Annotated in this window: 48 protein-coding genes, 1 tRNA gene and 1 other RNA gene (1 of these 50 running past the window's edge); 24 read left to right on the top strand and 26 right to left on the bottom strand. The window is 66.0% G+C overall.

All coding sequences use genetic code 11. From position 1 onward, the window contains the following. Positions 1 to 62: 62 nt before the first annotated feature. The 3 genes from ACO056_RS08350 (at position 63) to ACO056_RS08340 (ending at position 1,849) form a co-directional block, all read left to right on the top strand. The gene (locus tag ACO056_RS08350; RefSeq protein WP_421854550.1) at positions 63 to 632 is read left to right on the top strand and encodes a DUF4402 domain-containing protein; all 570 of its coding nucleotides are present in this window, start codon (positions 63 to 65) and stop codon (positions 630 to 632) included. Continuing rightward, positions 632 to 1,192: a DUF4402 domain-containing protein gene (locus tag ACO056_RS08345; protein ID WP_421854547.1), complete on the top strand. Its 561-nt coding sequence runs from the start codon at positions 632 to 634 to the stop codon at positions 1,190 to 1,192. The genes ACO056_RS08350 and ACO056_RS08345 overlap by 1 nt, the downstream gene beginning before the upstream one ends. A gap of 159 nt (positions 1,193 to 1,351) precedes the next feature. Then, on the top strand, positions 1,352 to 1,849 hold the full coding sequence (locus ACO056_RS08340) for a DUF4402 domain-containing protein (RefSeq protein ID WP_421854544.1): 498 nt from the start codon (positions 1,352 to 1,354) through the stop codon (positions 1,847 to 1,849). 70 nt (positions 1,850 to 1,919) lie between these two features. Here the strand turns inward: ACO056_RS08340 and ACO056_RS08335 are convergent, their stop codons facing one another. Further along, positions 1,920 to 2,225: a hypothetical protein gene (locus tag ACO056_RS08335; RefSeq protein WP_421854541.1), complete on the bottom strand. Its 306-nt coding sequence runs from the start codon at positions 2,223 to 2,225 to the stop codon at positions 1,920 to 1,922. On the opposite strand from ACO056_RS08335, the gene ACO056_RS08330 reads away from it, so the two are divergent. The 9 genes from ACO056_RS08330 (at position 2,212) to ACO056_RS08290 (ending at position 12,764) form a co-directional block, all read left to right on the top strand. Continuing rightward, complete coding sequence (locus ACO056_RS08330; protein WP_421854538.1) at positions 2,212 to 2,721, top strand: DUF4402 domain-containing protein; 510 nt, start codon at positions 2,212 to 2,214, stop codon at positions 2,719 to 2,721. The two genes, ACO056_RS08335 and ACO056_RS08330, sit on opposite strands and share 14 nt — an antisense overlap. A 76-nt stretch (positions 2,722 to 2,797) precedes the next feature. Beyond that, positions 2,798 to 3,316, top strand: a complete 519-nt coding sequence (locus ACO056_RS08325) for a DUF4402 domain-containing protein (RefSeq protein WP_421854535.1) — start codon at positions 2,798 to 2,800, stop codon at positions 3,314 to 3,316. A gap of 456 nt (positions 3,317 to 3,772) precedes the next feature. Further along, on the top strand, positions 3,773 to 4,282 hold the full coding sequence (locus ACO056_RS08320; protein ID WP_421854532.1) for a DUF4402 domain-containing protein: 510 nt from the start codon (positions 3,773 to 3,775) through the stop codon (positions 4,280 to 4,282). A 113-nt stretch (positions 4,283 to 4,395) separates the two neighbouring features. Then, positions 4,396 to 4,890 (top strand): DUF4402 domain-containing protein, encoded by a 495-nt coding sequence (locus tag ACO056_RS08315; RefSeq protein ID WP_421854529.1) that lies wholly within the window; start codon positions 4,396 to 4,398, stop codon positions 4,888 to 4,890. 72 nt (positions 4,891 to 4,962) lie between these two features. Beyond that, entirely contained in the window at positions 4,963 to 5,922 is a 960-nt protein-coding gene (locus ACO056_RS08310; protein WP_421854526.1) for a hypothetical protein, read from the top strand. Then, positions 5,919 to 9,728: a hypothetical protein gene (locus ACO056_RS08305; protein ID WP_421854523.1), complete on the top strand. Its 3,810-nt coding sequence runs from the start codon at positions 5,919 to 5,921 to the stop codon at positions 9,726 to 9,728. Before ACO056_RS08310 ends, ACO056_RS08305 begins: the two co-directional genes overlap by 4 nt. A 38-nt stretch (positions 9,729 to 9,766) precedes the next feature. Next, on the top strand, positions 9,767 to 11,119 hold the full coding sequence (locus ACO056_RS08300) for an APC family permease (protein WP_421854520.1): 1,353 nt from the start codon (positions 9,767 to 9,769) through the stop codon (positions 11,117 to 11,119). A 62-nt stretch (positions 11,120 to 11,181) separates the two neighbouring features. Then, positions 11,182 to 12,126 (top strand): carbon-nitrogen hydrolase family protein, encoded by a 945-nt coding sequence (locus ACO056_RS08295; RefSeq protein ID WP_421854517.1) that lies wholly within the window; start codon positions 11,182 to 11,184, stop codon positions 12,124 to 12,126. Continuing rightward, positions 12,126 to 12,764 (top strand): flavin reductase family protein, encoded by a 639-nt coding sequence (locus ACO056_RS08290; RefSeq protein ID WP_421854513.1) that lies wholly within the window; start codon positions 12,126 to 12,128, stop codon positions 12,762 to 12,764. The genes ACO056_RS08295 and ACO056_RS08290 overlap by 1 nt, the downstream gene beginning before the upstream one ends. 3 nt (positions 12,765 to 12,767) lie before the next feature. Here ACO056_RS08290 and ACO056_RS08285 read toward each other — a convergent pair whose 3' ends face one another. Both ACO056_RS08285 and ACO056_RS08280 read right to left on the bottom strand, forming a co-directional pair. Then, entirely contained in the window at positions 12,768 to 14,612 is a 1,845-nt protein-coding gene (locus ACO056_RS08285) for a methyl-accepting chemotaxis protein (RefSeq protein WP_421854509.1), read from the bottom strand. Positions 14,613 to 14,709: 97 nt separating this feature from the next. Continuing rightward, entirely contained in the window at positions 14,710 to 17,217 is a 2,508-nt protein-coding gene (locus tag ACO056_RS08280; protein ID WP_421854506.1) for a TonB-dependent siderophore receptor, read from the bottom strand. Between the two features lie 242 nt (positions 17,218 to 17,459). Between ACO056_RS08280 and ACO056_RS08275 the strand changes: the two genes are divergently transcribed. Continuing rightward, entirely contained in the window at positions 17,460 to 18,563 is a 1,104-nt protein-coding gene (locus ACO056_RS08275; protein ID WP_421854503.1) for a DUF2332 domain-containing protein, read from the top strand. Here the strand turns inward: ACO056_RS08275 and ACO056_RS08270 are convergent. The 5 genes from ACO056_RS08270 to ACO056_RS08250 are packed head-to-tail and all read right to left on the bottom strand — an operon-like array spanning position 18,550 to position 25,999. Next, the gene (locus ACO056_RS08270; protein ID WP_421854500.1) at positions 18,550 to 21,612 is read right to left on the bottom strand and encodes an efflux RND transporter permease subunit; all 3,063 of its coding nucleotides are present in this window, start codon (positions 21,610 to 21,612) and stop codon (positions 18,550 to 18,552) included. The genes ACO056_RS08275 and ACO056_RS08270 overlap by 14 nt on opposite strands. Then, positions 21,609 to 22,631 (bottom strand): efflux RND transporter periplasmic adaptor subunit, encoded by a 1,023-nt coding sequence (locus ACO056_RS08265; RefSeq protein ID WP_421854497.1) that lies wholly within the window; start codon positions 22,629 to 22,631, stop codon positions 21,609 to 21,611. Before ACO056_RS08265 ends, ACO056_RS08270 begins: the two co-directional genes overlap by 4 nt. Beyond that, positions 22,628 to 23,980 carry a TolC family protein gene (locus tag ACO056_RS08260; RefSeq protein ID WP_421854494.1) on the bottom strand — a complete coding sequence of 451 codons (1,353 nt, stop codon included), beginning with the start codon at positions 23,978 to 23,980 and terminating at the stop codon, positions 22,628 to 22,630. Before ACO056_RS08260 ends, ACO056_RS08265 begins: the two co-directional genes overlap by 4 nt. Further along, on the bottom strand, positions 23,977 to 25,329 hold the full coding sequence (locus ACO056_RS08255; RefSeq protein ID WP_421854491.1) for an ATP-binding protein: 1,353 nt from the start codon (positions 25,327 to 25,329) through the stop codon (positions 23,977 to 23,979). Before ACO056_RS08255 ends, ACO056_RS08260 begins: the two co-directional genes overlap by 4 nt. Further along, on the bottom strand, positions 25,322 to 25,999 hold the full coding sequence (locus tag ACO056_RS08250; RefSeq protein WP_421854488.1) for a response regulator transcription factor: 678 nt from the start codon (positions 25,997 to 25,999) through the stop codon (positions 25,322 to 25,324). Before ACO056_RS08250 ends, ACO056_RS08255 begins: the two co-directional genes overlap by 8 nt. A 257-nt stretch (positions 26,000 to 26,256) precedes the next feature. Between ACO056_RS08250 and ACO056_RS08245 the strand changes: the two genes are divergently transcribed. The 5 genes from ACO056_RS08245 to ACO056_RS08225 all read left to right on the top strand — a co-directional run bounded on the left by ACO056_RS08245 (position 26,257) and on the right by ACO056_RS08225 (position 33,138). Beyond that, positions 26,257 to 27,270, top strand: coding sequence for a YncE family protein (locus ACO056_RS08245; protein ID WP_421854485.1), 1,014 nt, complete (start codon positions 26,257 to 26,259; stop codon positions 27,268 to 27,270). A gap of 185 nt (positions 27,271 to 27,455) precedes the next feature. Beyond that, complete coding sequence (locus tag ACO056_RS08240) at positions 27,456 to 30,032, top strand: TonB-dependent receptor (RefSeq protein WP_421854481.1); 2,577 nt, start codon at positions 27,456 to 27,458, stop codon at positions 30,030 to 30,032. A gap of 29 nt (positions 30,033 to 30,061) precedes the next feature. Continuing rightward, positions 30,062 to 30,997, top strand: a complete 936-nt coding sequence (locus ACO056_RS08235) for a purple acid phosphatase family protein (RefSeq protein ID WP_421854478.1) — start codon at positions 30,062 to 30,064, stop codon at positions 30,995 to 30,997. Positions 30,998 to 31,132: 135 nt separating this feature from the next. Then, positions 31,133 to 31,810 carry a response regulator transcription factor gene (locus tag ACO056_RS08230; RefSeq protein WP_421854475.1) on the top strand — a complete coding sequence of 226 codons (678 nt, stop codon included), beginning with the start codon at positions 31,133 to 31,135 and terminating at the stop codon, positions 31,808 to 31,810. Further along, positions 31,807 to 33,138 carry a sensor histidine kinase gene (locus ACO056_RS08225; protein ID WP_421854472.1) on the top strand — a complete coding sequence of 444 codons (1,332 nt, stop codon included), beginning with the start codon at positions 31,807 to 31,809 and terminating at the stop codon, positions 33,136 to 33,138. The genes ACO056_RS08230 and ACO056_RS08225 overlap by 4 nt, the downstream gene beginning before the upstream one ends. A 272-nt stretch (positions 33,139 to 33,410) precedes the next feature. On the opposite strand, the gene ACO056_RS08220 is transcribed toward ACO056_RS08225, so the two are convergent. The 7 genes from ACO056_RS08220 to ACO056_RS08190 all read right to left on the bottom strand — a co-directional run bounded on the left by ACO056_RS08220 (position 33,411) and on the right by ACO056_RS08190 (position 41,950). Further along, entirely contained in the window at positions 33,411 to 34,874 is a 1,464-nt protein-coding gene (locus ACO056_RS08220) for an efflux transporter outer membrane subunit (protein ID WP_421854469.1), read from the bottom strand. After that, positions 34,871 to 38,047, bottom strand: coding sequence for an efflux RND transporter permease subunit (locus ACO056_RS08215; RefSeq protein WP_421854466.1), 3,177 nt, complete (start codon positions 38,045 to 38,047; stop codon positions 34,871 to 34,873). The genes ACO056_RS08220 and ACO056_RS08215 overlap by 4 nt, the downstream gene beginning before the upstream one ends. Next, positions 38,044 to 39,243 (bottom strand): efflux RND transporter periplasmic adaptor subunit, encoded by a 1,200-nt coding sequence (locus ACO056_RS08210; RefSeq protein WP_421854463.1) that lies wholly within the window; start codon positions 39,241 to 39,243, stop codon positions 38,044 to 38,046. The genes ACO056_RS08215 and ACO056_RS08210 overlap by 4 nt, the downstream gene beginning before the upstream one ends. 270 nt (positions 39,244 to 39,513) lie before the next feature. Then, positions 39,514 to 40,659, bottom strand: a complete 1,146-nt coding sequence (locus ACO056_RS08205) for a cytochrome P450 (RefSeq protein ID WP_421854460.1) — start codon at positions 40,657 to 40,659, stop codon at positions 39,514 to 39,516. A gap of 50 nt (positions 40,660 to 40,709) precedes the next feature. Next, positions 40,710 to 41,564: an AraC family transcriptional regulator gene (locus ACO056_RS08200; RefSeq protein WP_421854457.1), complete on the bottom strand. Its 855-nt coding sequence runs from the start codon at positions 41,562 to 41,564 to the stop codon at positions 40,710 to 40,712. Then, positions 41,467 to 41,835: a response regulator transcription factor gene (locus tag ACO056_RS08195; RefSeq protein ID WP_421854454.1), complete on the bottom strand. Its 369-nt coding sequence runs from the start codon at positions 41,833 to 41,835 to the stop codon at positions 41,467 to 41,469. The genes ACO056_RS08200 and ACO056_RS08195 overlap by 98 nt, the downstream gene beginning before the upstream one ends. Before the next feature lie 29 nt (positions 41,836 to 41,864). After that, positions 41,865 to 41,950 (bottom strand) — tRNA-Tyr (locus ACO056_RS08190). 184 nt (positions 41,951 to 42,134) lie between these two features. On the opposite strand from ACO056_RS08190, the gene rlmB reads away from it, so the two are divergent. Both rlmB and ACO056_RS08180 read left to right on the top strand, forming a co-directional pair. After that, the gene (gene rlmB, locus ACO056_RS08185; protein ID WP_421854451.1) at positions 42,135 to 42,959 is read left to right on the top strand and encodes a 23S rRNA (guanosine(2251)-2'-O)-methyltransferase RlmB; all 825 of its coding nucleotides are present in this window, start codon (positions 42,135 to 42,137) and stop codon (positions 42,957 to 42,959) included. Between the two features lie 39 nt (positions 42,960 to 42,998). Next, positions 42,999 to 43,898 carry a hypothetical protein gene (locus ACO056_RS08180; RefSeq protein ID WP_421854448.1) on the top strand — a complete coding sequence of 300 codons (900 nt, stop codon included), beginning with the start codon at positions 42,999 to 43,001 and terminating at the stop codon, positions 43,896 to 43,898. Between the two features lie 123 nt (positions 43,899 to 44,021). Here the strand turns inward: ACO056_RS08180 and ACO056_RS08175 are convergent, their stop codons facing one another. From ACO056_RS08175 to ACO056_RS08150, 6 genes are all read right to left on the bottom strand, one after another. Continuing rightward, on the bottom strand, positions 44,022 to 44,318 hold the full coding sequence (locus ACO056_RS08175) for an HU family DNA-binding protein (RefSeq protein WP_421855388.1): 297 nt from the start codon (positions 44,316 to 44,318) through the stop codon (positions 44,022 to 44,024). A 235-nt stretch (positions 44,319 to 44,553) separates the two neighbouring features. After that, positions 44,554 to 46,959: an endopeptidase La gene (gene lon, locus ACO056_RS08170; RefSeq protein WP_421854446.1), complete on the bottom strand. Its 2,406-nt coding sequence runs from the start codon at positions 46,957 to 46,959 to the stop codon at positions 44,554 to 44,556. 149 nt (positions 46,960 to 47,108) lie between these two features. Continuing rightward, entirely contained in the window at positions 47,109 to 47,636 is a 528-nt protein-coding gene (locus ACO056_RS08165) for a hypothetical protein (protein WP_421854443.1), read from the bottom strand. A 95-nt stretch (positions 47,637 to 47,731) separates the two neighbouring features. Beyond that, positions 47,732 to 48,796, bottom strand: coding sequence for an MlaA family lipoprotein (locus tag ACO056_RS08160; protein WP_421854440.1), 1,065 nt, complete (start codon positions 48,794 to 48,796; stop codon positions 47,732 to 47,734). A gap of 145 nt (positions 48,797 to 48,941) precedes the next feature. Continuing rightward, positions 48,942 to 49,277, bottom strand: coding sequence for a YbaB/EbfC family nucleoid-associated protein (locus ACO056_RS08155; protein WP_421854437.1), 336 nt, complete (start codon positions 49,275 to 49,277; stop codon positions 48,942 to 48,944). After that, complete coding sequence (locus ACO056_RS08150; protein WP_421854434.1) at positions 49,274 to 51,112, bottom strand: DNA polymerase III subunit gamma/tau; 1,839 nt, start codon at positions 51,110 to 51,112, stop codon at positions 49,274 to 49,276. The genes ACO056_RS08155 and ACO056_RS08150 overlap by 4 nt, the downstream gene beginning before the upstream one ends. Before the next feature lie 96 nt (positions 51,113 to 51,208). On the opposite strand from ACO056_RS08150, the gene ACO056_RS08145 reads away from it, so the two are divergent. Then, on the top strand, positions 51,209 to 51,700 hold the full coding sequence (locus ACO056_RS08145; RefSeq protein ID WP_421854431.1) for a DUF4188 domain-containing protein: 492 nt from the start codon (positions 51,209 to 51,211) through the stop codon (positions 51,698 to 51,700). Positions 51,701 to 51,819: 119 nt separating this feature from the next. Here the strand turns inward: ACO056_RS08145 and ffs are convergent. The 3 genes from ffs to hrpB form a co-directional block, all read right to left on the bottom strand. Further along, positions 51,820 to 51,914, bottom strand: an RNA gene (gene ffs / locus ACO056_RS08140) — signal recognition particle sRNA small type. 56 nt (positions 51,915 to 51,970) lie between these two features. Continuing rightward, positions 51,971 to 52,249, bottom strand: a complete 279-nt coding sequence (locus tag ACO056_RS08135; RefSeq protein WP_421854428.1) for an ETC complex I subunit — start codon at positions 52,247 to 52,249, stop codon at positions 51,971 to 51,973. Between the two features lie 171 nt (positions 52,250 to 52,420). Then, positions 52,421 to 54,889, bottom strand: a complete 2,469-nt coding sequence (gene hrpB, locus ACO056_RS08130) for an ATP-dependent helicase HrpB (protein WP_421854426.1) — start codon at positions 54,887 to 54,889, stop codon at positions 52,421 to 52,423. Positions 54,890 to 54,945: 56 nt separating this feature from the next. On the opposite strand from hrpB, the gene ACO056_RS08125 reads away from it, so the two are divergent. Together ACO056_RS08125 and ACO056_RS08120 are read left to right on the top strand one after the other, a co-directional pair. Beyond that, complete coding sequence (locus ACO056_RS08125) at positions 54,946 to 55,086, top strand: hypothetical protein (protein WP_421854423.1); 141 nt, start codon at positions 54,946 to 54,948, stop codon at positions 55,084 to 55,086. Between the two features lie 108 nt (positions 55,087 to 55,194). Then, positions 55,195 to 56,211, top strand: coding sequence for an aldo/keto reductase (locus ACO056_RS08120; RefSeq protein WP_421854421.1), 1,017 nt, complete (start codon positions 55,195 to 55,197; stop codon positions 56,209 to 56,211). Positions 56,212 to 56,355: 144 nt separating this feature from the next. Here the strand turns inward: ACO056_RS08120 and ACO056_RS08115 are convergent, their stop codons facing one another. Then, positions 56,356 to 56,691, bottom strand: coding sequence for a winged helix-turn-helix transcriptional regulator (locus ACO056_RS08115; RefSeq protein ID WP_421854419.1), 336 nt, complete (start codon positions 56,689 to 56,691; stop codon positions 56,356 to 56,358). Between the two features lie 75 nt (positions 56,692 to 56,766). On the opposite strand from ACO056_RS08115, the gene ACO056_RS08110 reads away from it, so the two are divergent. Next, positions 56,767 to 57,318, top strand: a complete 552-nt coding sequence (locus ACO056_RS08110; RefSeq protein WP_421854417.1) for a carboxymuconolactone decarboxylase family protein — start codon at positions 56,767 to 56,769, stop codon at positions 57,316 to 57,318. A 6-nt stretch (positions 57,319 to 57,324) separates the two neighbouring features. On the opposite strand, the gene ACO056_RS08105 is transcribed toward ACO056_RS08110, so the two are convergent. Beyond that, on the bottom strand, positions 57,325 to 57,388 hold the end of the coding sequence (locus ACO056_RS08105) for a polyprenyl synthetase family protein (RefSeq protein ID WP_421854415.1). 950 nt of this gene lie beyond the right edge of the window; only the last 64 of its 1,014 coding nucleotides appear in the window; its start codon lies off the right edge, out of view — the gene reads right to left on this strand; its stop codon occupies positions 57,325 to 57,327.

Below are 57,388 nucleotides of genomic sequence, written 5' to 3'. Positions count from 1 at the left end.
CGCCACCGTGCGAGCGGCGTATCAATCCTTTGGTAACTTTGCCGCTTGTGCAGGAATTGCCAGTGCACCGCGTTCGCCCCGCTCGTCTCCATCGCGTGATCCGCTGGATAGCGGCGGCCGCTGCGGGTGCGGGTCTTGCCAGCGCTGCCGCCCCTGCCCTCGCTGCAACACCTTCAGTTACAGTGAGCGCGGATCAGGCACTGCGCTTCGGTACTTTTTTCACCGATACAACCGGTACCCGCACCGTCTCAGCAACCGGATCGGTTACAGGATCGGCCATTGTCCCGCTCACTGGCACAGCGCCCGGCCCGGCGCAGTTCACCTTCACCTATGATCGCGGCAACAATGCCAACCTGGCCTATTCGCTGCTGATCGCGGTGCTGGTGCCCGGTTCGGCAAGCCAGGTGAGCGGCGGCGTGACGGGCACCATCGCGCAGTTCGATACCGACCTGCCCGGGCTGGGCGCGCTGGTCCCGGGCCAGATCGCACAGTTCACCCTGGCCGGATGCCAGCGCCGGATCTGCAGCCGCACTTTCCGCGTTGGCGGCACGCTGCAGGTCGCGCGGACTTCCGGCGGGGCGGACCTTGCGATCCCCCTGCCCATCGTCGTGACCGTGCTGGCGGAACTGTGATGCGTGCCCGTCTTGCCTTGGCCGGCATGGCTGCTGCCCTTGCATCGCCTGCATATGCCGCAACCGGCCAGAGCTCTACCGCCATCGGCCAGGCACAGGCGGTGATCATCGCGCCGATCATCGCCGTATCGCTGGGCGATCTCGATTTCGGCTCGCTCACGTCCTCGCTGACGGCAAGTGGATCGGTCACTGTCGGCGCGGAAGGCGGCGCGACGTATGCAGGCGGCGCCGCACCGGCCTGTGCGGGCGGCGGCTCCTGCGCCGGGATCGCGCCTGCGCGGTTTCTCGTCAGCGGCGAGGCAGGCCGCAGCTATATTGTCAGCGCGCCTGCAGCGATTACCGCGACCGGGACGCTTACCGCAGGCGGCAGCGCACCAGCGCTCGCCATCGACGCGCTGAGCGTGCATCTGGCGAGCCACGCCGGTAGCGGAACCAGCATCGGCCAGCTCGATGAAAGGGGCGAGGACCGCATCGGCGTCGGCGGCCGGCTCAACGTGCCAGCGGGCACCGCTGCTGCGCACTACCGCGCGACATTGACGATCATGGTAACCTACAGCTGATCGCTTGCCGTAGACTGCGCGAACGCCTCTTTCCGCGGGCCTTACCTTTCATTAACCATATTCACTTAGGAAATGTACGTAAGAGGACGCCGGGGAAGCCCGGCCCCTCCGGCCTCGCCGTATCTCCGGTGCGGGGCAAAGGGACCAGGAGCTTAACCGGTGAACAAACTTTTTCCCGCAACGCTGATCGCGTTTGCCACAGCAAGCCCGGCTTTTGCGGGATCGGGCAACACATCGAGCGCGACGGGCACAGCGACCGCGACGATCGTCGCGCCGATCGTGCTGACCCATCCCGCGAGCGCCAGCCTCAACTTCGGCCGCTTTACCCGCGGCACTGGCGGCACGGTAACGGTGACAGCCGCCGGCACCGCCTCGGTCGGCAGCGACGTGACGTTCGTTCCGGGCTCGACGACCGCGGCAGACAGCTTCACAGTGGCGGGCGATGCCAACCGCTCGTACTCGATCGCGACGACCGGCGGCAGCGTGAGCTCGGGCGGGACGAACCTTGCCTTTACCACCACGCCCTCGGCCGTGACCGGCACGCTGAGCGGAACCGGAACTGGCAGCTTCACCGTCGGCGGCACCTTGACCGTGAGCAACGCGGCACCGACCGGCGCCTATAGCGGCACGTATTCGGCGACAGTCGCCTACAACTGATTTCACTGCCCTGCCGCATCCAGGAGATGCCGGAAAGGCGCGGTAACAATTAACAAAAAATCCCATTTCTTTACCAGGCGGCACGCAGGCGCGTGACCGCCTGGATCGCTTTTGCGCTGCAGAGTCTTGAGCAAAAAATATCTTCGTTTTCCGATAGATAGATGCGGCGAAAAACAACAACATTTCGAGTCGGCGCGTGAAAATCTTTTCGAATGGTTTCCACCGGCAAACGCTTTGTTAACCAAGTTTGCTTAGGACATTTACCTATCGAAGCACCGGAACAGCGGGGCTCCGATGAAACGGCGTTTACCAGCTCCAAGACCGGGACGTTGCGGGGCAAACAGCATTCAGGAGCATACGACGTGAAGAAGATCATTCTCGCATCCACCCTTGGAACTCTTGGCGTTCTGGCGATGGCAACCCCGGCTTTCGCCGGCTCGGGCAACACCTCGACGGCCACCGGCACCGCGACAGCTACGATCGTTTCGCCGATCGTGCTGACCCACCCGGCGGCTGCCAGCCTCAGCTTTGGCCGCTTCACCACCGGCACCGGCGGCACCGTGTCGGTCACCGCTGCTGGCGTTGGCTCGGTCGGCAGCGACGTGACGTTCGTGCCTGGTTCGACCAACTCGGCTGACCAGTTCACCGTCGCAGGCGATGCCAGCCGCTCGTTCTCGATCTCGACCACCGGCGGCAACGTGACTTCGGGCGCCACCAACCTCGCCTTCACCACCACGCCTTCGGCTGCGACCGCTTCGCTCAGCACCACCGGCACGGCCAGCTTCACTGTCGGCGGCACGCTGACTGTGACCGGCACGGCGCCTGCAGGGTCCTACACGGGCACCTACTCCGCCACCGTGACCTACAACTGAGCCCGGGATTGCGCCGGCTGTCGCCTTCCGGGCGGCAGCCGGACTCTCGCTGCAGTTACCACGGCAAGGCCTGACCATGACTTCTCGTTTCCGCTCTTTGCTGACCGCACTGGTCGTGCTCGCGGTGCCGCTCCCGGCATTGGCGGCGCCGGGTGGTACGGCAACGATGACCGGATCGGCCAGCGCCACGATCATCACCCCGATCAGCATCGTCGCCACAGCACCCCTGAGCTTTGGCGTGATGGCCCGCCCTACTGCGGCGGGCACGGTAACCGTGAGCACTGCAGGCGCGGTTTCGACCACCGGCGGCATGGTGGGCAATACCGCCATTGCCCAAGGCAGTTCAGGCCCGCAGGCCGGCAAGTTCCGCGTGACCGGAGATCCCGGCCGCCAGTTCTTCGTCACCCTGCCGGCCGCCGCGACCGTGACTCGCAGCGGCGGGTCGATGACGATTACGCTTTTCACTGTCGGCGCGCTGACCGGATCGCCCGTCGGCACGCTCGACATCGCGGTGGGCGGCACGCTTGCCGTTGGCGCCGCGCAGCCCATCGGCACCTACAACGGCACCTATCAGGTCACCGCTTCGTACAACTGACCAGCGCGCCTTCTGCCGCGCTTTCCGACCGCCCGCGCCGCTCCGGCCGCGGGCTTTTTTGCGCGCGATCGGCCGCCTGAAGGGCCGGTTACGCGGTTCCGGTCGGCAAAAAGCACCGGCGGCAAAAATATTTTCTCAATTTTTTCCGCCACCTGGGCGACCAAACAGGTGCCATATCCATAGCGCGAACATGCATCGCAGAATGCGAATATTCTGCATTGTGCACGAAGCTTACGTGGTTAATCGCAAACAAAGACCTATTACTGAATGGTTTATATTCCCGATTTGGGACACCTCTTAAGTAAAAATTCACATAACTACCCATTAACTCGCCCCGAATACGCAGATTTACGTACGGAAGAACGGCGATCCCGCCTGAATTCGCAGTACCGCAGTTCTGTTGTCGCGTCGCAGCCCAGGGGGGAGGCGCCTCGACCACCTTTCGGGAGCATACACGTGAAGAAGATCATTCTCGCTTCGGCCATCGCCCTTGTCTCGATTGGCGTTTCGGCCTCGCCTGCACTCGCAGCTTCGGGCAACACCTCCAGCGCCAGCGGCAGCGCGACCGCCACGGTCGTTCAGCCCATCGTGCTCACGCACTCCTCGGGCGCCGCACTCGGCTTCGGCCGCTTCACCACCGGCACCGGCGGTTCGGTCACCGTTTCGTCGGCGGGCGTGGGCTCGGTCGGCGGCGATGTCGCTTTCGTGCCCGGCTCGACCAACTCGGCCGACGCTTTCACCGTCACGGGTGATGCCAGCCGTTCGTTCTCGATCAGCACCGGTGCGGGCTCGGTCACTGACGGCACCACCTCGATCGGCTTCACCACCTCGGCCTCGGCCGCGTCCGGTACGCTGAGCGTGGGCGGCACGGCCAGCTTCACGGTCGGCGGCCAGCTGACGCTCGCCGGCACCGAAGCGGCCGGCGCCTATGCCGGTACCTACTCGGCGACTGTCACTTACAACTGATCGCACGGATCGGCCGGGAGCTGCCCGCAGCGGGCGGCTCCCGGCATGTGCACTCCCTTTCCCGGAAACCCTTGATGTCTTCGCCCGCGCGATTCCTGGCTGGAATGGCGGCCATGGCTTGCGCCCTGGCAGGTCTTTCCGGCACTGCATTCGCAGCCCCGAGCAGCTCCACCGTGAGCGGCGCGGCGCAGGCGGTCATCCTCACGCCGCTGACCATCGCGCCGGTGAACGCCCTCCAGTTCGGGCAATTGACCCGGCCGACAGCGGCAGGAACCGTGGTCATGTCGCCTGCGGGCACCATCACCACGACGGGCGGCGTGCTCACCAGCACGGCCATCGCGCAGACCGCATCGCGCGGCCCCGGCACGTTTACCGTCGTCGGCGAAGCGGGCCGGGCCTTCAGCGTTTCCCTGCCGACGGTTGCAACGCTGCGCCAGGGCGCGCGCAACATGCGCCTCAGCACTTTCCGCAGCAACTGGACTGCAGGCGCCGCACTCAGCGCCTCGCGCACCTTTGCCCTCTCGGTCGGCGCCACGCTCCATGTGGGGGCCAATCAGACCACCGGCACTTACACCGGCAGCTACACTGTAACTGTGACTTATCAGTAGTCCGCGATTGCCAGCGAATCAGGGATTCCCCATAAGGGCGTTAACCTATTTCGCTGACACGGGACGTACCACTTGCACATCATCGGACCTCACGGCCTTGCGGCGACGCTGAAGACTGCCGCGCTTGGCTTCAGTCTTGTTTTCGGCTTGCCTTCCAATGCTTTGGCGCAGGCCGCGGGGCAGGCTGAAGCGCCAACCGACGCACCCCCGACGCCTGCTGTGCTGCCGGCCGGTGCGGTTGGCGGGATGGGCGATATCAACCTTTTTCCCAAGCGCGTCGTTATCGACGACCGCACGCGCATCGCCAGTGTCGGGCTCTACAACCGCGCCGCTGCGGCTGGTGAGTACGAAATCACCGTTTCCGACATGGCGATGCAGCGCGACGGGCGGCTCGTCGATCTTGCTTCGGTGCAGGATGCAGCGGCGCGCGATGCGGTGCATACGGCGAGCGGCTTCCTGCGCTGGTCGCCCCGCCATGTCGCGCTGCCAGCAAGCGAAGCGCAGATGGTGCGGATCATGGCGCGCGTGCCGCCGGACCTGCCACCGGGCGAATACCGCTCGCATTTTACTGTCGTCTCGGTCCCGCCCGAAACCGGGGGGACCAGCATCGACGAGGCTGCAGGCGCTGAGACCGGCGGCGGGATCGGCGTGCGCATCGTGCCGCGCTTCGGCATTTCGATCCCGGTAATCGTGCGCGTGGGCGAAACGACGCTGACCGCGGGACTCAAGGATATGAAGCTGAACGCACCGCCCGGCGGGCAAGCGGCGTTCGCGCTCACCATCACGCGTGAGGGCACGCGTTCGGCGTTCGGCGATATCGTGATCACCGCCCCCGGCGCCAAGAAGCCGGTGGCCGAGATCAAGGGCATCGGTGTCTACACCGAGATCCCCGAGCGCGCGGTGCAGGTCCTGATCGATCCGGCTACCGAGCCCCGCTTCCTCGCCAGGGGAACGCGCTGGACGGTGAGCTACGTGGATGACGACATGTCACCCGGCAAAGTGCTCGCGCGGCAGGAATTCATCGTGCCGTGAAACGTCGCGGGGGGGGCCAGCATCGCGGATCCTCCAGTTCGCTGCGGGTCGTGCTGGGCGCTACGCTCGCGCTCGCAGGTGATACCGCGCGCCGTGAGCTAACGCCGCCGGAAGGCCCCGCGCCCGATCCCCCGCGCGAGGTGAAGAAGGCGCGGCGGCCCGGAAAGCTGCCTGAGCCGCGTTTTGCCGCAGCCGTATCGCCTGCGTTCGAAGCAGCCCCTGCGCGCAAGAAGGCTGCCAAGCGGGAGAAGAAGCACACAGCGCAAGCGCGGGCGGACATTCCTCTGGCGCAGCCTGCCATCGCCCCGGCCTTGGCCAAAGCGGAGCCGCTGCCCGCGCCCGAAGGCGTGCTATCTGCGGAGTTTCAGCGGGCGATCGCGCCAGAGCCGGTCGTCACGCCGCCGCCTCCGGTCGCTGAGGCCCCGAATAGACCACCGCTTGCTCCTGCCGAGGCCGCGCCTGCCCCGGAACCGCCCGCGAAGGCCGCGCTGGCCGAAGCCGATCCGCTCCCGGCGCCGGCATTCGGTCCGCCGCCGCCACCTCCTTCGGCGGCAATCCCCGCGCCGGTCGTGGAAACGGTGCCGGTTGCGGCCGAGCCGGTGGCAGCACCTGCTCAGGCTTCCCCTGCCCTGACGCCGGACCCGGTCCAGCCGCCGGCACCCGCGGTTACGGAGACAAAGTCAGCGACGTTGGCGCTCCCGGCCTTGCCAGCGCTTGCTCCGCCTCAACCGGAAGCCCCGCGCCCCGCTGCGCCCAAACCGGCCGCGCGCACGCCCCCGGCGGCGGCAATGGCCGCGCCGCCTCCCCAGCCTCAGGCCGCGCCACTTCCTCCACCCGCAGCCACTGCGCCGGACAAGCCGGACCTCGCTCCGCCGCCGGTTAAGCTGGCCGAAGCGCTGCCCCATCCGGCCTTTGGCGGCGTGATGGTCTCATCTGGCTCGCCTGCCGAGACCGCTGCGAAGCCCGCGTCAACGCGCCTCGCTTATGCACCGCCTCCGCTGCCGATCACGCCGGCGGCTGTCAGCACCGCCGCTGCCCCGACCCCTGCCCCTGCCCCCGCACACACTGCCTCGCGCAGCTTTGCCGAAAGCCGCCGTGCGTTGCCCGAGCCGGCGTTTGGCATGCCGGCAGCAGCGCCGAAGGCTGCGCTCGCCGCTTCCCCGCTGCGCGCCAATGTGACCGATCAGGCCGGACTCGGTGCCGCGACAACCGTGCCGGTGATCAGCGATGATGACGAGCTCATCCTCCAGATCGACACCGCGCAAGGTGGGCAGAGCGATACCATCGTGGCCTATGGCCTGCGCCAGGGTGTCTACCTGCCGCTCGGCGCGCTCACCCGGTTCCTCGATCTGCCGATCGCAGTCAGTGACGACGGCCATTACGCAAGCGGCTGGTTCCTCGATGAAAAGCGCACGATCACGCTGAACTTGCGCGATGGCACGCTGCTTGTTGCGGGCCGCCCGGTTGCTCTCGGCAAGGGAGATGCCGTTGCCTACGAAGGCGAGCTCTATTTGCGGGCGGAGCGCTTCTCCGATCTCTTCCCGCTCGATCTCAAGGTCGATCTGCGCGCCCAGACGATTGCGGTAAAAACGCGTGAGCCCTTCCCCTTCGAGGAGCGCATGACGCGCGAGGCGGACCGCGAGCGGCTGGCTTCACGCTCCAACCGCGAGGGACCCGCCCGCTTCCCGCGCGAGGAGACGCCGTGGCGCGGCCTTTCGCTGCCGGTGGGTGAGACCGAAATCCGCGCGCTAACCGACGAAGATCTCGGCGCCCGGGTGGAAGCGGACTTGCGCCTTGCGGGCGACTTCGCCTTCATGACCGCGCGGGCCTATGCCAGCGCCTCGAGCCGTGACGGGCTGACGGCAGCGCGCCTCGAGCTCGGCCGCCGCGATCCCGATGGCGATCTGCTCGGGCCGCTGAAAGCCACCGAATTTCAGCTCGGCGATGTTGCCACCAGCGCGCTGCCGATCGGCCTGCGCGGGGTTAGCGGGCGCGGCGCGTTCGTCACCAACGCACCGCTTGAGCAGGCTTCGATCTTCGATTCTGTCGATCTGCGCGGCGATCTGCTCGATGGCTATGAGGTCGAACTGTATCGCAACAATGCGCTGATCGGATCGACCCGTACCCCGGTGAACGGGCAATACGCCTTCCTGCAAGTGCCGGTCGATTTCGGGCTCAATGTGTTCCGCCTCGTGTTCTACGGGCCGCAGGGGCAACGGCGCGAGGTCGTGCGCAAGATCAGCGTCGGCGATGGCCGCCTCGCGCCGGGCCAGTTCATCTACAGCGTGGGCGCCGCGCAGAAGGACACCAACCTGTTCGGCGTGCGCGGGCCGCGTTTCAGCCCCGCGCCCGATTTCGGCGCGTGGCGGGCGACGGCGCAGCTTGGCTATGGCCTCAACCGCGCGATCACTGCCACCTTGGGCGCGGCGACGTGGGAGAGCGCGGGCAAGCAACACTGGCTTGCCGCTACCGGCCTCAGGAGCGGCATCGGTGCCACGGCCTTGCGGCTCGATCTCGGCCTGCAGGACGGCGGTGGGCACACGGTCGAGGTGGGCCTCGGCGGCAAGGTTCTCGGCCTTGCCTACAGCCTGACCCACGCCGAATATGGCGGCGGCGCGATCGACGAAGTGCGCGCCTTCACGGCCGATCCGCTGCGCCGCGCGAGCGAGCTCAATCTCAACACCACGCTGCATTTCGGCTCGGGCATAAATGCGCGCATCATGCCGATCACCAGCCAGGTGCGCCGCATCGAATTTGCCGATGGCCGACTCCAGACCGATGCCGCACTGCGCACGACGCTGCCACTGGGCGGGGTGCTGCTCTCCAATACGCTCGATTACAACCGGGTCAGTGCGCCGACCGCGGCGAGCAGCAGCCGGCTGCTGGGCACATTCGATCTTGCCACGCTGTCAGGCTCGCGCACGCGCTACCGCGCCAGCCTCGGCTATGGCCTTGCGCCCACGCTCAACCTGCAATCGGTGACGCTCGAAGCCGATCGCCGCTTTGGCGAAAACACGCTTGTGCGCGGCGGGGTGACGCATACGCTGACCGATCACCAGACCACGCTGGGCCTTTCCGCGATCCGTCGCATCGGCCCGGTCAACGTGGCGTTCGATGGGTCCTACGGCTTTCCCACGCGCAACTTCTCGCTCGCCTTGCGCATTGGCTTCAGCTTCGGGCGCAACCCGCTTTCGGGGCGCGCGTTCATTGCCCGCCCCGGCCTGACCAGCGGGGGTGCGATGGCGGTTACCGCCTTTGCCGATGCCAACGCCAACGGGGTGCGCGATCCGGGCGAAGGCCCGGTCGCGGGGGTCACGTTCCTTTCGGGGACTGACGAGAACCGCACCGATGCGAATGGGCGGGCCTTCATCCGCGGCCTTGGTGACGGCGCGCGCGCCTCGGTCAGGGTGGACAGCGATTCCATGCCCGATATCGCGCTCGCCCCGGCGCGCCCGGGGATCGAGGTGGTGCCGCGCCCGGGCCGCATTCACACCAGCGATTTCGCCATCGTCACCCTGAGCGATATCGAAGGCACCGCTTATTTCCGCGCCGAATCCGGCACGCGCGCCGTCTCGCGCCTCCAGTTGCGGCTGCTGCGAGCCGATGGCAGCCTGGCCGCGCACGCGCGCAGCGAATCCGATGGCTTCTTCCTGTTCGAGCGGCTGCCTGCGGGCGAATACCACCTCGAACTCGATCCGAAGCAGGCCGCATCGCTCAAGATCAGGCTCGAGGGACCAGTCAAGCTCACGCTCGGCGGCAAATCGAGCGTTCTGCGCCAGTCCATCTACGTGACATCCGCAAACTAGCCTTCCCCCGGCGGTAAAAATCTCTAGCGTTGCGATTAATGCATTCCGCGCCCGAATTCCCGCAGCACCACCAGCCCAAGCGGCTGCTGAGCACGACTGCCGCCGCTGCAGTGGTCATGGGCATGGTGATCGGAGCCGGGATTTTCCGCACGCCGCAGCTCGTCGCGCAAAGCCTCGGCGGCGAAGGTGCGTTTATGCTGGCCTGGGCGCTGGGCGGCATTTTCGCGCTGATCGGCGCGCTTTGCTATGCCGAGCTTTCGGCCGCCTTTCCCGATACCGGCGGCGATTACCGCTTCCTGCGCGAGGCCTTCGGCGCCGATGCCGCCTGGCTTTTCGCGTGGTCGCGCTTTGCGGTGATCTTTTCCGCCTCGGGCGCGCTGCTGGCCTTCGTAGGGATCGACTACCTCGCCGAACTCGTGCCGATGGGCACCTTTACCCGTGCGGCTGTTGCGGGCGGCATGGTCATCCTGCTTACCGCGCTTAACTTGCGCGGGGTTCAGACGGGCACGCGCGCGCAGATCGCGATGGTGGCGATGGACGTTCTGGCGCTGCTCGCGCTTGGCGGCGCAGCGCTTTGGCTGGCCTATCACGGCGTGGCACCGCAGCAGGTGGCGGCAGGGCCCGTCGCCCCGGTCACGCTCGCTGCCTTCGGGCAATCGATGGTGTTCATCATGCTCGCTTATGGCGGCTTCAACGATGCCTCCACGCTCTCTGCCGAAGTGCGCACCCCGGCAGACATGACCCGCGCCCTGTTCGGCGGCATGGTGCTGATCACCGCGCTCTACATGATCGCCAACTGGGCCTATGTGCGCGGGCTCGGCATGGCGGGCCTGGCAAACAGCGAGGCCCCCGCCGCCGCCCTGATGGCCCGCGCGTTCGGTTCGGCGGGCGAGACGGTGATCGTGATCTGCGTCGCCATCGCGGCCTTTTCTGTGCTCAATGCGCTGATCATCGTCGGCGGGCGCACGCTCTATACCGCGGCGGAGGACGAGCCCTCGCTCGCCGCGCTTGCGCAGTGGGACCAGAGCCGCGGCGTACCGCGCGCGGCGATCCTCGTGCAGACGGCGGTCGAACTGGCGCTGATCGCCTGGGGCGCGGCTTCGGGCCGGGGCTTTGCCACGATGGTCGATTACCTTTCGCCGATCTACTGGCTGTTTCTGACGATGAGCGGCCTTGCCGTGGTGATCCTGCGCCAACGCCAGCCGGACGTGGAGCGCCCCTACAAGGTACCGCTCTATCCGCTCCTGCCGCTGGTGTTCGCCGCAGCCTGCGCGGGCGTGCTCTACAGCAGCGTGGTCTATGTCGGCTGGTCGGGCTGCCTGATCAGCTTCGGAATGCTCGCGATGGGCCTCGTGGTGCGGACGGGGCTGCGCCTGATGATCAAGGCCTGATCGTAAGGGCCTGACACGCTTTGCCATTGCGGAGGGGGCCGGCTGTCATGCTAACTGGCCCCATGGTCACAAACTCCTTTCGCGCTGCGGTGATTCAGGCGGCGTCCGATCCGGCCGGCAGCGAAGCTTCTGCCAGCAAAGCCACCCGCCTGATTGCCGAAGCAGGCGCGGCCGGAGCCCGGCTCGCCGTGTTTCCCGAAGCTTTCATCGGGGGCTATCCCAAGGGCGCCCGCTTCGGCGCCCCGATCGGCCTGCGCCTGCCCGAGGGGCGCGAAGCTTATGCGCGCTACTACGCGGCTTCTGTCGCGCTCGATGGGCCGGAGATCGCGCTTGTGCGCGAGGCGGCAGGCGCGGCCGGTATGGTCGTGGTGATCGGGGTAATCGAGCGCATGGGCTCGACGCTCTATTGCACCGCGCTCATCATCGACGGGGCGGCGGGCACCATGGCGCATCACCGCAAGCTGATGCCAACGGCGGCGGAGCGGCTGATCTGGGGCTTCGGCGATGGCTCGACCCTGCCTGCCGTGGAAACCGCGCTCGGCACCGTGGGCGCGGTGATCTGCTGGGAAAACTACATGCCGATGCTGCGCATGGCGATGTATGCGCAAGGCGTCACGCTCTACTGCGCGCCGACTGCCGACGACCGCGACGGCTGGGTTTCCTCGATGCGCCACATCGCGCTCGAAGGGCGCTGCCATGTGCTCTCAGCCTGCCAGTTCCTCCGCCGGCGCGACTTGCCGGAAGGGCAGGAATGCGTGCTGGGTGAGGATGCAGACACCGTGCTCATGCGCGGCGGCAGCATGATCGTCGGCCCGCTGGGCGAAGTGCTGGCAGGGCCGGACTACAGCGGCGAGACCGTGCTTTACGCCGATATCGACCCCGTCGAGATCGCGCGCGGGCGCTATGATTTCGATGCGGCAGGGCATTATTCGCGGCCCGATGTGTTTCGCCTCACGGTGGATCGGCGGGCAAAGCCGCCCGTCGCGTGGATCGAGGACGAAGCCTGATGCACCTCAGGATGGACGCCCTCAGCGCCGCCGAGCGCTACAAGCTGCTGGCCGGAACCGTGGTGCCGCGCCCGATTGCCTGGGTTTCGACGCTCTCGGCGGCCGGGGTAGGCAATGTTGCCCCCTACAGCTTCTTCAACATGATTGCCTCCGCGCCGCCGCTGGTGGTGCTGGGCGCGATGCGCGGGGCGAATGGCGGCCTCAAGGATACGGCGACGAACATTCTGGAAACGAAGGAATTCGTCGTCAATCTCGTCAGCGAGCCGATGCTCGAGGCGATGAACCTGACGTGCGTGGATGCCCCGCCCGAGATCGACGAGGCCGCGCTGGCGGGGCTGGAGATGCTGCCCAGCGAGCTGATTGCACCGCCGCGCATCGCCGGCGCACCGGTGAGCCTTGAGTGCAGGCTCTATCAGGCTATCGACGCGCCGCCGGGCAGCACGATCATCCTTGGCGAAGTGGTGGCGATGACCATCGACGAACGCTTCGTCGATGCCGCGACGCTGCGACCCGATCCGGTGGCGATGCAGCTTATGGGCCGCGTCCACGGGGTGGGCGGCTACACCCGCATCCGGACCGATCGCACCCTGGCGCGGCCGGTCTACGAAGCACCGCCTGCCGCGCGCGGCGGCGCCTGAAACCTAGAATTCCGCCCACTCGGCATCGATTGCCACATTGCCGTAGACAGCGGGGCGAGCAGCGACCGGTTCGACAATCGCCGCCGGCCGCGCGGTTGGTCTGCCGGGCGCCAGAAGTTGCGGTACCGGCCGTGCCGCCGGGGCCAACAGGCGTGCGGGCTCCTCACCGATCTTGAAGCTCGCGAAGGCATTGCTCAGCTGCGAAGCCTCCTGAGTCAGGTTCTTGGTTGCGGCGTTGGTTTCCTCGACCATGGCCGCGTTCTGCTGGGTCATCTGATCCATCGCGCCAATAGCCTGGCTGATCTTGCGCAGCGCAAGGCTCTGCTCGCCCGCCGTTTCCGCGATGGTCGAGATGGACGCGGTCACCGTACTGACCCGGCTGATGATCGTCTCCAGCGCCGAGCCGGTTTCGTTGACGAGCGAGACGCCGGATTGGACATGACTGGTGACCGCAGCAACGCGCAGCTTGATAGCGTTGGCCGCTTCGGTGGCGCGCAGCGCCAGCGCGCGCACTTCCGATGCGACGACGGCAAAGCCCTTGCCCGCCTCACCCGCACGGGCCGCCTCGACGCCTGCGTTCAGCGCGAGGAGATTGGTCTGGAAGGCGATCCCGTCAATCATCGTGGTGATGTCCGAAATCTCGCCGCTCGCGCGGGCGACGTTATCCATCGCCTCGATCGCGCGGCTCACCACCTTGCCGCCGCTTTCCGCCTCGCCGCGGGCTTCGACCATCGAGCCGCTGACATCGGCCGCGATCTTGGCGTAGTCCTCGATCTGCGTGGTCAGCCGGTCCATCGCCGCCGCGGAGGCCTGCAGGCTGGCCGCCTGCTGCTCGCTGCGGCCAGAGAGATCGGTGGTCGCCTGCTGGATCTCGTTCGACGTGAGATTGATCGCGACGATGCTCTTCTGGACCAGACCCATGGCCTGACAGAGCCGCTCCATCGCATCGTTGAAGTCGTTCGCGACCGACTGGAATGCCGGAGGCACTTCATGGAGGCGGACCGAAAGATCGGAATGCGCAACGGCGGCGAGGTTTCCGCCGATCTTGGCCATGGCTTCCTCGCGCTCCTTGACCGAGCGATCCCGCTCAAGCGTCGCATCGCGGAACACGACCACGGCCTTGGCCATGTCGCCCAGTTCGTCGGCGCGGTCGGTGCCGGGGACCAGAGAATCGGTCCGGCCCTGCGCGAGGGCCGACATGGTCCGGGTAAGGTCGGTGATCGGTGTCGCAATCGAACGCGCCAGCCGCCGCGAAAGGACCAGCGCGAGCCCGATCAGCGCGGCGCCGCCGATCCCCAGGGCCAGCCAGGCAAACAGGATCGCGCTTTGCTGGCGGGCAGCATCGGCTGTGATCGCGGCAGTCTGCGCATCGCGGACCGCGCGCAGGGGCAGGACCGCATCGCTCACCAGCACGGCCTTGCCGGCTCCGCGGATCGCATCCTGCGCGGCATCACGCATACCGGACTTGACCATCGCAACATACTTGTCGCCCCAGTTCTCGCGCCACTTCTGGGTCTCGCCGCGCGATTTGCGCACGAGTTCCTTGAGATCCGGATCGGTCAGCCGCTCTTCCAGCTCAGCCGAGGTCTTGTCGTAATCGTCGCGGCCTTCGTAATACGATTTGAGGTAAGTCGGGTCCGCAGTGACCAGATAGCCGCGCAGCTGGCTGTTCTGCCTGAGCAGGGCGGTTTCCAGGGTCAGCGCATCGGCCAGCACGGCCTGATTTTCAGTCGTCGCCGAGGACACACGCGAGACCATCGCGAGGCTCGCGCCAAAGATGACCATCATGGCTGCCGCGGTGACGTTGAGTGCGACAAACGCGAGAGCAAGCCGGCGCGGAATGTTCATTCGGTCGAACACGGTATCCGGTATCCTTGAAACGGTGAAACGGGGTCGGGACGGACAGGAGCCGCCCGCATGGCCGAAGCCCTGCGGGCGGCTCGCATCAGAACGAGTAGCGCAGCGAGGCCGTCACGGTTCGGCCGTTCATCACTTGCGCATTCACCAGACCTCCCGGCGGAATTGCGCCCGAAGCGATCTGGACGATCGCCAGCTTGTTGAACACGTTGAAGGTATTGATGCCGATCTGCACCCGATCGACCGGGCGCACCTGCAGGAACGGACTGAAGAGCACATAGCCCGGCTGCTTCAGAATATTGGTATCCTGCGCAAAGCTGCTGGTGGTGCCGTTGATCACGCTGCCCAGCGTTACCTTGCCCAGTTCCACCTGCGGGCGGGCCTGGAACGAAAGCGTCGGGATATGGCGCGGGTGATTGCCCTCAAGCGCGGGATTAGCGCGATCCTTGTCGATCTTGGCGTTCGTCCAGGTCGCGCCCAGCGTCAGCGAGAACGGCCCGTGCTGCACTTCGCCCTCGAGTTCGACGCCCTTGGCGCTGTACGTGCGGTCCACCAGGCTGACGACGACCTGCCCCGTCGCATCAGCGCCGATCTGGTAATTGCGTTCGGACGTCGAGGCCCAGAAGCCGGTAACATAGGCAGTGATGCCGCCCTGGCGGAATTTCACACCTGCCTCGGCCTGCTTCACCACAGCATAGGCAATCGAGGGATCGAACAGTTTGCCGGTGCCCGGATCGAGCGTGCTCACCCCCAGAAGGCGTTCGGCATTGGCGCGCGTGCCGCGGCTGTAGCGCGCGAAGCCCGAGAACGGTTCGGCAAAGCGGTAGTTGACGCCAGCCGAATAGGACACCGCGTGATAATCGTAATCAACGGTGGCGGACTTGCCGAGCGTGAGGATGATAACTTTGCTTTCAGGCACGGAGATCTTCCCGTCGCCATTGACGTCGACCGGGGCCGAGGTGGGTAGTGGCGCCCCGAAATCCGGGCTGGTCACTTTGCCGGTCACCCTGCCGTTGTCCCAGCGCAGGCTGCCGCCCACCGAGAGCCTGCCCGTCTGGAAATTGACCGAGCCATAGGGCGCCAGGATCTTGTACTGGAGATCAAAGCGGTCGTGGTAGGACGACGGCGGAAAACCGATGGCGAAGCCATAGGCATAGACGCCGTTTTCGGTCAGCGCCGTGCCATTCGCGGATGTAAGATCGAGCAGGGCATTGCGCCCGCCGCCCGCCAGATCATTGAGGGTGCTGACAAAGTTCCAGTACATGTCGACCGACTGGGTTGACTTGTAGACGCCTGCCGTAGTCGTCAGGCGGCCAGTCCCAAGGTTCCACACGCGGCTGGCACGAAGGTCGTTGGTAAGGTTGTCGACCTGATTGAGCTTGGTATTGATACGGACCGAAAGCGCGGTCAGGCGGCCGTCAGCGATCTGCTGTCCTCTGAGCGGGCCGTTGAGGTAGCTGAGAGTAGCACCCGGGCCTCCAAGCAGCCCGGCAAGCATCGGCGCCGGAATCGGAATGAGCGGGATCGTGTCGTTGAACTCGCCGCCGACGTCCGAAAAGCGGAAGCGGTTGGTCACCGTCCAGCCAGATACGTCGAACTGGGCTTCCAGCCCGATGGACTTGCTGATGCCGTGCAGGCCGTTGCGCGAGTTGTACGACGTCGGGTTGTTGTTCTGGTCTACTCCGATGTAGTTCGACGTGTAGAGCGAATCGTAGGCGTCGCTGCGCACGTTGGCGCCGGGAATGTCCGTGAATGTCGGCTTGTCGTTGGTTCCGCTGACTACGACCGGATACCCGGTGTAAGTCGGCTGCCGATCATCGAGATACTTGCCGTAGAAGCGGATATAGCCGCCATCGAACTGCTTGGTCACGTTCGCCTTGATCTGACCGCCCCGGAATCCGTCGAAACCGCTTTTGCGCGGACCTTCGCCCTGGCGGAAGAAGCCGCCGACGTGGAACCGCCAGCCATTGCCGAGCGGGCTGCCATAGGCAAAATCGAGACGTTTCAGATCATAGCCCAGGCCGCTCGAGATCTGGAGCGTGCCGCCGGCAGTCTCACCGGTCTTGGAGATCAGGTTGACCACCCCGCCCGGCGAATTGGACGCGAACGTGGAAGCCGAACCGCCGCGAATGGCCTGGACCTGCGAGAGTGTAAGGTCGGCGCGGACGAACATGTCGGCTGAGGAGCCGAAGAGATCGCCGAACTCGAGGACGGGCAAGCCATCTTCCTGAATCTGCAGGAACTTCGAACCATCCGCCGCGAGCGGCAGCCCGCGCACCGTGATCGAGGAGAAGCCGTCGATATCCGAAGTCTCGGCGCGGATGCCCGGAATGTTCTGCATGATGCCGGCAATCGAGCTCACCGAAAGCTTGGCGAGATCTTTCTCGTCGATCACGCTGGCCGAAATCGCGGTATCGAGCAGGTCGCGCCCCTTGGCGACCCCTGTGCTGAAAGTCTTGCTGCTCGCGGCGGGTGCCGCTGCCGGGGCGGCTGCCGGCTTCGGCGCGTCACTCTGCCCGTTCGCCTCTTCCGCAAGAGCCGGGGAAGCCAGCGCCGTCGCAAGCAGGGTGGAAACCAGTAGATGCCAGTGTCGCATGGGATACCTCATGTGGAAACGTCGAGGCTTGGCGATAATGGCATTGGCTTAAGTCCGGCCGTTTGAGGACTTACGCACTTCTACGATGGTTAATTCCCTGCATTTCAGAGCTCTAGCGCCCGGCTAGGGGCTCCTACGTGGGGGCGCTTTCCCTGAAATTTGGAATGAATTCATGCAGATCAGGTCTCGTTCCAGACAGGATGGCAAGCCCCATGTTTACTTCTGCAATCAGGGCCGAGCCCATGACCCACCTGCGCTCCGCATCGCGCGCAGAGAAGCACCTCTTGCTGGAAGCCGCCAAGGCGCACAGCTTCGGCAAACACTTCGTGGCCGCGCTGCTTGAAAGTATGGCGCGGACGCTGCGGCACGCCCCCGCGCTCGTGCGCATGGTCGAGGATTGGCCGGGCGATCTCGCCAGCGCCGGCGTCATCTTCCGCCTCAACGCCGGCCTTCATGCGATTGCGCGATCAGGCCGGTTTCCCGCCTTGCAGTCGATCTACCTGGCGGCCAATGCCGCCACCGTGCCCGATCCGCTGCACCTCGATCCAGCGCTCGCACTTGCACTGCACGATGCTGAAGACGAACTGCTGCTCTGGCTGACCCGCCCGACCCAGACCAACGAAGTCGCGCGCCTTGCCGGGCTGGCGGCAGTGCTGATGGAACTTTCTGCGGGGTGCGACATGCCCTGCCGCCTGCTGGAACTGGGCTCGAGCGCGGGGCTCAATCTCAATCTGGCGCTTTATGACCTGTCCGTCGGTGGGCTGCAGGTTGGCGATCCCGCCAGCGATGTCCATATTGCTCCGCGCTGGCTCGGCCTTGCTCCCCCGCCCGGCCCCGTGCGGATCGCAGATGCACGAGGGGTTGATCTCAGCCCGCTCGATATCGCCCGCCCCGAAGATGCCGAGCGCCTCCATGCCTACATCTGGCCAGGCGAGCAGGAGCGCACACAGCGGCTGCAGGCCGCCATCGCGCTGGCACGGCAGCACCGCCCGATGGTTGACCGGGCCAGCGCCGCCGAATGGCTGACGCGGCAGCTTGGCGCGCCCCAGGCTGCAGGCGAACGCCGCGTGGTGTTCCATTCAATGGTGCTGCAATATCTGCCCGACGCCGAGCGGTTCATGATCGACCGGCTCATGGCAACATGCGGCAGCCGCGCGAGCCGGGACCGGCCGCTCGTGCGCATCGGCCTCGAATGGAACGAGGGCCGCACCGCAGTCGAAGTGCGGGTGACACAGTGGGATGGGGAGCCGCATTCCGGCCGCACCAACCTCGCTGCGCGCTGCCATCCTTACGCGGAATGGTTCGAATGGCTGGGCCTTGAGGCCGCGGGGGTCAGCCCTGGCTGATTGATGCCTCTGGCGCCGGGCCCTCCGGAAGCCGGGCCGAGCCCATCACCGCAATCATCGCCGGCAGAAACAGCAACACCAGCGGCACAGCGGCCAGCAGGCCGAAGATGATCGCGGTTGCCAGCGGCTGCTGAAGGCCTGCACCGCGGCTGACGCCGAGCGCCAGCGGGCTCAAGGTGAGGATTGCGATGAGGGCCGACATCAGGATCGGACGCAGCCTTCTCGAACCCGCCTCGCGCAGACCTGCCAGCGTGACCGGCGCATCAGGATCGATTTCGGCGAGGAAGAAGATGACGAGTTCGGTCACCATGCCCACCACCATGGTCAGCCCCATGAGCGCCGAGATATCGAGTTCGATGCCGGTCAGCCACAGTCCGCCCAGCACCGCCGCCGCCGAAAGCAGGACGGTGGCTATCGCCGCAATCGTCCACACCAGCCGCTCGAACAGGAACGTCAGCAGCAGCGCCGCGAGCAGCAATGCGGCAGCGAAGACGAGGGTCAGATCGGCAAAGCTCTGTTCCTGCTGGGCATACAGCCCGCCGAAGTCCACCCGGACCGTCCGGGGCAGATGAAGCCCCGCCACCGTCTGGCGGACATCCTTCATCGCCGAACCGAGATCGCGCCCTTCGAGCCGCGCAGTCACGGCGATGAACGGAGCAAGGTCCTCGCGCGTCAGCTGCTTTTGCCCGGCAGTGACGGAAATCGTCGCGATCTGCGAAAGATAGACCGCGTGGCCATCGGGCGCTGTCAGCACCAGCCGGGCAAGATCGGCCGCCCGGCGGCGCAGATCCTCGGGCGCCCGCACACGCACGCTCACAAGCTGTTCGCCGATCCGCACCTGCGTCGCGCGGGTGCCGCCGATCAGCGCTTCAAGCTCGGTCGCCGCAGCATCCGGATCCAGCCCTTGCTGCGCCGCGCGGCCGGGATCGAGCTTTATGCTGAGCGCATCGCCCGCCACGCGCAGCCCATCGACGACTTCGACGACACCATCGAGCTTGGCAACCGCTTCCCCGACGCGCTTTGCCGCGGCTTCCAGCGCAGCAGGATCATCGCCGAAGAGCTTGACCTCGATCGGCTGGGGCACCGCGGTGAGATCGCCAATGAGATCTTCCATCAGCTGGGCGGTTTCGATCTCGATCCCGGGTACTTTGGTGGCGATCTGCCGGCGAATGTCCGCCATCACTTCGTCAATCGGGCGGCGCGAGCCACTTTTGAGGCGAATGAAGTAATCCCCCTCATCCGCTTCGGTCAGCCCGCCGCCGAGCTGAACGCCGGTCCGCCGCGAATAGCTAGCCACTTCGGGCGTCGCGATGATGATCGCCTCTACCTGTTGCAGCAGCCGGTCGGTATCGCTCAAGGCGGCCCCGCTCTGCGCCTTGTAGTCGAGGATGAAGCCGCCTTCGTCCATCGCCGGCATGAAGCCCGAGGGCACCTGCGACCACGCCGCCAGTCCGAGCGCGGCCATGCCGATCCCGACCACCGCGACGAAGAGCGCGGGCCGCGCGAAGGCCCGGTCCCCGGCGCGGCTGTAGCCGCGTGCGAGCCAGAGCTGGAAGCCGCCTGCGCGTTCGGCGGTCTCGGCGTCCTTGTCGCGCAGCCAGCGGGCGGCGATGAGCGGGATCACCAGCCGCGAATAGAGCAGCGAAAGGCCGAGCGCGGCGACCATCGTCAGCGCGAGCGGCTTGAAGAAGCCGCCCGTCACCCCGGTGATGAACGCCAGCGGCAGGAAAACGACGATGGTGGCAAGCGTCGATCCGATCAGCGGACGGCCCATCTCGGCAGCGGCATGGAGCAGCCCCTCTGGGCCCTTCGCCGTACCATCCTGCATGCGCCGCATGATGTGCTCGAGCATCACCACCGCATCGTCGACCACCAGCCCGACTGCCGCCGCCATCCCGCCAAGGGTCATCATGTTGAAGCCCATGCCGAGCGCCGCCAGCAGCAGGCACGTGCCCGCAAGCACGGCGGGGAGCATCAGCCCGGTGATGACCATGAGCCGACCCGAGCGCAGGAAAGCGAAGAGCACCAGGCCCGCGAGCACCGCCCCCAGCAGGATCGCATCGCGCACCGCCTCGGCCGCACCCGTGACGAGTTCCGACTGATCGTAGAATGTGCTGGCAGTGACACTTGGCGGCAGGCCGACCGCCGCGAGCCTTGCGTTGACTTCGTGGACGATCTTGACCGTGTCCCCGTTCAGCGACTGGCGGATATTGAGCAGCACCGCCGCCCGCCCGTTGGACGTGACGCGGGTGTAGGTGGGTTCGACAGAGGGGCGGATCGTCGCGATCTGCCCCAGCGTCGCGACACCGCCGGGCCCCGCCTTGAGCGGCGTGGCAGCGAGATCGCCAAGCGCGGTGACGCGGCTCTGCGCCAGCACGAGATAGAGCCGATGGCGGTCCTCGATCTTGCCGACGCCGCGCACATCGTTCGCCTTGCCGATGGCAGCGGCGATATCCGCTAGGCTGAGCCCGATCGCCTGCGCCCGCGCGGGATCGACATCGACGGCAAATTCGCGCGGCGCGCCGCCCAGCACATCGACGCCTGCAACCCCGCGCACTGCCGTAAGTGCAGGCCGGATGGTGAGCTCGGCAATCTGGCGCAGCGCCGTGCTATCAAGCGAGCGCGAGGTCAGCGCAACGCCAACGACGGGGAACAGGGTCGGATCGGACCGGCGCACCTCAAAGCGCGTTCCGGGCGGCAGATCGGGTAGCAGGGTCGCCAGTGCGCCCTGGGTCGCGAGCGTGGCGGAGGCCATGTCGTGCCCCCAATCGAACGTAAGCGCGACTTCGGCCGAACCGCGGCTGGTGGTCGAGCGGATATGCGAGACGCCGGGAACCGCGCGCAGCGCAATTTCCATGGGCCGGGTAATCTGCGCCGCCATCTGCCCCGGATCGCGCTCGCCCGCATCGATCAGGACCGAAACGCGCGGATAATCGATCGGCGGGAACAGGCTGACCGGAAGGCGCGTTGCGGCAAGGATGCCGCCCGCCGTCACCAGCACGAGCGCCAGCAGCAGGGCCCGCGCATGATTGACCAGAAGCCGCGTCACCTGGTGCGCACCTTCATGCCGTCCTCAAGGGCCGTGCCGCCCTGCGTCACTACCAGATCGCCCGCGGCAATGCCCTTGATCACGGCGATCCGATCACCGGTCGCAGGGCCGGTTTCGACATCGCGGCGATGCGCGGCCCCGCCGCTGACCACGAAAACAAACGGCTGCCCGCCATCATCGAGCAGCGCCGCATAAGGGATCGTCAGGGCGCCAACGCCGCTGCCGACGCGGACTTTGCCCTCCAGCGTCTCGCCGCTGGCGATACCGGAGCCGGCCGGCAGGCGGGCAAATACCGAGGCCAGCCGGGTCTGCGGATCGACGGCCGGATCGACCGATGCGACAGGCACGGAGAACGGCGCGCGACCGGCCGCAGGCACGATCCCGATCATGGTTCCGGGGCGCAGCGCGCGCGCCGTGGCGGGATCCGCACCAAAGCGGGCGCGCACGTCATCCGGGCTGCCGACCGTGGCAATCGGAGTTCCGGCTGCGACCATGTCACCGGGCCGTGCCGCCAGCGTCTCGACAAATCCGGCACTCGGCGCACGCAGGGTCAGCGACCCGGCACGGCCGGCAAGGCTCGCCTGCGTCGCGCGCGCGCTCGCCGCCGCCGCGCGCGCGGTTTCAACATCGGCATCGCTGACCAGACCGTCGGCCCGCAGCCGCTGCGCGCGGGCGAGTGCGGCCTCGGCGGCGCGCGCGTCGGTCGCGGCTTTGGCCAGATCGAGCCGGGCAATCGGTGCGGGTGTCAGCACGGCGATCACATCGCCGCGCGCAACTCTGGTGCCGACCGGAGCGACAATCCGGGTGACTACGGCATCGGTCGCGGCGGTAAGTCCCTGCTTGCCGGTCGCCCCGCTTTCCGCCGTGCCGAACAGCGTGACTTCGGCAGCGATGGCACCGGGTTCGGCGCGCGCGAGAGTGACGAGCGCGACCGGATCGCCAGCGTTTTCGCCGTCACCACCGGCAGAACAACCGGCAAGCAGCAGGAGGGCAAGAAGCGGTGCAGCGGATCGGATCATTGGGGCCATGTCTCGTTCAAGGAGCCGGTCAGCAGTTCCAGCGCGATGGTTTGTTCGGCAATCGCCTGATCGTCCTGCGCCAGCAGCACCTGCTTGTCGCGCAGGGCTTGTTCGGCGGTTTCGGCATTGGCAAGCGGCAGATCGCCACGCGTCGCGGCGCTGCGCGCCGCCTCGGCAAAGCGAGTCAGCGCGGGCAGATCGGCGAGGATCGCAGCGCGCTGTTGGCGCGCGATCGCAAGTCCGTTCACCGCCGCCGCGATATCGGCGCGGGTCTGGAACAGGCGCGCCGCATACTCGCTTCGCAGCGCTTCACGCGTCGCGCGCTCGATCGCAATCGTGCCGCGATTGCGGTTCCAGATCGGCAGATCGAAATTGACCGCAGGGCCGATCGAGGCGTTCCCGGCGGAATCGCGACCGGTGTTGATGGTCAGCGTGAGGTTGGGAAACTGATCGAGGATCGCCTTGTGCAGCGCCGCTTCTTGCGCGCCGTAGCCCGCCTGCAGCGCCATGAGATCGAAGCGGCGTTGCTTGGCAAGATCGAACAGGCGCTCGGGATCGGGCGCTATCGCCGCAGAAGCCGGCGGTGCGAGTGCAAGCACTGTGGCCGGGGGCAAGCCGAGCAGGCGAACCAGTTCGAGCCGGGCCGCGGCCAGATCGCGCGCGGTGGTACGCTGGCGGTCGAGCGCATCGAACGCGGCAATCCGCGCCGCCTGCACCTGATCTGCAGCCAGATCGCCGCGCCCGGCGGCCCGCATCGTACGCTCGAGCTGCGAGCGGGCAGTCGCCTCGGACGCGGTGACGATGGGGAGCAGGCGCTCAAGGCTGATGATCCGCGCGGCCTGCAGGCGCGCCTGCCCTGCTGTCTGCCATTCCGCCCAGGCGAGATCGAGCCGGACCTGCTTCGCCAGCGCCGCGGCCCCTTCGCGCCGGACTCTGGCGGTCCTCAGGGCATTGATATCGAGCCCGAGTGCCCCGGCAAGATCGAGGAACGGGTCCGGCCCGGAAAGGACCGTGTTGGCGCCCAGACTGAAATTGGGATCGGGCAGCAGGCGCGCCGCAAAGGCCTGCGCATCGGCAATCGCGGCGCGCGCGCGCAAGGCCTTGAGATCGGGGTTGGCAATCACCGCAATCGTGGCGACCGCGTTCATGTCGAGCGGGCGCGCGAGATCGATGGCGGCGGGCTGGAGGTAGGGCCTGCCAAGGCTCGCGCCGTCACGTGCCAGGGCCTGCTGCGTTTCCGCATCGTCCAGCGCCGGGGTCAGCGGACGCGGCGTATACCCGGCACAGGCCGAAAGTAGCAGCAGCACGGGCAAACCGGCGGCAAAGGGCCAGGACAGTTTCACGATCATGCGGCGAGCTTGGGCAGCAGGAGCGTCACCCGCAAGCCCGGGTGATTATCTTCGATGACCAGACTTCCGCCATGCGCCGCCGCAATCGCGGCGACGAGGTTCAGTCCCAGCCCGTGCCCCGGCGTCGTGCGGCTCGATTCAAGCCGGGCAAAGCGGCGGGTAATCCGCGCGTGATCGCCCGGGGCGACACCGGGGCCGTTGTCGGCGACGGCCAGCAGCACGCTTTCGCCCTCGCCCCGGACTTCTATCGTAATCGCGGTTCCCGGCGGCGTATGGCGCTGGGCGTTGTCGAGCAGGTTGATCGCCGCCTGAGCCAGCAGCTCGCGGTCTCCCGCGATGGCAAGCGCGGGGGTGATCGAGGCGGTCAGGCTGCGTCCGCCATCGGCAACGGCTGGGGCATAGCTCTCGGCGAGATCACCCGCGAGTTCGGAGAGGGCGACAGGCCGGAAGTGGCGCTTGATCTCGCCAGCTTCGACTTCAGAGATGCGCAGGATCGCGGCAAACAGGGCGAGCAGATCATCACTTTGCGCCAACGCACGCTTGAGCGCGGGGCGGTGCGTTTGCGGATCGCCGCTGCCATCGAGTGCGCTCTCGATCAAACCGCGCAGGCGCGCGAGCGGTGTGCGCAGATCATGCGCGACATCGGTCGAGACCTGCCGCAGATTGTCGAGCAGTGCGCCGATCCGGTCGAGCATGGCATTGAGCGCGATGGCCAGCTGGTCGAACTCGTCGCCTCTCCGCCCGACCGGTATGCGCGGTGCCAGATCGCCCGCCATGATCGCCTGCGCGGTGCCGCTGATCCGCGCGAGCCGCTGGCGCAGATAGCCGCCGAGCAGCAAGGCCCCGATCACCCCGAGCGCGATCACTAGCACGAAGGCGGCGGCAAACAGCGTCAGGATCGTGCGGTCGATCCGCTCGACGCCTTCGCTGTCTATGGCAATGACCAGACGCCCGCCCCCCGCCAGGGCACTGACGAGCGCCCGCGCCGGATCCGGCCCTTCCTTCGGGTCGAACAGCATGATGTCCTGCGCACCCGTTTGCGCCGGGTTTGCCGAAAGGGAGCCTGCGAGCTTGCGACCGGCCTTGTCGAACACCGCGTAGTGATAGCCGTCATCCGGGTTCATCGCCTCACGCTTGGTGACTGCGGCGGCGAGATCGGACATGCCGCCTTCGTCAAACTCGCGCACGAGGCTCGCGGTTTCCTCGGCAATGCCGATATCCTGCTGGTTCCGGAAATCGGCATCGGCAGCGTAATAGACCGCGAGCCCCAGCAGCAGGATCGCGAGAGCAAAGGCGGCGGAATAGGTGAAGGCCACGCGGTAGGCGGCACTCGCCGTCAGTCTAGCCATGGGCGCGCATGCGGTATCCGATCCCGCGCAAGGTTTCGATCGGATCGCTGGCGAACCCCTCATTGAGTTTCGAGCGCAAGCGGCTGAGGTGGCTTTCGACAATGTTGGTCTGCGGATCGAAATGAAAGCCCCAGATGTTTTCGAGGAACATCGTCCGCGTCACCACCTTGCCGGCATGGCGCATCAGCTGTTCGAGTAAGGCAAATTCGCGCGGCTGGAGATGGACTTCGCGGCCCTCGCGGCGCACTTCGCGCTTCAGCAGATCCAGCGTGATCGCGCCCACTTCGAGCCGCGTGGTTGCATCGTTGATCGGCGGACGGCGCATCAGCGCGGTGAGCCGCGCGAGCAGTTCGGCGACCGCGAAGGGCTTGACCAGATAGTCGTCCGCCCCGGCTTCCAGACCCGCGACCCGGTCGGCAATGCCGCCCAGCGCGGTTAGCAGCAGCACCGGCGTGCCCAGCCCTTGCGCGCGCCAGCGCCGGAGCACCTCCAGCCCGTCGAGCACCGGCAACATCCGATCGAGCACGATCACGTCGAAGCTTTCGGCAAGGCCGATCCGCAAGGCTTCCTCGCCGCTATCAGCGCAGGCAACGATATGGCCCTTCTCGCCGAGCGTCTTCGCGACGAAATCGGCGGTCCCGCTGTCATCTTCGGCGATCAGAACCCGCATCGGCCCCTTCCTGATGGCGTGAGGTCTGGCGAACAGCACCCAGGATGCGGTCCGGCAGATTCTTGCGCCGCTATAGGATGGTGCTTCATCGAAATGGCCTTCTAAAATCCCAATGTACATGAACGGCGGGCGATTTGGGACCGCAACTATAAATCTTCCCAATGTAGCGGCTGCAAAGGCGATCCCTGCTGGCAAGCACGCCGCGGGCGAGGCATCCAAGCGCCACGTCCCTCCCCCTCAGATCGCGAGAAGCACCCATGCGCCCTCTTCGTCTTTCCCAAATGTCACTCGCCGCGCTTTCGTTCGCGCTGACCGCGGCGGCACCTGCGCCGTCGTACGAAGTCGCCGGATCCGTTCCCGGCCCCGATGGCGGGTGGGACTATGCCAGTGTCGATCCCGCGGCGAAGACGCTTTATGTCGCGCACGGCGAGGCGGTCATGGCGGTCGATCTGGCTAACGGCAACGCGGTGCGCTCCTTCGGCACAATCGCCAAGGCGCATGCCGTCGTGCCGATCCCGGGTCAGAACACGCTGCTCGTCTCGAGCGCGCATGATGATACGGTCCGCCTGCTCGATACCGGCGATGGCCACGAAATCGCGCGGATCGCGGTTGGCAGCGATCCCGATGCGGCGTTCTACGATCCCGCCAGCGGGCGCGCGGCGGTGATGAACGCCAAGGCCGGAACCGTCTCCTTGATCGACGTCGCTGCCCGCAAGGTGGCCAGCACGATCACGCTGAAGCCCGGCCTTGAGTTCGCCGTGATGGGCGAAGGCTCGACCATGTTCGTCAACAATGAGGATACCAACGAGATCGCGGTGGCGGATCTGAAGACCGGCAAGGTCGGCGCGGCCATCCGCCTCACCGGATGCGAGGGACCAACCGGGCTCGGCTATGACGCGGCGACCCACCAGCTCATCAGCGCCTGCGCCAATGGCAAGGCGGTGGTGGTGGACGCCCGGACCCGGCGCATTGTCCGCCTGCTCGCTATCGGCAAGGGGCCCGATGCGGTGATCATGGACACCGCGCGCCGGCTCGCCTTCATCCCCTGTGGCGGATCGGGGACGATCAGCATCGTCAGGCTGGACGGCGCGAAGGGCGCAGCGATTGCCGGAACCGCGACCAGCGAGCCGGGCGCCCGCACCGGAGCGCTCGATCCGGCGACGGGCAAGCTTTACCTGCCGACCGCTCAGTTTGGCCCGGCAGCAACGCCGGGCGGACGGCCTGTCGCAAAGCCCGGTTCATTCCACATCCTGATTGTCGCACCGAAGTAATACGGAGCGCAAAAACGCCGCGGGAGAGCTCTCCCGCGGCAGATTAAATTGTCCCAACGTTCGGGCCTGAAAGGGCCATTGTCTCAGAAGCTTCACAAAACGACCGCATCGCAACATGGCACGCCGGAACGCAAAGTCTCCGGCTAACTCAGTGTGATGCAGCAAATTTTTGGGGAGCTTGCGTGATGAAAATCCGGGCGATGGCGCTTGTCTCGACGATACTGGTACCTTTCGCGGCCGCGCCCGCGCTGGCGGCGGACGGCGATAGCAACAATGGCGGTACCGGCCCCTCGCAGGACATTGTCGTGCGTGCGCCGCGCGTCGAGGAAATGGCGCGCGAAGCACAGAAGATCGCGCCCAATCTCATCAACGTGCAATCGGCCGAGGCGATTGCCAAGTATCCCGATTTCAACGCGGCCGAGGCGCTCGCCCGCATCCCCGGCATCTCGCTTTCAAGCGACACCGGCGAGGGCCGCTTCGTCAACATCCGCGGCATCGACGGCAACCTCAACGGCGCGACTTACGGCGGCGTGGTCCTGCTCAACACCAACCCGGGCGGCACTGTCTTCGGCAGCGGACGCGCAGTCGAGTTCGACACGATACCGACCGGCGCGATCGACGGCATCGTGGTCTACAAGACCGGCCTGCCCAATCACGACGCCGAAGGGCTCGGCGGCTCGGTCGAACTGACCCCGCGCTCGGCCGCACACCTCACCAAGCCCTTCATCGAAGGCGCGATCGGCTATGGCTACGAACCGGCCCACAAGCACGGCGGTCCGCTCAATCTCGATCTCGGCGTGGGCGGGCGGTTCGGCCCCGACGACAAGCCGTTCTCGTTCGTGCTGACCGGCTCTTTCCGCGAGGATCGCCGCGGGTTCGACGATATCGAAGCCGACTATATCGATGACAAATCGCTGACCTCCGCCTCGGGCCCCGCCTTCTCGGCGCTGCAGGTCGACAAGGCGCTCGCCGATATCCAGCTGCGCCGGTACGACTACCACCGCCGCCGCTTCGGCTATGGCGGGGAGCTGGCGTACACGCCAAGCGATGACCACCAGTATTACATTCGCGCCTCGATCGCCGGCTATGTCGAATCGGTGCTCAAGAACCGCCTGACTTACGACAAGCTCGACGGCTCGGCACTGTCAGTCGATCCCGCCAATCCTGCGGGCTATGCGACCACTACCAAGATCACGATCAAGGGCACCGACGAGGAGGAAACGCATCTCAACGAGGTCTTCGTCCTCGGCGGGCGCGACAAGTTCGGCGCCTTGTCGCTCGATTACCGGGGGTCCTACTCGCGTGCGACATTCAAAGTCAGCCGCAATTTCGGCACGACTTATACCGGGCCGAGCAACGTTCCCTTCACCTATGACAACATCACAAATTCCGAGTTCCCCAGCCTCGGGATCACCGGCGGCGCCGTCAACGTCAACGATCCGGCGATCTACCAGCTGACCAAGCTCAGCAATGCCCAGGAAAGAGCTGTCGACCGCGAATGGTCCGGCGCGATCAATGCCACGCTGGCGACCAATTGGCTGGGGCAGGATGACCACTTCCAGTTCGGCGGCGAGGTGCGGCTGCGCAACAAGGTCGACACGCCCGCAGCGCAATCCTACGATCTGCCGGACAGCGGCCTGCCCGCACTCACCGGCGCGATCACGGATTTCTACGCGAACCATTATTCGAATGGTCCGCAGGTCAATCCCACGGCCATTCGCCAGCTTGCGGGGCAAGCGTCCACCACCGGCCTCGCCGACGATCTGACCGGCTACTTTGCCGCAGAGGAAGATATCTACGCCGGCTATGCGATGTACACCGCGTCGCTGGGCAAGCTCGGGGTGCTGGCCGGTGTCCGCGTCGAGCACACCAAAGCGACTTATTCGTCCTATGCGTTCGATCAGGACGACAACAACCTCGGGCTGGTCGTGCGCAAGCGCAGCTATACCAATGCTTTCCCGACCTTGCAGCTGAAGTATGACGTCACCCCGACCTTCGTGGCGCGCGCGACTTACTCAAGCGCGATCGGCCGGCCCGGCTTCTCGCAGATCGCCAAGCCGATCACGATCGATCGCGACAACGAGATCGAGACGACCGGCAATCCCGATCTGAAGCCGACCATCGGCCACAACTTCGATCTTTCGCTGGAATACTATCTCCCGCATGCCGGGATCATCTCGCTCGGCTTCTTCGACAAGGAATTCAGCGACTACGTCGTTGCCCGCACGCGCAACGGCACCGATCCGATCAACCTGCCCGACGCGTCGGTGGTCCAGTTCGTGACGTATGAGAACGTCTCGTCGGCGCATGCGCGCGGGGTCGAGGCGGCTTACGACCAGCGCTTTGCCTTCCTGCCCAAGCCGTTCGATGGCCTCGGCATTGGCGGAAACGTGACCTATGTCGACAGCGAAGTGGAACTGCGCCTTGGCGAAAAGCGGGCGCTGCCCGCCACCTCCAAGTGGACGTGGAATGCTGCCGCCTATTATGAGGCGCATGGCGTGCAGCTCCGGCTCGCGGCACAATATGTCGGCAAGAACCTCTTCGGGATCGGCGACAGCGCGGACTTTGACGTGTTCCAGAGTGCGCGCACCACGCTTGATCTCACCTCGTCGCTCGATATCTACAAGGGCGTGAGGCTGTACTTCAACGTGAAGAACCTCACCAACGAGCCGCTGCGGATCTATGAGCGCAGCGAGAATCGGCCGATACAGCGCGAGTTCTATGACCGCACTTTCGAGGGTGGCCTGAAGTTCAAGTTCTGACAGGTTGCCGATAAGCCAAGGAGACCCCGATGACGTCCCTGATCCTCGATCGCCGCTCGCTGCTCGCCGGCATGGCGGCCACGGCGGCTCTGCCCAGCCTTGCAGCTGCCGCGCCCAACGCGCCGGCAAGCTTCCTGGTGGTGGGGGACTGGGGGCGCGACGGCGCGCAGCACCAGCGCGACGTGGCGGTCCAGATGGGCAAGCTGGCGCAGGCCCAGCGCAGCCGCTTCGTCGTCTCGGTCGGCGACAACTTCTACGACAACGGCGTGCAATCGGTGAGTGATCCGCAGTGGCAGAGCTCATACGAACAGGTCTACACCGATCCCGCGCTGCAGGTTCCCTGGTATGTCGCACTGGGCAATCACGATTATCGCGGCAATCCACAGGCCCAGCTCGACTATGCCCGGACCAGCCCGCGCTGGCACATGCCGCAGCGCTATTATCAGGTTTCCGGTGCCCAAGCCGGGGCGGCACAGATCGACCTGTTCGTGATCGACACTTCGCCGACCGTCCACAAATACCGCGACAAGGTGGACAGCGTGATCGCGCGCAATATCGCCACGCAGGACGTCGGAGCGCAGCTGGCCTGGCTCGACAAGGCGCTCGCCGCCTCGACCGCGCGGTGGAAGCTGGTGATCGGGCATCACACGATCCGTTCGGGCGGCAGCGGCCATGGCGAGACGCCGGAAATGGTCGAACAGGTCCTGCCCATCCTGCAGCGGCGCGGCGTGACCGCCTACATCTTCGGCCATGACCACGACCTCCAGCATATCGCGCGCGACGGCCTGCACTACATCGGCTGCGGCGGCGGATCGGAAGTGCGGCCGGTTGCCAAAGTCGAAGGCACCCGCTTTTGCGCCGAGCGTTCGGGCTTTGCCGCCATGACCGTTGGCGCCAGCGGCCTCTCGCTGGAGTTCACGGATTACACCGGAGCCAGCCTGTACCGGTCCATGATCGCCAGCTGAGCGCGGGACGAGCCCGCAGCACGGAAAATCGCTGGTAACCCCTTGCCAAACTGGCACGATGCTCCATCGACGGGTAGCTTGGCCTGCGCGTGATTGTCGTAGATCCAGCTTGCGCGGCATGAGGGAACGCGTTTCGTGAAAGTGCTTGTTGTCGAAGATGATGCTGCCCTGGCCGAGGCCATGCTGGCTGCGTTCGCCGAGGCCAACTTCAACGCCGAGATGTGCGCCACCGGCCGCAGCGCTGCCGAGATGCTGTCGCTCTACGCTTTCGATGCTGCAGTGGTCGATCGGGGCTTGCCCGATATGGACGGCCTCGATCTCGTCAACGATTTGCGCCGTGCCGGAAGCCGGGTGCCTGTCATCATCCTCACCGCGCAATCCGATGTCATGTCGCGGATCGAAGGTCTGGACGCTGGCGCCGATGATTATCTCGGCAAGCCTTTCCTCTTTGCCGAACTGAGGTCTCGTCTCAACGCAGTGGTGCGGCGGGCCGAGCACCGCCTTTCGAATACGCTCACCTGCGGCAACCTCACCTACGATGTGGTCAGTCACGTCGTGAGCATCGACGCGGCGCCGATCAATCTTTCGCCGCGCGAACGCACGCTGCTCGAGATCTTTTTGCGGTCGAAGGGGAGGCCGCTGCATGCCTCCCATCTGGAGGACCGGCTCTGCGCCGCATCGAAAGCACTGACGGCCAATGCGCTTGAAGTGAGCATCCACCGGCTGCGCCGCAAGCTGGCCGCGGCCGGCTGCTCGGCTGAAATCATCTCGCTGCGCGGCCTTGGTTATTGCCTGAAGGTCGCCAAGGCGTGAGGCGCAGTCTTTGGCTGCGCATAGTTCTCGCGCAAGTGGTCATCGCGATCGTGCTCGCGCTGGGCCTTCCGCTTGTGGTCAATCGCACGATCCACGAGATCGGCGATGACCTCACGCAGCGTTTCCTGAAGGGAGAGGCGGCCCAATACCTCACGGCAGCCGCGAAGGCACCGGCGGACCAGCAGGTAGACGCACCGGCGGCTGGCGCAATTGCCGTCTACATGGCGGCGGGAACTGAGCGGCGCCGGCTCTCCGGCCCTCTCATCGCGGATATTTCCGCCCTGACTTCCGCACAGCTATCGCGGGAGGGATTTTACCACGGCCCGCATTCCGATTTCCTCACGCGGCCGATCGGGCCCGCGCAGACGCTTGTTATCGCGGAAGATCGGCGTCATCCGGCCGTCCTGCTCGACGATATCGCCGCGCATTTCTTCAGCCGCTTCCTCGTGATCGTCCCCATCGCGCTGGTCTGTTCTACGCTGGCAAGCTTGCTGGCACTGTCGCGGGCCATCCGGCCGATCAAACAGGCAGCAGCCGAAGCGCGGGCGCTCGATCCGATCCGCCCCGGAAAAGCGCGCCTGCGGGAGGATTTCGTTCCGACCGAGATCGAGCCGCTGGTCCACACCGCCAACGAACTGCTGGACCGCGCCGTCTCCAGTTACGAGCGAGAGAAAGTGTTCGCGGCCACAGTCGTCCACGAACTGCGGACCGCGCTTTCGACGATCAGTCTCAGGGCCGAACTTCTGCCGGGCGGAGAACCGCGCGAAAAGGTCGTAGAGGCGGTCGCGCATGCGAATGAAGTCGTGACCCAGATGCTGGGCCTCCATGGGCGCGAGGAGGAACTGATGCGCGGGATACCCCGCACGGTTTCGGCTGTGGCGCGGGAGGTTATCGACGATCTCGACGGACTGATCCGCTCCTCCGGCCATGGACTTGTCCGGCTGCGCAGTGCTGGCGATGGAACGGCGCTGCTTGCGCCGGGATCGCTGGTGCGGATCACAGTTGCCAACATTGTCGAAAATGCGCTGCGCCATACCCCCGCAGACGCTGAAATCGCGATCATCTGCGATGATGCTGCCGCGACGGTGGTCGTCGCCGATAGCGGTCCCGGCATCCGGATGCGCAGCGGATCCGACGGGCGCAAGATCTATTCCCGCGCCGATGGGGCGCAATCGCGCAGTTCGGGCCTGGGCATCGCGATTGTCACGAGGCTGATCGAATCGGCAGGCGGCTCGATCGCCTTTGGCACCAGCGAGGCAGGCGGGGCAGCGGTTACGCTCCGCTACCCGGCGGCGCAGGCCAGCACGAGCGACGGGATTGGCACCTAGGGTCAGGACCTATTAACCGCACCTTCGAGGTTTGAGGCAAAATGGCTCAGTGCTAGGAAGGAAGCCGCAGGAATATGTCAATATTTCAAGGCTTCCTGACGAAGCAATGGGCCATTTTGGTCAAATCCCTGCGGGACGCTGGAATGGCTTCCATCTCAGACGGAAATTCACTTGGAAAGGCAACCAGCCTTCCCGGCGTGAATTTCCGCCTGATATGTTCGCAATTCCAGCGCCTCGAAGGCGCGGTTAATAGGTCCTGACCCTAGGCAGTTCTATTGGCCCTGGCCATCCTCGGCCTGACCATTGGCCTGATAGAGCGCCACGGTATCGACCAGCCGCGCTGCCCACGCCGCGCTGCGCTGCAGGCGCGCTTGCTGGACTGTGGCCTGCGACTGCAGGAGCGCGAAAGTGCCGACCTCGCCAAGCTCCTGCTGGCGCCGGGTGAAGGCATAGGACTGCTCGGCTGCAGACAGCGCACGCGCCGTTGCATCCTCTGCCCTGGCATCGGCCTGCAGGCCGTTGATGGCGTCGGACACGTCGACGAAGGCCTGCAGCACCACGGTGCGGTACTGCGCCTTGGTTTGGTCCAGCACGGCCAGTGCCGCCTGCTGCTGGCGGCGCAGCGCTCCGGCATGGAAGACCGGCGCGGTCACCCCGCCGAGCAGCGACCAGAATACATTGCCATCCTGAAACATGTTCGAAAAAGTCTGCGCCGCGCCGCCCGCGCTCGCGGTCAGCACGAACGAGGGGAACCGCGCGGCGATGGCAGCGCGGGCGTCGGCAGCGGAACCCTCGACAGCGGCGGCGGCGGCCTGCACGTCGGGCCGGCCACGAACAACAGAAGCGGGCAGTGCCACAGGCATATGCGCCGGAAGCACGAAGCAGGTGCTCGATGGCGGCGGCGGCAAGGCTTCGTCAGGAGCCCGGCCCAGCAGCGCGGCAATCAACGCCCGCTGATGCGCTTCACTGCGCTGCAAGGCCGGGAGCGTGGCTTCCGCGGTCGCCAGCGCAGCTTCCTGCGCGGCAACATCGGCATCCCCTGCATCCCCCAGCGTGCGGCGCTTGCGCGTCATTTCCAGCATATCGCGCGCCGAGCGGATCGAAATTTCGGTGGCCGTGATCTGATCGGCGAGGGCCGCACGGCCGACGGCGGCGATCACGAGATTGGCCGCCAGCGTCTGGCGCGCGGCCAGCAGGTGGGCGGCGGCTACCGAAGCGGCAGCGCGAGCCGATTGCCGCCGGGCGCGCAGACCGCCGAACACGTCGAGCGGGTAGTTCACCGTCACCTGCGCGGTTTGCAGCGAATAGAGCAGCTTGCTGGAATCCGCGAGGGGGGATTGCAGCGAGGCAGAACTGCGCGTCCGCTGCCCGGAGTAGGACACGTCAACACCCGGTGCGAGCGCTGCCCCGGCCACCGCAGCCTGCGCCCGCGCCGCGCGCAAGGCAGCATCTGCAGCGGCGATGTCATTGCTCCCGGCCAGTCCTTCGTCGACCAGCTTGTCGAGATCAGCGCAGCCGAATTCCTTCCACCACGCTCGCGGCGTCGACTCGCCGATCGTGAACGCTTGAGCCGGAACGCCGCTAACGGCGGTGGCCGAAGTCTGCGCGCCCGCGCCCGCCACTGCAGGCAGGCGGGCGTGCGGATCCGTGTCACCGACCCCGGTGCAACCGGCCAGCAGCGTGCAGGCGGCCAGCGGCAGGGTAATCGGCAGGGCAAGGCGCAGGCGAGCGATCATGCCGGCTCCCCTTCTTCGGTGTGATGGCCGATATCGCGCCCGTGCGGCCCGCGATCTTCTTCTGGCAAGTGCAGGGAGAAGCGCTCGACCAGCGCAGGCAGCACCAGCAAAATGAGCAGCGGCGCAAGCGCCATGCCGCCGACGACGACGAGCGCCAGCGGCTTTTGCACCTGGCTCCCGATCCCGTTCGACAAGGCCGCCGGCAGAAGCCCGATGGCCGCGACAAGGCAGGTCATCAGCACGGGGCGCATCGCATTCGAAGTGGCACGGCGGACCGCCACATGCCGCGTCGCGCCATCATCGACGACCTGGTTGAAGGTCGTGACGATCAGGATCCCGTCCATCACCGCGATGCCGAACAGCGCAACAAACCCGATCGCAGCGGAGATGCTGAAGGCCGTTCCCGTGAGCGCGAGCGCCAGCACCCCGCCGACGATCGCCATGGGTATGGCCGAGAAGGCAAGCAGCGTGTCGCGGATCGAGCCGAAGTTGGCGTAGAGCAGAATGAGGATCAGGATCAGGCTGATCGGCACCACGATCTCGAGCCGGGCAATGGCGTTCTGCAGGTTGTCGAGCTCGCCCGCCCATTCGAGGTGGTAGCCCGGCGGGATCGTGACATGCGCCTTGATCCGCGCCTTCGCTTCGGCAACCACGCTGCCAAGATCGCGCCCGCGGACGCTGAACTTGATCGGGATGTAACGTTCCTGATGCTCGCGGTAGATGAACGATGCGCCCGTAGTCAGGTGAATGTTCGCCACTTCCGACAAGGGGACCTGGATCAGGCCTTTCCCGTCAGGCGAGGGTGCGCCCACGGTGATTTGTCGAATGGCTTCAAGCGAGCTGCGCTGATCGGCACGCAGGCGGACGACAATCGGGAAATGGCGGTCGGTCCCGGGCTCATAGAGCTGCGCCGTGCTGCTTCCGCCGATGGCGGCGGCAACGGTCTGGTTGATGTCGTCTGGCGTCAGGCCATAGCGCGAGGCGCGGGCGAGATCGACCTCGATGCGCACAGTCGGCTGGCCGAGCGACTGGAACACGCCGAGATCCGCGATGCCCTTGACCTTCGCCATCTCGGCCTTGATCGCATCCGCAGTTTTTTCGAGCGTCGCGAGATCGGGGCCGTAGAGCTTGATCGAGTTCGCGCCCTTCACACCGGAAGCCGCTTCCTCGACGTTGTCCTCGATGATCTGGGAGAACGAGAAATCGACCCCCGGATAACGACTACCGAGCTCGCGCGACATGTCCTCGACCAGCTTTTCCTTGGTCATGCCCGAGGGCCATTCGCCCGCCGGCTTGAGCGGCACGAAGTATTCGGCGTTGAAAAAGCCGGTTGCGTCTGTGCCGTCGTCGGGCCGGCCATGGGCCGAAAGAACCGCCTCGATCTCGGGGTAGCGCGCGAGATCGCGCCGGATCGCGTTGACCACCGGCTGCCCGGCCTCAAGGCTGATCGAGGGCGGCAGGCTCGCGCGGATGTAGAGGTTGCCTTCTTCGAGATGCGGCAGGAACTCGATGCCGAGCGACCTGACGCCGATCCCGGCCAGCGCCAGCGCAATCGCCGCGCCGCCGAACGTGAGCACGCGGTTCGCCTGCGCGAAAGCCGCGGCCGGTTCGTAAACCCGCCGGAGCCAGGCGACCAGCCTCGTCTCGACCTCAGACAGGCTGTCGGGCAGCATAATGGCGGCAAGGACCGGGGTGACCGTGAACGTCGCGATCACGCCGCCGGTAATGGCGTAGGCATACGTCTTGGCCATCGGCCCAAAGATGTGGCCCTCCACCCCGGTCAGCGTGAAGAGCGGGATGAAGCTGGCGATGATGATCGCGGCCGCAAAGAATATGCCCCGGCTCACCTCGGAACCGGCATGAAGGATGGCGCTCATCCGGCTGGCGCGGCTGAAGTGGCCATGGCCCGATTCCACGGCAACCGATCGCTCGACCATGTGGCGGAAGATGTTCTCGACCATGATCACGCTGGCATCGACCACGAGCCCGAAATCGAGCGCGCCGACGGACAGGAGGTTGGCACTTTCGCCCTGGGCGACGAGAATCAGGACCGCGATGGCGAGCGCGAAGGGAATCGTCGCCGCGACAATGATCGCGCTTCTGAGGTTGCCCAGAAAGATCCACTGCAGCGCGAAGATCAGGATGATCCCTGCCATCAGGTTTTCGAGCACCGTATGCGTCGTCAGGCGGATGAGGTCCGAACGATCATAAACCCGCTCGAGATGCACGCCAGGCGGCAGGATGCCCGAGGCATTGATCTCGGCCACTTCCTTCTGCACCGCCTCGATCGTCGGCATCGACTTGGCACCGCGCTGCATCAGGACGATGCCCTCGACGATGTCATCGAGACCGTTGTAGCCCGCGATACCCAGCCGCGGCTGGTTGCCGATGGAAACCTGCGCCACGTCCTTGAGCAGAACCGGCGCCGAGCCGGCTGTCCCGACAAGCACGTTCTCTATGGCCGAGGGCGACTGGATCAGCCCGACACCGCGAACAATCGCCGCCTGGGCACCGAAATTGATCGTCTGGCCACCAACGTTGCTATCGCTCTTGGCAAGCGCCGACATGACCTGCGCCATCGTCACCCCGTGGGCAACCAGCCGGTCATTATCGACCGTGACATCATACGTGCGCAGCTTGCCGCCCCAGCCGGTCACATCGGCAACGCCAGGTATCCGCTTGAACCGGCGCTGGAGGATCCAGTCCTGCAGGGTTTTCAGGTCCATCGGCGAATAGCCGTCAGGCGCAACGATCCGGTAGCGGTAAATCTCGCCGATCGGGCTCGTCGGCGACAAGGTCGGCTGGGCACCGCCCGCCAGCGGCGGCAACTGGGCCAGCCGGTTGATCACCTGTTGCTGGGCTTCCTGATAGGTCAGATCGTAGCTGAACTGCACTTTCACATCTGAAAGGCCGAACAGCGAAATCGCTCGCACGGTGGTCAGATGGGGGATGCCCGCCATCGCCACTTCGATGGGAACGGTGACATTGCGCTCCATCTCCTCGGCCGAAAGGCCCTGGGTCTGGGTGACGATCTCGACCATCGGCGGAACCGGGTCGGGGTAGGCCTCGATGTTGAGCGCGGCAAAGGCAAATCCGCCCGCGACCAGCACGGTCACGAACACGGCAACAATCAGCAGCCGCTGCCGCAGCGCAAAACGGAGCAGCCGGTTCATTTACCCAGCCCTGCCTCATTCACGAAAAGCGCACCGGCGGTCACGATGGTCTCGCCCGGGCGAAGTCCGCGCAAGACTTCGACGCGGCCGCCCAGCTCCTCGCCGGTCTGGACCTGACGGCTCGCCAGCCGCTTGTCCGGCCGCATCACCCAGACCCGCGCGGTGTCACCTTCATGGATCACCGCTGTCGAGGGGACCATGATGCGCGTGCCGGGGCTGAGATGGTGGATCGAAAAGCTCGCGAACATCTGCGGTTTCAGCGCCCCATCGGGATTGGCAATGGTCGCGCGGACCGGCAGGCGGTGCGTCGTGGGATCCAGCCCCGCACCGACCGTGTCGATCACCGCTGTGAACCGGCGCCCCGGCCAGGCCGGGGTGCTCACATCGACCTTGTCGCCGACATGCACGCCGGACGCATCGCTTTCCGATATCTGCGCCTGCAGCCACACGCGCGAGGCATCAGTGATCGTGAAGACGGGCTTTTCGCCGCCAACACCGACATACTGCCCCGGGGAAACATCGCGCAGGGCGATCGTCCCGCCGATCGGCGCGTGGAACGTCGTGACTTCGTGGAGCCCGCTGATTTCGCTGACGCTTTCAAGCTTGCGGATTTCGGCCGGCGACTTGCCGAGGATGGCCAGCTTGTCACGCGCAGCGCCAACTGCCGCTTCGGCGCTGCGTTCCTGCGCCTGGCTGGCCGCGAGTTCGGTCTGCGCCTGCTGGTAGTCCTTGCGCGCGCCGCCGGCAGTCTCGGCAAGTGCTTTCGCGCGCTCGGCATTGCGGCGCGCGTTGAGCAGGGCAACCTGACTGGAGCGCAGGTTAGCTTCTGCCGAAAACAAAGTGTTACGCGCATCGACGAAGTCGCTGGTGCGGATCGTCAGCAGGGGCTGGCCCGCGGTGACGACCTGCCCCGCATCGACCAGCACCTTCATGACCTGCCCTGAATAGGGCATCAGCACCGGGGTGCTGAGATCGCCGTCAGCCTCGATCGAACCTGAAGCGGTGGTGACCTGCTCGGCCTGCCCTGCCCCGACCTTCTCGAAGGACAGCGTCGAAAGCTGCGCATCCGTGGGACGGAACGTCCCCGGCGGGTCAGGCGGAACCTCCTGCGGAGCCGGCCTGAACAGCGCAGCGACGAGCCAGGCGGCAAACGCCAGTACGGCCAGCGCCGCAAGCGCGATGACAAGCAAGCGCACCTGCTGCCGAGCCGGGAGCCTTTGAGCGGGCGGATTGGTATCGTGGGGAGTTGTCGAGGACATTGATGAGGTACCAGTTTGCGGCCGGGCCTATAGTTTACGTCGCTTACATGTCCCTTACAGCTTCTTTTTCCTGGCGCAGGCGCCGGTCGCCACCGGAGCATCGCCTTGCGGCGGCATGCAACGCTTAACGCGAAACATGGCTTGGATCAGCCGCTGTCCGCCAGGTGCTGTTACAGCAGGGCCGGAGCACGCGGTGCGGTGTTGGGTTCAGCGCTCGATCCGCACCAGCAGCGATTCATAGCCGACCCAGCGGCGATAGTCGGTCTGCTCATCGTATTGGCGCTGCTCGCCGAGCACGGTGATGGCGCTGGTCTGCGCGGCGAGCTGCTGGATGAGGCTGCGCAGGATCGCGCGGGCCTGCGTCGCGCCGAGGCAATTGTGCACGCCGCTGCCGAACCCCACGTGCGGATTGGGCGACTGGTCCAGCCGCACCACCTCCGGCTCGGCGAACACGGTCTCGTCGTGGTTGGCGGAAGCCCAGCACAGCGAAACGCGTTCACCGGCAAGCACATCGTGTCCGCCCACTTGCGTGCTATGCGCGCAGACCCGCCCGATATGCGTGAGCGGCGAGATGACGCGGACGAACTCCTCGATCGCAAAGGCGATCCGCTTGGGATTGCCGGCCAGGGCAGCCAGTTCCGCCCGGTGTTCGGCAAAATAGGCGATGATGCGGCTGACCGAATGGATCACCGTGTCGCGTCCGCCGGCGAAGGTCAGATTGGCGATGCCGATCATCTCGTCCATCGTCAGCGCGCGGCCATCCACCGTCGCGCGGCGCAGGATCGCGAAGAAGTCCGCGCCCCCGGTGACGTCGGCGGCAGCGAGCGCGCCCCTGATATAGCGGTCCAGCGCCGCGCCCTTGCCCGTGTTGTCGTCCCCGTCGTGGAAGACATGAGTGCCCCAGCCGATCCATTCCTCCGCCGCCGCTTCCGGCATGCCGAGCAGCAGGGCAAGCGCATGTGACTGCAGCGGCAAGGCAAATCCGCGTACGATCTCGATCTGGGGCCGGGCTGCGGCCTCCGCAAGCAGCCGCGTGATCAGCGCATCGATCCGCGCCTGATAGTCCGTCGCCAGCGGCTGCAGGAAGATCGGCTTGAGCAGATCACGAAACTGCGTGTGCAGCGGGGGATCCGCCTCGATCGGCAGCTGGCGGACCGACCGCACGTCTTCCTCCGACGGGATCGGCACGCGCATTGGTGCATCCGAGGAAAACACCGACCAGTCCTTCGCCGCCCGGCGGACATCGCCGTGGCGCAGGATCATCGGGATGCTCTCACCGGCGAAATCGGCGATCAGGACACCGCGCGCCTGACGTTCGGCGCGAAACGGATCGATGCAATCGGGGTCTGCCATGCGCGGGTTATCGCATCAGCGGCGGCGGACGAACCAGCGGACAAAACCGGTCAATTGCTTTCGTGATCTTGACCTTTGTGCCCCGCGGCGCGGTAATCGCGCGGGCTCATGCCGAAACGCCTGCGGAACTGGTCAGCCAGATGCGCCGGGCTGGCAAAGCCGGTCTGATAGGCAATCTCGCTGACCCGCTCCCCGCCCGAAAGCAACCGCTGCGCCGCCAGACGCAGGCGATAGGCCCGCAGATAATCCGAGAACGTCGTGCCGAACACCAGTTTGAACCGGCGCGAGAAATAAGCCTCCGAGAGGTGGCAGGCACTGGCGGCGCTGCTCAGGGTGATCGCGCTGGCGGGATTGCGCGCCACGAGATCGAGAGCGGGCCGCAGCCGGTCGAGCCCACAGCTCTCGCCGGGTGCCGGTGCGGGGCTGCCATCGGCGGCGAGCGCGAGGGAGTCGAGGATGAGCTCGACCAGGCCGGCCATGATCACCCGGGCGGGCGCTGGCTCGGCCGCCAATTCCAGGAGCCAGCCAAACAGCGCATCCATCCGGCCGCGCATCGCGCCTGCAAACGTAACCGCGGTGCAGCGCCCCAACCGCATCTGCGCCTCACCCGCAGCAAGCGCCGGATCGAGATGCGCCAGAACCCAGCGGTGCGGCCCGGCGGTGATGGCAAAATCGTGATGACGCATGGAGGGCACGAACACCAGCGTCCCGGCGCTGAGCGGGAAGACACCGTCCTCGCTGACGAGTTCGCCTGCGATGTCCTCGAACCACACCAGTTCGGCCGCATCATGGAAATGCGCAAAGCGTTCAGGCGCAGGATCCGCAGCAGCGGCCATCACGCGCTCGGCACGCACCAGCGCCAGCGGGTGTACCTCGACCGGCTCGCAGATGGACCCTCTTGCCATGGCGCGACGCTAACAGCGGTGGCGGGCAAGGTCCATGTGAACGACTGGCAGCCGGCGGCGTGATCCTCTGCCGAACCGCCGCTTGCAAATGTCCCTCGCGCAATGCCCGCAGGACGGCCTTGGTCCGGTCGCTGGTCTGCAGCTTGGCGAGGATGACCGAGACGTGGTCCTTGATCGTCCCGGCCGAGATGCCAAGGGCATCGGCAATGCCCTGATTGCTGGTGGGGCGAATATAACGCCGGCCCCTACCATGACGCGGGCTTTCGTCCATGAACTGGCTGCGGCCAATGGAGAGGCTGGTGGTGGACAGGGCTAGATTCGAACTAGCGTACGCTTGCGCGGGCAGATTTACAGTCTGCTGCCTTTAACCACTCGGCCACCTGTCCACACCAGTGTTGCCGGTCCGGGAGCAAGCCCCCGATTGTGCACCGCCTCTTCGTGAAAAAAGGCGGCTCCGGCCGAGTGAGGCGCCCCTTTGGCGAACCACCGCCCACCTGTCAACAGCCTTGCCTGTCAATGGGGCGGCTGGCATGGGCCATGCAATATTTTGCAAGCATGGAAAGCCAGGCAATGCCCAAGCGCGATGAAAACACCGGACGCCAGAAGGCCATGCGCGGGCGCGCCGGGCGAATGCAGGGCGGGCGCGGCTCGGGGCGGGCCTCTACCGGCGCGGTGCGGCTGTGGGGCCGTCATGCGGTGGAGGCCGCGCTGACGAACCCGCTGCGCAGCGCCAAGAAGCTGTGGGGCACGCGCGAGGCAATCCAGTCGCTGCTCGATGACAATGATGCCGAACTGCCCACCACGGTCCCGGTCGAATATGCGCAGGCCGCCGATCTCGCCCGCCTCGTCGCCCGCGATGCGCCGCATCAGGGGCTGGTGCTCGATTGCCTCGCGCTCGATGATGTCGCGCTGGTCGATGTTCTCGATGAAGCCGAGGGGCGCACGCTGGTCCTGCTCGATTCGGTTACCGATCCGCACAATGTCGGCGCAATCCTCAGAAGCTGCGCTGCGTTCGGCGTTGCCGCACTGATCACGCAGGATCGCCACGCCCCGCCCGAATCCGGCACGCTCGCCAAGTCCGCCTCGGGTGCGCTGGAAGTCGTGCCGTGGGTGCGGGTCGTCAATCTCGCCCGCGCGCTCGAACAGATTGCCGAGGCCGGCTACTGGCGCATCGGGCTCGACGGCGATGGCGAGGCAGTGTTTCCCTCGGCAGTCCCGGCCGGCCCCGTCGCGCTCGTTCTTGGTGCGGAAGGCGAAGGGCTGCGTCACAATGTCGCGCAGCACTGCGATTCCGTTGCCCGGCTGCCGATTGCTTCCGCAGTGGAAAGCCTGAATGTTTCTAATGCGGCAGCAATTGCGCTTTATGCTGTCGCGACTCGGGGCGAGGCCGACTGACCCAGTCGGCGCTCATCCCGCGACAAGGGGGGATGAGCCATGATTGCCAAACGCCGCACCGCTGCCGTTCTTGGGGCCGTTGCCGCACTGCTCGTGCTGGCCGGCTGCATGGTCCTGCCGGGCCGCTTTGCCAGCGACATCGCGCTGCGCCGCGACGGGACGTTCACGTTCCACTACAAGGGCGAGATCATTCTCGCCGCGCTGGCGCAGGGCAGCAAAAGCGCCAAAGCCGAAGCAGTTCCCGCCGAACCTTTCGAGCAGCAGCCCTGCACCGATCCGAAAACCGACGAAACGCATGACTGCAGCGCAGCCGAAATCGCCCAGCAACGCGCGAAGTGGAACGATGAGCAGAAGGAGCGCAAGGCGGCCAAGGCGCAGGAAGATGCGCAGAACCGCAAGATGATGCAGGCCTTCATGGGCGGCATCGATCCCGATGATCCCAAGGCCGCCGAAGCCTTCGCCCAGCGCCTCGCGCGCCAGCAGGGCTACACCTCGGTGGTCAGCAAGGGCGCGGGCAAGTTCGAGGTCGACTTTACCGAGACCGGCCGGCTCGATCACGATTTCACCTTCCCCACGATCGAGCGGCTGCCGATGGTCATTCCGTTCGTTTCGGTGATCCGCCGCGCCGATGGCAGCGTGCGGGTCGATGCGCCTGCGTTCAGCACCGCAGCGGCCAACCCGGTGATGCCCGGGCTGGGCGCCATGGCAGGAGCGATGGGCGGCCTGAAGACTGCCGATACACCGGGCGCCAAGCCCGGTGCGGGCGGCCAGCCGATCGCCGAGGGCACGTTCACGCTGCGCACCGACGGTCAGATCCTTGCCAACAACACCGATGAAGGCCCGCAGGCCGAGACAGCGAGCGGCCTCAGCCGGCTCGATTGGAAAGTGGACGCGCGCACGGCTTCTGCACCGACGGCGCTGATCAAGCTGGGGAAATAGTAGGCGGGAAAAGGGCTGACGGAGAGGCCGAACCAAAAACGCCGCCCCGGCATCCCGGGGCGGCGTTTTTGGTGCGTGTTGCGTGCAGCCCCGCAAGGCCTCACGCAAATGCCTGTCTCTTGCTTAGTTGACAGCGTCCTTCAGGCCCTTGCCGGCCTTGAACTTCGGCTGGGCCGAGGCCTTGATCGACATCGGTTCACCTGTGCGCGGATTGCGCCCGGTCGACGCCTTGCGCTTGGCAACCGAGAAGGTGCCGAAACCAACGAGACGCACTTCATCACCCTTGGCCAGCGCTGCGGTCACGCTATCGAAAACGGCTTCAACAGCCTTCGTCGTGTCACCCTTCGAAAGGCCGCTCGCATCGGCCACTGCGCTGATCAGATCATTCTTGTTCATTGCGGAACCCCCATTGGCTTTTATGCAAACAACTTGCTGCCTGAATCGAAATTCTGGTGGCGGGAAGAGAGCCGAGAAAGAATCGGCTGTCAAAGCGAAAAACGCCCAAAATCGCCGAAAAAGCGCCAGAATCCGGCCAGTCCCTGACTCGGCCCCCCTGACCTCGCGGCTGGAAGGTATGGACTGGTCCCACAAAGGTTAATGCTGCAGCGCATGGGTGCAGCATGACATGTCATGCTGCACCGCAATAAATGCGCCTTCAGTGTGCGGTTGGCGCAGTGGCTCCGCCGCCGAGCGTCGGGGCCGGCCCGGCCGCCAATTCGTCGGCCTCGGTCCACTCGATCGCCTCGATCGGCGCAGCGAGCGCGCGGGCCAGGACTTCGTCGACATGGCTCACGGGCAGGATCTCCAGCCCCTCGCGGATGTTTGCCGGGATTTCGGCAAGATCCTTGCGGTTCTCTTCGGGGATCAGCACCGTCTTGATGCCGCCGCGCAGCGCGGCCAGCAGCTTTTCCTTGAGCCCGCCGATCGCGAGCACGCGCCCACGCAGCGTAACCTCGCCGGTCATCGCCACATCGGCACGGACCGGGATGCCGGTGAGCGTCGAGACCATCGCCGTCACCATGCCCACGCCCGCGCTCGGGCCGTCCTTGGGCACCGCGCCTTCAGGCAAGTGGATGTGGAGGTCCTTGCGATTGAAGATCGACGGCTTGATCCCGTACTGCGGCCCGCGCGCCTTGACGAAACTGAACGCCATCTGGACGCTCTCGCTCATCACTTCGCCGAGTTTGCCGGTGGTCTTGACGGTGCCCTTGCCGGGAACCGTCACGCTTTCGATCGTCAGCAGTTCGCCGCCGACTTCCGTCCAGGCAAGGCCCGTCACCGCGCCGACCTGGTTCTCCTCATCGGACATGCCGTGGCGGAACTTGCGCACACCAGCGAAGTCCGGGAGGTTTTCCGGCGTGACCGTGACCGCGGTTTCCTTCTTCTCCAGAATCCGCCGCAGTGCCTTTCTTGCCAGCCGCGCGATCTCGCGCTCCAGCGTGCGGACACCGGCTTCACGAGTGTAGTAGCGGATGAGGTCGCGCAGCGCTGCTTGCTCGAGCGTGAATTCGCCCGTCTTGAGGCCATGCGCCTCGATCTGCTTGGCGATCAGGTGGCGTTCGGCAATCTCGACCTTTTCGTCCTCGGTATAGCCCTCAAGCCGGATGATCTCCATCCGGTCGAGCAGCGCCTGCGGCAGATTGAGGCTGTTTGCAGTGCACACGAACATCACGTCCGAGAGATCGAGATCGAGCTCAAGGTAATGATCCTGGAACTTTGCATTCTGCTCCGGATCGAGCACCTCGAGCAGCGCCGAGGCGGGATCGCCGCGGAAGTCCTGGCCCAGCTTGTCGATCTCGTCGAGCAGGAACAGCGGGTTAGACGTGCCCGACTTCTTGAGATTGGTCACGATCTTGCCCGGCAGCGAGCCGATATAAGTGCGCCGGTGGCCGCGAATCTCGGCCTCGTCGCGCACGCCGCCCAGCGACTGGCGCACGAACTGGCGGCCGGTTGCCTTGGCGATCGACTTGCCCAGCGAGGTCTTGCCCACACCCGGCGGGCCGACGAGGCACAGGATCGGCCCCTTCAGCTTGTTGGTGCGCGCTTGCACTGCGAGATACTCGATGATGCGGTCCTTGACCTTGTCGAGCGCATAGTGATCCGCGTCGAGCACGGCCTGCGCCGCCGCGATGTCCTTCTTGAGCTTCGACTTCTTGCCCCAGGGCAGGCCGAGCAGCACATCGAGGTAGTTGCGGATGACAGTCGCTTCCGCGCTCATCGGCTGCATCGTGCGCAGCTTCTTGAGCTCCGCCGTCGCCTTGGCGCGCGCTTCCTTGGAAAGCTTGAGCGTCTCGATCTTTTCCTGCAGCTCGGCAATCTCGTTGCCTTCGCCGTCATCGCCGCCACCCAGCTCAGACTGAATCGCCTTGAGCTGCTCGTTGAGGTAGTACTCGCGCTGCGTCTTCTCCATCTGGCGCTTCACGCGGCCACGGATCTTGCGCTCCACCTGCAGCACGCCAAGCTCGCCCTCCATGAAGGAGAGCACCATCTCGAGCCGCTTCATCGGATCGGCCTCGGCGAGCACGGCCTGCTTTTCCGCGACGCGCGCGGCAAGGTTGGCGGCGACCGCATCGGCCAGCTTGCCGGCATCTTCGATATCGCCGAGCTGCGATCCCGCATCCTGCGGCAGCTTCTTGGAAAGCTTGGCATATTCGCCGAACTGCTCGACGACCGAACGCATCATCCCGGCGATTTCTGCGCCGGAGACTTCAGCCGGTTCGATCAACTCGACTTCGGCGCGCACCAGTTCGCCTTCGCTCACCGTCTCGGTGGTGAGCGCCTTGAGTTCAGCGCGCTGCTGGCCTTCGACAAGCACGCGCACCGTGCCATCGGGCAGCTTCAGCAGCTGCAGCACGGTGGCGATCACGCCGGTATCGTACAGATCGTCGCGGTCCGGATCGTCGCAGCCCGGATCGAGCTGCGCGAGCAGGAAGATTTCCTTCGAACCCGCCATCGCCGTTTCCAGCGCCGCGACCGATTTCTCACGGCCCACGAACAGCGGCACGACCATGCCGGGAAACACGACGATGTCGCGCAGGGGAAGCAAGGGATAATGTGTCATACCATCAATTCCATTCACCCTGCCGCCGGGAGAGAGAACGGCAGGTTCTCTTGAATGTGAATATGGGAGCCCGCTCCCCTGCCCGCAATGGCCCCTTGTGCCGGGATTGTGGATGAGGAACCGCGAGGCCGTCCTGACGGCACTTGCGGTCAGTCCTGCGGCCGCGCCGGTGTCTTTTCGAAGAACTGGTTGACGATGAACCGCGCCAATATGTCGACCTTGGCGTCCGACGCGTCGTCCAGATGTGCCGCGTTGAGGAAGCTCATCGTCCCCTGATCGTTGATCAGCGCCGTGACAGCACCCTTGAGGCCCTCGTCGGTTGTCGGTTTCTCCAACAGAAGCTTTTGCGCGATATAAATGGCTTCAAGGTTCTGCACATGGGCGATGGAAACGACGTAGCCGTTCGGATCGATGTTCGAACCGGAGTCCCGCACCACGTAGACAATGAGCCTGGCGGAGGGGAAGGTTTCGCGGACGACATAGCCCGGCTGCCTTCCGAACAGATCGGCGATGCGGCCTTCGAGGCTCTTGCAGACAGCCGGCTCGTCGCAGACGACCTTGTAGGCGACGGGTATCGTTTTGGGCGCATCGGGCGACGCTGAAGCCGGAGAGGCCAGGACAAGACTGCCGCACAAGGACACGGCGAGGCTTCCCGGATTGCGGATCAACCCCCCCATGCCTGCTGCCCTGTCCTGCTAAAGTGCAGCCCTGATGTGCATCACGCTGCCAGCAATTGCAACGCAGAGGCACCTGGTCCCCCTGCCGAGGCCTTTCAGGGCAGCGGCTGCACGACCGGCTGCGAAATGAACACCGGGGGCAGCGGCGGCGCTGGCGGGGCTGGCGGCGGAGCCGGGGGTGCCGCCACGTCCGGCACCGTGGGCGCAGCAGGCGCAGCTTCCTGCCCCGCCGCCGCATCCGCTGCCTTGTCGTCCTGCTCCATCACTCGCTTCTCTGCCGCCGACACCGGGGCAGCCGCGGCGCCCACCGGCCGTGCGAACGGGCCATAGCGCACTTGCCCCTTCGCCAGCGGCCCGCGGCCATGCAGCGCCTCGATCTGGTCGATCCGCGATTGCAGGTAGACCCGGCGATAGGTGGCATAGGGATCGGCCGCCTTGCGCAGCCGCTTGAAGTCTTCGTCCGCCTCGTTGCGATAGTCGATCGAGTCGATCACGCCGATCGGAATGGCGTAATACGGCTTGTTGAACGGCTTGCCCACGGCCAGCGGCACGACCAATCGATCCGCAATCAGACCGAATAGGTCGCGCACAGTGGTCGGGCCGACCAGCGGCAAGAACAGGTAAGGCCCCGGACCCACGCCATAATAGCCCAGCACATTGGCCAGGCCGTTTTGGCGATAGGGCAGGTTGAACGGCTTGCTGCGCGCAACGTCGATCGTCCCGCCGAGCCCGATGGTCGAATTGATGCCGAACCGGCCGACGGTTTCAAACGCCTTGCCGGGCTTGAGCTCGAGCATGAAGGCGGCGGCCACCACCGGTTCGCGCACGTTGCGGATGAAATTGCGCAAGGCCATGCGCAGCGGGCGCGGCACGCCTTTCTCGTAGACATTCGCCACCGGGCCGACGAACGCATCGTCCACCGCCTGCAGCACGTCGTAGCTCGTCTCGTTCACCTTCGCGAGCGGATCGCCCGGCGGGGCTTTAAGCACACCCGAGACGACGATCTCGCCCGGCAGTGGCGGCAATTCGTCATTGGCAGGCGGCTGAGCGACAGACGGCTTAGCGACAGGCGGCTGCGCAACCGGGGGCTGTACCGCAGGCGCCGCCGCCGGGGTGGTCGGTGCGGGCGGAAGAACGTCGGCAGGCGGGGTACTGGCCATCGCGGCGGCAGCAAACAGGATAAATGCGCTCAGGGGGAAAGGACCTTCGTGGGGCGAGCCAGCCGACAAACCGCCGGCTCGTTCAATTTGAGTGATATTACAGTATAGCGACTGTGCCCCCCAGACACCAGACCGCCGCGTGCGTTCAGAATGGCAGCTTGAAGCCCGGGGGAATGCCCGCCGCCATCTGCACCTTCTGCATTTCCTCGGCCGCGGCGGCATCGGCGCGCTGGCGGCAATCGTTGAAGGCGGCCGCGACCAGATCTTCCAGAATGCCCTTCTCGGCCTTGTCCATCAGGCTGTCGTCAATCGCGACGCCAATCACGCGGCCCTTGGCGGAGGCCTTGATCTTCACAAGGCCGCCACCCGCCACGCCCTCGACCTCGATCTGGTCGAGCCGCCCCTGCGCGTCTTCCATCTGCTTCTGGATGGTCTGGGCTGCGGCCTGCGCGGCCTGGATCATCTCTTCCATCGACTTCATGCGCGTTTGCTCCAAGGTTTCCGTTCTTGCGCCGATATAGCGCTTTCATCGATCATTTCAGCCCCCGGAAACGCCGCGAACGCCGCGCGCACCAGAGGGTCTTCGCGCAAGGCCGCGTCCTCGCGCGCAGCCTCCGCCGCGCGCGCTTCCTCAAGGCTGGGCATCGCGCTGGCCAGATCGCTGCTGCGCTCCACCCGCCAGGCCCCGCCCGTCGCGCCTTCGATCCCGCGCCGCATGTCCGCCGTGGGATCGCCCGGAATGCCGGGCGCCAGCGCATAGACGAGATGTCCCGGCGCAAGCGAGACCACCCGCACGGAAAGGCGCATTGCCGATCCGATCAGCGGCGAGACCTGCTCGACCTGCTCGACCAGCCGCGCCCACTGCGCCGCCACGGCCTCCGCGCTCGGCGGCGCAGCGGCGGCAGGCGCGGCCGCGCTGCCCGCAGGCGCTGCTACCGGCACGGCCGGAGGATTGGCGGCAAAAGCTTCAAGCTGCTTGATCAGGCCGCCCGGGTCCGGCAAGTCCGCCGCGTGCATCACCCGCAGCAGCGCCATCTGCGCCGCCACCAGCGGATCGGGCGCGCCGCGCACTTCCTCGTAGCCCTTCAGCAGCAGCTGCCACAGCCGGTGCAGCGCCCCGGCGCCAAGCCGTTTGGCCCAGCCTTCCAGCGCCTCGCGCTCTTCTGCTGACCGCGCGTCCGCCGCACCTGAAATCTGCGTCACGGTGATCTTGTGTACCAGATCGAGCTGCGCGCGCATCATCGCGACCGGTTCGATCCCCAGCGCGAACTGGCTCGCCACTTCTTCGAGCACGCCGTCGCCCTTGCCGCCGATCACGGCGCTGAACAGGCGGCGCTGCATGGTCTTGTCGGCAAGGCCGAGCATTTCGCGGACCTGCGCGGCGGTTACCTCCCCGCCGCACTCTGATCCCATGGCCATATCGGCATGACTGATCGCCTGATCGAGGATCGAGAGCCCGTCGCGGACCGATCCTTCCGCTGCCGCCGCGATCATCGCCAGCGCCTCGTCCTCTGCCACGACGGCTTCCGCCTCGCATACCTTGGCGAAATGTGCAGCGAGCACCGGCGTCTGGATGCGGCGCAAGTCAAACCGCTGGCAGCGCGAGAGCACCGTCACCGGCAGCTTGTCCACCTCAGTCGTCGCGAACAGGAACTTCACGTGCGCTGGCGGCTCCTCCAGCGTCTTGAGCAGCGCGTTGAACGCGTTGCGGCTGAGCATGTGGACTTCGTCGATGATGTAGATCTTGTAGCGCGCCGAAACCGCGGCATAGCGCACCGCCTCAATGATCTCGCGCACGTCGTCGACGCCGGTGTGGCTCGCGGCGTCCATCTCGATCACGTCGATGTGCCGCCCCTCGGCAATCGCGACGCAAGGCTCGCATACCCCGCACGGGTCGATCGTCGGCCCGCCCTGCCCGTCCGGACCGATGCAGTTGAGCGCCTTGGCGATCAGGCGCGCGGTCGAGGTCTTGCCGACGCCGCGCACGCCGGTCATCAGGAAGGCATGCGCCAGCCGCCCGCGCCGGATCGCGTTGCCCAGCGTCTGGACCATCGCATCCTGCCCGATCAGTTCGGCAAAGGTCTGCGGCCGGTACTTGCGCGCCAGCACGCGATAGGGCTGCCCGGATGGCACCGGCGCAGGCGAGGCAACCGGCGGCGGCGCGCGCTCTTCCTTCACCACATGGGCGGCCGGTGCCGGCGCGGGATCGCCAAACATCGAAGCCTGCCCCGCGGCCTCAAGCTCCGCCGCCGAGGGACCATCGTCCTCGGGCTCATCGGCGATTGGTGCGCCAAACATGTCGGTGGAATCGGCCATGGCCCCTGATTAGGCCCTCCCGCGCCAATTGTCGAAGCCCCCCGGCCCATCTCGCCGGGGATTGACAGACAGCTTGCAAACGAGAAGCCTGCGCCCATGAGCACTGTCACACCCGGCCGGATGACCGCCGCCCATCAGGGGTCCCTTGTCGTCTTCGTGATCGGCATGCGGATCAATCACTTCCACAAGGTTGGCAAGTGGTGGCCGGTGTTCCAGTCGATGGGTCCGATGCTCGCCGAAGTCTCGCGCGATCCCGCAAGTGGCTTCCTCGGCTACGAGTTTCTCCTGCGCAGCCTGCGCACCGTGGTCCTGCTGCAATACTGGCGCGATTTCGACAGCCTCGAGGCCTATGCCCGCGCCCGGGAGAAGCAGCACTGGCCGGCATGGACCGCCTTCAACAAGGCGATCGGCAACGATGGCACAGTGGGCATTTTCCATGAGACCTACGTCGTGCCCGAACACGGCAGCGAGACGATCTACGGCAACATGGTGCCCTTCGGCCTCGGCAAAGTCAGCGGCGTGGTGCCCGCAACAGGATCGCGCAACGAAGCGCGCTCACGGATGAAGGGCATTGCTGGCGGAGAGTGAGCTACACTCCATCCACAACCCGCTCATGCTGAGCTTGTTGAAGCATCAAACCCAACTGTCGCGCCAATACCCTTCGACAAGCTCAGGGTGAGCGGGGTTTTGGTCAGACTGTAAATTGGAATAAAGGAGCCGGGCGACCCGCCGCACATCGTTGTGGCTGCTTCCTTCCGGACCTGACCAGGTTGGCGACAGCTAACGTCCGCCCGACTCCCGCGGCGCATATGGCGGCGCTCGCCGAAAAATGCAATCCCGCGCTAAGGCGAGATGCGATTACCGAAAATTGTCCGCGTAGCTCTGCAGCTTGAGCCGCTTGGGCGGCACCGGGCTGACATGGACGGCAATGCCGTACTTTTCGGCATAGGCCTTTGCCTCGTCCGCCGAGCCAAACGTCAGCACCACCTGCACCTGCGTGTCACCGGATCCGGCCCAGCCCATCAGGGGATCGGGCCGCCGCGCCTCGGCCGGGGCGAATTCCAGTACCCACTGATCGGTGCGTGACCGGCCAGATTGCATGGCATTTTTCGGGCGCTGATAGATGCGTGCAGACATTGTGCCCCTTGGCCACGAATCATGGCTGAAATCAAGTCTGTGATGGCCCGAAATGCGGAGATTGCCGCTCTGGATCCCCGCCTGCGCGGGGATGACGAAGGAAGCAGGGCCAGTCCCCAACGGATCGTCATCCCCGCGCAGGCGGGGATCCAGAGCGACCAGACACAAATCTCACCGCTTCCCCGCCTGAAATGCGTTCTTGGTCCGAAGGCTCGCTTCCTCTTCCCAAGGCGCTTCCGGCCAGCGGTGCCTGGGATAGCGGCCCTTCATGTCCTTCACCACATCACGCCATGAACCGCGCCAGAAGCCCGGCAGGTCGGCGGTCGTCTGGATCGGCTTTTGCCCCGGCGAGGTGAGCGAAAGCAGCAGCGGGCGCGCCGTTCCGCTTTGGGGATCACCGATCGTCGGGTGCTTGTCGAGGCCGAATAGCGCCTGCACCCGGAGTTCCACCATCGGCCCGCCTTCATGTGCATAGTCGATCGCGTGGCTCGTCCCGGCCGGTGAAGTGAATTCCGCCGGTGCCAGCCGGTCAAGCGCGCTACGATCGTTCCAGTCCAGCCGGGCGAGCAGCGCCTCGTGCAGTTTGCCCGCGCTGATCTGGAAATCCCTGCGCCCCGCCAGAAGAGGCCCGAGCCAGCCCTCCGCCTCAGCCAGCAAGGCGCTTTGCGAAAGCGCCTCCAACCCGGCGTACCGCGCCCGTTCGATCAGCGCCAAGGCCTTGTCGCCCAGCGGGAGCAGCCCCAGCCCTTCGGCCCGCAACCGTTCCAGCAGCAGAGCCTCGACCGCCGCTGCTTCCGGCGCCGGATCAGGCACACGGGCCAGCACGATCGCGCCCAGCCGCCGCTCGAGCCGCGCCTCGATGCGCGCTTCGGCCGCATTCCACGCCAGCGCGTGGCGTGCCTCGATGCGGTGCGCCAGATGCCGCGTGACTTCGGCTTCCTCGAGCGCCAGTGCGGCCGTGATCCGCGCGCCCTTGGCCTCGCCCTGCGCATCGCCGATCACCAGCCAGCCAGCGCGGACCAGCGAACTTGCCGGATCAAGCCGGTAGCCCCGCCCGCCCGATGCGAGCCATTCCTCCCCGTTCGCTGAACGCGCCCGCGCGATCCGGTCCGGGAAAGCTTCCGCCAGCAGCACGCTGAGCGGTGCCTGCTGCCCCTGCTTAACCCCCAGTTCGCGCGCAGCCCGCTCCGCCGCCTTCGCCCAGCGCGCCGCCAATTTGCGCGAAGCCTCCGCCCGTGAGCCCCGCTCACGCTCCCAGCGCTCCAGCCGCGAGGCAAGATCTTCGCCGCGCCCGCCGAGGCCGCGCTCCTGCAGCAGCAGCGCCAGCCGCGCTGCCTCGTCCGCCTGCCCCCGCGCCGCCGCATAGAGCAGCATGTGAGCCAGCGCCGGCTCCATCGGTAGCGAGGCCATCGCGCGCCCATGCGCCGTGATCCGGCCTTCCGCATCCAGCGCACCGAGCGCCGCAAGCTGGCCCCGCGCCGCGGCCATCGCCGCTAGCGGTGGCGGATCGATCCACGCCATGTCAGCCGGATCTCCCGCCCCCCATTGGGCCAGCGTCAGCGCAAGCGGTGCCAGATCGCTTGTCAGCGTCTCCGGCGGATCGAAGGCTTCGCGCCCCGCATGGGCCGCTTCTTCCCACAGGCGGTAGGCGACACCCGGCCCCTGCCGCGCTGCACGCCCCGCGCGCTGCGCTGCCGAGGCCTGACTTGCGCGCACCGTTACCAGCCGCGAGACGCCCGCCGTCTTGTCAAATTCGGAACGCCGCGACAGCCCCGCATCGACCACGATCCGCACACCGTCGAGAGTGAGCGAGGTTTCCGCGATGCTCGTTGCCAGCACCACACGCCGCCGCCCCCCCGCGTCGCGCCGGATCGCAGCGCGCTGCCCCGCAGGCTCGACTTGCCCATGCAGCGGCAGCACCAGCGCCTGCGGCAGCCGCTCTGCCAGCAAGTCGGCGCAGCGCTCGATCTGCGCGACGCCGGGCAGGAACGCGAGAATATCTCCCGCCTCCTCGCCCCAGGCCTGCACCACCGCGCTTGCGGCGGCCTGCTCCGGCTTCAGGTCCGGCCGCGAACCCAGCCAGCGAATGGCAAGTGGATGCGCCTTGCCCTCGCTTTCCACCACCGGGCAATTCCCCAGCAGCCGCGCAAACCGCGCCCCATCGAGCGTGGCGGACATCACCACCAGCCTCAGGTCATCGCGCAGCACCCCTTGCGCCTCGATCGAAAGCGCGAGCGCCAGATCGCTGCCCAGCCCGCGCTCGTGCGCCTCGTCGAACAGCACTGCCGAAATGCCGTCAAGTTCAGGATCGGCTAGCAGCGCCGAGACGAAAATCGCCTCGGTCATCACCACGATCCGCGTGCGCGGGCCGCGCTTTGCATCGAGCCGGGTGACATAGCCGACGGTTTCCCCCGCCTGCTCCCCCATCACTTCGGCCATCCGCTCGGCCGCAGCCCGCGCCGCCACGCGCCGGGGCGAGAGCACGACAACCTGGCCCTTGCACCAGTCCTCGCCGATCAGCGCGGGCGCGACCGCCGTCGTCTTGCCCGCGCCCGGCGGCGCGATCAGCACGGCAGCAGCGCTGACGCGCAAGGCGTCCAGCAACTGTGGCAAGACTGCATGGATGGGAAGGTCACTCACGTTCTTTGCCCTAAGCACCCTCTTGCGGCCCCGCAATCCATGCTAGGGCGCTACGCATGAGGACCAGCATCGAAATTCTCGTCGCAATCCTCACAAGCATTCTTGCCGGCGGGGTGGTCATCGCCGTCCTGATTGCCACGGCGGCGCTGCTGGCTGTTGGCGCCTTGTGGTGGCTGATCGGCAAGCGCCCGCACTAGCGCGCCCCCGATTTCACCAGACCTTAAACTCATATTCCGCGCTGCGCTTGACCGGCCCGCGCCGCCGCGCCACCCTGTACGTCAAACCTTCCTGGAGCACCCCACAACATGCAACACCGCCGCCTTGGCACTTCTGCTATTGTCGTTTCCGATATCTGCATGGGCACAATGACCTTCGGCAGCCAGGCCGATGAAGCCACCGCGCTGCGCATCCTCGACATGAGCTACGACGCGGGCATCAATTTTTACGACACCGCCGAAGGCTACCCCGTGCCGCCCGATGCAAAGTGGGTTGGCCGCACCGAAGAAATCGTCGGCAAGTGGATGAAGACCAAGCCGCGCGATGCGATCATCATGGCCACCAAGGTCTCCGGCCCCAGCCACGTCTGGTTCAAGAGCCCCAAGCGCAACGGCATGACCGCGCTTGACCGGCACAACATCATCCGCGCGGTGGAGGACAGCCTCACGAAGCTCGGCACCGATTACATCGACCTCTACCAGACCCACTGGCCCGATCACGACACGTCTTATGAAGAGACAATGGAAGTGCTCGACGAACTCGTCCGCGCCGGCAAGGTGCGCGTGCTCGGCTGCTCGAACGAAACCTCGTGGGGCCTGATGAAGTCGATCGAAGCCGCCAAGGCCGTCGGCGCCGCGCGTTATCACACGATCCAGAACAACTTCAGCCTCAACAACCGCCGCTTCGAGGATGAACTGGCGCAAGTTTGCCGCAAGGAAGGCGTCAGCCTGATCCCTTATTCGCCCATCGGCGGCGGCGTGCTCGCCTGCAAGTACAGCGGCGGCGCCCGCCCTGACGGTGCGCGCTTCTCGAAGTACCTCGAAATGGGCGGCCGTCAGGCGAGCATGGCGCGCCGCTTCGTCAACGAGAAGTCGATCGAATCCGCCGAACGCTTCGCGGCCATCGCGGCCGAGCATGGCCTCGATCCGGTGACCTTCGCGGTCGCATGGTCGAAGCAGCACGATTTCGTCGCCTCGACCATCGTCGGCGTGACAACCGAAGAACAGTGCGCGCCGATCTTTGCGGCGGCGGACTTGGTTCTGCCGGAGGAAGCGATGAAGGCGGTGAACGCGGTCAGCCGCGAGATCATGTATCCGATGGGGTGAGGCGCGGCCGCTCTGGATTCCCGCCTGCGCGGGAATGACGAAGTTTTTTTTGGGGGGGGCGAAGGGTCTTTTGCTTCGTCACCCCCGGTTCTTTTGTTTCGTCATCCCCGCGCAGGCGGGGAACCAGAGCCGCACAACCAGCGCTTACTCGTTCCGCACCTCCAGCATCGCCGCCCACTCGTTGGCCCAACCATCGAGCGTGGCGAGCTTCTGCGCCAGCGCCATGCCATGCCCGGTCAGCGCATAGCCCGCTTCGCCCTGCTCGATCAGCGCCAGTTCTCGCAAGTTCTTGAGGCGCTGGTTCAGCAGCGCTGGCGAAACTTCGTCGCAGCGTGCCCTCAGCACACGAAACGTCGCCGGGCCCTGCCCCAGTTCCCACAGCAAGCGCAGCGTCCAGCGCTGGCCCAGCACATCGAGCAGCACCATGATCGGCCGCCCGGTCTGCGATCCCCTGACCGGCATGCCGGGAAGCTTGGCCACGCGCGCCCTCCTGATTGACGCTACATTTTTTGTAGCATAAACTCGCTACTGATCCTGTAGCAGAAGGAACGCATCGTGGCCAACCAGCTCGCCCCGCTGTTCGAACCCTATCCTTCCGAAGTTGCCGCCATCCTCGCGGGCTATCCGCAGCAGGACGGCTATATCCTCACGCTGTTCCGCACTTTCGCGAACAGCCTGCGCTTCTTGCGCAAAGGCGTGCCCAATCTGCTCGACCGGGAAAGCCCGCTGCCGCTGCGGTTCCGTGAGATCGTCATCCTGCGCACAACCGCAAACCGCGCCTGCGAGTACGAGTGGGGCGTTCACGTTAGCATTTTCACGAAGGCCGCACGCTTCTCGCCCGAACAAATTGCCGCGACTACGTCCGCCGCCATCGATCCTGCACTGTGGAATGAAACCGAGGCCCGCCTGCTCGACGTGATCGACGCACTGTGCTGCAAGGGCCGGCTGGACGATGCGCTCCATGCCGGCTTCATTGCCGATTGGACGAAGGAACAGCAGCTCGAGATTTTCGCGCTATGCGGCGCCTATCACACCGTCAGTTTCGTCGCCAACGCCGCACGTCTGCCCGGAGAGCCTTTCGGCGCGCGCTTCCCCGCGTCCGCCTAGCGCCGTTCAATACCGCCGTGCGACCGCAAACTCTGCCGCTTCGGTTAGCGCCGACTTGGCCGCGCTCGCC

Origin of the sequence: Novosphingobium sp., from assembly GCF_965228995.1 — a bacterium.
Classification (GTDB): domain Bacteria; phylum Pseudomonadota; class Alphaproteobacteria; order Sphingomonadales; family Sphingomonadaceae; genus Novosphingobium.
The sequence above is the reverse complement of the archived record's forward strand: the minus strand, read 5'-3'. Positions and strand labels throughout refer to the sequence as shown.

Excerpts from the sequence above, each read along its gene's own strand:
- ACO056_RS08345 (WP_421854547.1), top strand. The coding sequence starts at position 632 with ATGCGTGCCCGTCTTGCCTTGGCCGGCATGGCTGCTGCCCTTGCATCG.
- ACO056_RS08335 (WP_421854541.1), bottom strand. The coding sequence starts at position 2,225 with ATGATCTTCTTCACGTCGTATGCTCCTGAATGCTGTTTGCCCCGCAAC.
- ACO056_RS08325 (WP_421854535.1), top strand. The coding sequence starts at position 2,798 with ATGACTTCTCGTTTCCGCTCTTTGCTGACCGCACTGGTCGTGCTCGCG.
- ACO056_RS08315 (WP_421854529.1), top strand. The coding sequence starts at position 4,396 with ATGGCTTGCGCCCTGGCAGGTCTTTCCGGCACTGCATTCGCAGCCCCG.
- ACO056_RS08300 (WP_421854520.1), top strand. The coding sequence starts at position 9,767 with ATGCATTCCGCGCCCGAATTCCCGCAGCACCACCAGCCCAAGCGGCTG.
- ACO056_RS08295 (WP_421854517.1), top strand. The coding sequence starts at position 11,182 with ATGGTCACAAACTCCTTTCGCGCTGCGGTGATTCAGGCGGCGTCCGAT.
- ACO056_RS08290 (WP_421854513.1), top strand. The coding sequence starts at position 12,126 with ATGCACCTCAGGATGGACGCCCTCAGCGCCGCCGAGCGCTACAAGCTG.
- ACO056_RS08285 (WP_421854509.1), bottom strand. The coding sequence starts at position 14,612 with ATGAACATTCCGCGCCGGCTTGCTCTCGCGTTTGTCGCACTCAACGTC.
- ACO056_RS08280 (WP_421854506.1), bottom strand. The coding sequence starts at position 17,217 with ATGCGACACTGGCATCTACTGGTTTCCACCCTGCTTGCGACGGCGCTG.
- ACO056_RS08275 (WP_421854503.1), top strand. The coding sequence starts at position 17,460 with ATGACCCACCTGCGCTCCGCATCGCGCGCAGAGAAGCACCTCTTGCTG.
- ACO056_RS08265 (WP_421854497.1), bottom strand. The coding sequence starts at position 22,631 with ATGATCCGATCCGCTGCACCGCTTCTTGCCCTCCTGCTGCTTGCCGGT.
- ACO056_RS08260 (WP_421854494.1), bottom strand. The coding sequence starts at position 23,980 with ATGATCGTGAAACTGTCCTGGCCCTTTGCCGCCGGTTTGCCCGTGCTG.
- ACO056_RS08255 (WP_421854491.1), bottom strand. The coding sequence starts at position 25,329 with ATGGCTAGACTGACGGCGAGTGCCGCCTACCGCGTGGCCTTCACCTAT.
- ACO056_RS08250 (WP_421854488.1), bottom strand. The coding sequence starts at position 25,999 with ATGCGGGTTCTGATCGCCGAAGATGACAGCGGGACCGCCGATTTCGTC.
- ACO056_RS08245 (WP_421854485.1), top strand. The coding sequence starts at position 26,257 with ATGCGCCCTCTTCGTCTTTCCCAAATGTCACTCGCCGCGCTTTCGTTC.
- ACO056_RS08240 (WP_421854481.1), top strand. The coding sequence starts at position 27,456 with ATGAAAATCCGGGCGATGGCGCTTGTCTCGACGATACTGGTACCTTTC.
- ACO056_RS08235 (WP_421854478.1), top strand. The coding sequence starts at position 30,062 with ATGACGTCCCTGATCCTCGATCGCCGCTCGCTGCTCGCCGGCATGGCG.
- ACO056_RS08220 (WP_421854469.1), bottom strand. The coding sequence starts at position 34,874 with ATGATCGCTCGCCTGCGCCTTGCCCTGCCGATTACCCTGCCGCTGGCC.
- ACO056_RS08215 (WP_421854466.1), bottom strand. The coding sequence starts at position 38,047 with ATGAACCGGCTGCTCCGTTTTGCGCTGCGGCAGCGGCTGCTGATTGTT.
- ACO056_RS08205 (WP_421854460.1), bottom strand. The coding sequence starts at position 40,659 with ATGGCAGACCCCGATTGCATCGATCCGTTTCGCGCCGAACGTCAGGCG.
- ACO056_RS08200 (WP_421854457.1), bottom strand. The coding sequence starts at position 41,564 with ATGGCAAGAGGGTCCATCTGCGAGCCGGTCGAGGTACACCCGCTGGCG.
- ACO056_RS08195 (WP_421854454.1), bottom strand. The coding sequence starts at position 41,835 with ATGGACGAAAGCCCGCGTCATGGTAGGGGCCGGCGTTATATTCGCCCC.
- rlmB (WP_421854451.1), top strand. The coding sequence starts at position 42,135 with ATGCCCAAGCGCGATGAAAACACCGGACGCCAGAAGGCCATGCGCGGG.
- ACO056_RS08180 (WP_421854448.1), top strand. The coding sequence starts at position 42,999 with ATGATTGCCAAACGCCGCACCGCTGCCGTTCTTGGGGCCGTTGCCGCA.
- lon (WP_421854446.1), bottom strand. The coding sequence starts at position 46,959 with ATGACACATTATCCCTTGCTTCCCCTGCGCGACATCGTCGTGTTTCCC.
- ACO056_RS08165 (WP_421854443.1), bottom strand. The coding sequence starts at position 47,636 with ATGGGGGGGTTGATCCGCAATCCGGGAAGCCTCGCCGTGTCCTTGTGC.
- ACO056_RS08160 (WP_421854440.1), bottom strand. The coding sequence starts at position 48,796 with ATGGCCAGTACCCCGCCTGCCGACGTTCTTCCGCCCGCACCGACCACC.
- ACO056_RS08155 (WP_421854437.1), bottom strand. The coding sequence starts at position 49,277 with ATGAAGTCGATGGAAGAGATGATCCAGGCCGCGCAGGCCGCAGCCCAG.
- ACO056_RS08150 (WP_421854434.1), bottom strand. The coding sequence starts at position 51,112 with ATGGCCGATTCCACCGACATGTTTGGCGCACCAATCGCCGATGAGCCC.
- ACO056_RS08145 (WP_421854431.1), top strand. The coding sequence starts at position 51,209 with ATGAGCACTGTCACACCCGGCCGGATGACCGCCGCCCATCAGGGGTCC.
- ACO056_RS08135 (WP_421854428.1), bottom strand. The coding sequence starts at position 52,249 with ATGTCTGCACGCATCTATCAGCGCCCGAAAAATGCCATGCAATCTGGC.
- ACO056_RS08125 (WP_421854423.1), top strand. The coding sequence starts at position 54,946 with ATGAGGACCAGCATCGAAATTCTCGTCGCAATCCTCACAAGCATTCTT.
- ACO056_RS08120 (WP_421854421.1), top strand. The coding sequence starts at position 55,195 with ATGCAACACCGCCGCCTTGGCACTTCTGCTATTGTCGTTTCCGATATC.